General features: G+C 44.5%; 45 protein-coding genes (1 of these 45 running past the window's edge). 37 read left to right on the forward strand and 8 right to left on the reverse strand.

The window, feature by feature from the left end; all coding sequences use genetic code 11:
* Nucleotides 1-365: 365 nt before the first annotated feature.
* The 4 genes from GC096_RS15475 (at nt 366) to GC096_RS15490 (ending at nt 2,705) form a co-directional block, all read left to right on the forward strand.
* Nucleotides 366-1,262 (forward strand): AraC family transcriptional regulator, encoded by an 897-nt coding sequence (locus tag GC096_RS15475; RefSeq protein ID WP_171631432.1) that lies wholly within the window; start codon nt 366-368, stop codon nt 1,260-1,262.
* A 73-nt stretch (nt 1,263-1,335) separates the two neighbouring features.
* Nucleotides 1,336-1,746, forward strand: a complete 411-nt coding sequence (locus tag GC096_RS15480) for a GNAT family N-acetyltransferase (RefSeq protein ID WP_171631434.1) — start codon at nt 1,336-1,338, stop codon at nt 1,744-1,746.
* 80 nt (nt 1,747-1,826) lie between these two features.
* On the forward strand, nt 1,827-2,318 hold the full coding sequence (locus GC096_RS15485) for a shikimate kinase (RefSeq protein WP_171631436.1): 492 nt from the start codon (nt 1,827-1,829) through the stop codon (nt 2,316-2,318).
* A gap of 84 nt (nt 2,319-2,402) precedes the next feature.
* Complete coding sequence (locus GC096_RS15490) at nt 2,403-2,705, forward strand: hypothetical protein (RefSeq protein ID WP_171631437.1); 303 nt, start codon at nt 2,403-2,405, stop codon at nt 2,703-2,705.
* Between the two features lie 62 nt (nt 2,706-2,767).
* Here the strand turns inward: GC096_RS15490 and GC096_RS15495 are convergent, their stop codons facing one another.
* Nucleotides 2,768-3,385 (reverse strand): TVP38/TMEM64 family protein, encoded by a 618-nt coding sequence (locus GC096_RS15495; RefSeq protein ID WP_171631439.1) that lies wholly within the window; start codon nt 3,383-3,385, stop codon nt 2,768-2,770.
* Between the two features lie 270 nt (nt 3,386-3,655).
* A complete protein-coding gene (locus GC096_RS15500) occupies nt 3,656-5,005 on the reverse strand; it encodes an MATE family efflux transporter (protein WP_171631441.1) in 1,350 nt (449 codons plus the stop codon).
* 199 nt (nt 5,006-5,204) lie between these two features.
* On the opposite strand from GC096_RS15500, the gene GC096_RS15505 reads away from it, so the two are divergent.
* The 4 genes from GC096_RS15505 (at nt 5,205) to GC096_RS15520 (ending at nt 7,053) form a co-directional block, all read left to right on the forward strand.
* Nucleotides 5,205-5,693, forward strand: coding sequence for an NUDIX hydrolase (locus GC096_RS15505; RefSeq protein WP_171631442.1), 489 nt, complete (start codon nt 5,205-5,207; stop codon nt 5,691-5,693).
* 67 nt (nt 5,694-5,760) lie between these two features.
* Complete coding sequence (locus GC096_RS15510; protein WP_376769505.1) at nt 5,761-6,249, forward strand: AAA family ATPase; 489 nt, start codon at nt 5,761-5,763, stop codon at nt 6,247-6,249.
* Between the two features lie 30 nt (nt 6,250-6,279).
* Complete coding sequence (locus tag GC096_RS15515; protein WP_171631444.1) at nt 6,280-6,615, forward strand: hypothetical protein; 336 nt, start codon at nt 6,280-6,282, stop codon at nt 6,613-6,615.
* Nucleotides 6,616-6,633: 18 nt separating this feature from the next.
* Complete coding sequence (locus tag GC096_RS15520; protein ID WP_171631446.1) at nt 6,634-7,053, forward strand: NUDIX hydrolase; 420 nt, start codon at nt 6,634-6,636, stop codon at nt 7,051-7,053.
* A 68-nt stretch (nt 7,054-7,121) separates the two neighbouring features.
* On the opposite strand, the gene GC096_RS15525 is transcribed toward GC096_RS15520, so the two are convergent.
* Nucleotides 7,122-9,833, reverse strand: coding sequence for an MGH1-like glycoside hydrolase domain-containing protein (locus GC096_RS15525; protein ID WP_171631448.1), 2,712 nt, complete (start codon nt 9,831-9,833; stop codon nt 7,122-7,124).
* A 148-nt stretch (nt 9,834-9,981) separates the two neighbouring features.
* Here GC096_RS15525 and GC096_RS15530 point away from each other — a divergent pair, with 148 nt between their 5' ends.
* The 9 genes from GC096_RS15530 (at nt 9,982) to GC096_RS15570 (ending at nt 21,190) form a co-directional block, all read left to right on the forward strand.
* Nucleotides 9,982-10,875, forward strand: coding sequence for a helix-turn-helix domain-containing protein (locus GC096_RS15530; protein WP_171631449.1), 894 nt, complete (start codon nt 9,982-9,984; stop codon nt 10,873-10,875).
* Between the two features lie 242 nt (nt 10,876-11,117).
* On the forward strand, nt 11,118-12,035 hold the full coding sequence (locus GC096_RS15535; protein ID WP_171631515.1) for an ABC transporter permease: 918 nt from the start codon (nt 11,118-11,120) through the stop codon (nt 12,033-12,035).
* Nucleotides 12,029-12,922, forward strand: a complete 894-nt coding sequence (locus GC096_RS15540; protein WP_171631451.1) for a carbohydrate ABC transporter permease — start codon at nt 12,029-12,031, stop codon at nt 12,920-12,922. Before GC096_RS15535 ends, GC096_RS15540 begins: the two co-directional genes overlap by 7 nt.
* A 131-nt stretch (nt 12,923-13,053) precedes the next feature.
* Nucleotides 13,054-14,646 (forward strand): extracellular solute-binding protein, encoded by a 1,593-nt coding sequence (locus GC096_RS15545; protein ID WP_171631453.1) that lies wholly within the window; start codon nt 13,054-13,056, stop codon nt 14,644-14,646.
* Between the two features lie 153 nt (nt 14,647-14,799).
* Complete coding sequence (locus GC096_RS15550; RefSeq protein WP_171631454.1) at nt 14,800-16,236, forward strand: response regulator transcription factor; 1,437 nt, start codon at nt 14,800-14,802, stop codon at nt 16,234-16,236.
* A gap of 17 nt (nt 16,237-16,253) precedes the next feature.
* Nucleotides 16,254-18,050, forward strand: a complete 1,797-nt coding sequence (locus GC096_RS15555) for a cache domain-containing sensor histidine kinase (protein WP_171631456.1) — start codon at nt 16,254-16,256, stop codon at nt 18,048-18,050.
* A gap of 89 nt (nt 18,051-18,139) precedes the next feature.
* Complete coding sequence (locus GC096_RS15560; RefSeq protein WP_171631457.1) at nt 18,140-18,814, forward strand: zinc dependent phospholipase C family protein; 675 nt, start codon at nt 18,140-18,142, stop codon at nt 18,812-18,814.
* Nucleotides 18,815-18,906: 92 nt separating this feature from the next.
* A complete protein-coding gene (locus GC096_RS15565; RefSeq protein ID WP_171631458.1) occupies nt 18,907-20,058 on the forward strand; it encodes an acyltransferase domain-containing protein in 1,152 nt (383 codons plus the stop codon).
* Nucleotides 20,059-20,659: 601 nt separating this feature from the next.
* On the forward strand, nt 20,660-21,190 hold the full coding sequence (locus tag GC096_RS15570) for a GrpB family protein (RefSeq protein WP_171631459.1): 531 nt from the start codon (nt 20,660-20,662) through the stop codon (nt 21,188-21,190).
* Nucleotides 21,191-21,286: 96 nt separating this feature from the next.
* Here GC096_RS15570 and GC096_RS15575 read toward each other — a convergent pair whose 3' ends face one another.
* Nucleotides 21,287-22,285 (reverse strand): helix-turn-helix transcriptional regulator, encoded by a 999-nt coding sequence (locus GC096_RS15575; protein WP_171631460.1) that lies wholly within the window; start codon nt 22,283-22,285, stop codon nt 21,287-21,289.
* 131 nt (nt 22,286-22,416) lie between these two features.
* On the opposite strand from GC096_RS15575, the gene GC096_RS15580 reads away from it, so the two are divergent.
* From GC096_RS15580 to GC096_RS15595, 4 genes are all read left to right on the forward strand, one after another.
* The gene (locus GC096_RS15580; RefSeq protein ID WP_171631461.1) at nt 22,417-23,298 is read left to right on the forward strand and encodes an SDR family oxidoreductase; all 882 of its coding nucleotides are present in this window, start codon (nt 22,417-22,419) and stop codon (nt 23,296-23,298) included.
* 125 nt (nt 23,299-23,423) lie between these two features.
* Nucleotides 23,424-24,251, forward strand: a complete 828-nt coding sequence (locus tag GC096_RS15585) for an AraC family transcriptional regulator (protein ID WP_171631462.1) — start codon at nt 23,424-23,426, stop codon at nt 24,249-24,251.
* A gap of 164 nt (nt 24,252-24,415) precedes the next feature.
* Nucleotides 24,416-25,024 carry a pentapeptide repeat-containing protein gene (locus GC096_RS15590; RefSeq protein ID WP_171631463.1) on the forward strand — a complete coding sequence of 203 codons (609 nt, stop codon included), beginning with the start codon at nt 24,416-24,418 and terminating at the stop codon, nt 25,022-25,024.
* Nucleotides 25,025-25,072: 48 nt separating this feature from the next.
* Nucleotides 25,073-25,900: an AraC family transcriptional regulator gene (locus GC096_RS15595; RefSeq protein ID WP_171631464.1), complete on the forward strand. Its 828-nt coding sequence runs from the start codon at nt 25,073-25,075 to the stop codon at nt 25,898-25,900.
* A gap of 35 nt (nt 25,901-25,935) precedes the next feature.
* Here the strand turns inward: GC096_RS15595 and GC096_RS15600 are convergent, their stop codons facing one another.
* On the reverse strand, nt 25,936-26,928 hold the full coding sequence (locus tag GC096_RS15600; protein ID WP_171631465.1) for an aldo/keto reductase: 993 nt from the start codon (nt 26,926-26,928) through the stop codon (nt 25,936-25,938).
* A 212-nt stretch (nt 26,929-27,140) separates the two neighbouring features.
* On the opposite strand from GC096_RS15600, the gene GC096_RS15605 reads away from it, so the two are divergent.
* From GC096_RS15605 to GC096_RS15680, 16 genes are all read left to right on the forward strand, one after another.
* The gene (locus GC096_RS15605) at nt 27,141-29,495 is read left to right on the forward strand and encodes an AraC family transcriptional regulator (protein WP_171631516.1); all 2,355 of its coding nucleotides are present in this window, start codon (nt 27,141-27,143) and stop codon (nt 29,493-29,495) included.
* Nucleotides 29,496-29,732: 237 nt separating this feature from the next.
* Nucleotides 29,733-31,373 carry a type 2 periplasmic-binding domain-containing protein gene (locus tag GC096_RS15610; protein ID WP_171631466.1) on the forward strand — a complete coding sequence of 547 codons (1,641 nt, stop codon included), beginning with the start codon at nt 29,733-29,735 and terminating at the stop codon, nt 31,371-31,373.
* Nucleotides 31,374-31,581: 208 nt separating this feature from the next.
* A complete protein-coding gene (locus GC096_RS15615; RefSeq protein WP_246302770.1) occupies nt 31,582-32,436 on the forward strand; it encodes an ABC transporter permease in 855 nt (284 codons plus the stop codon).
* 12 nt (nt 32,437-32,448) lie between these two features.
* Nucleotides 32,449-33,321 (forward strand): carbohydrate ABC transporter permease, encoded by an 873-nt coding sequence (locus GC096_RS15620; protein WP_171631468.1) that lies wholly within the window; start codon nt 32,449-32,451, stop codon nt 33,319-33,321.
* 46 nt (nt 33,322-33,367) lie between these two features.
* Nucleotides 33,368-36,475, forward strand: coding sequence for a glycosyl hydrolase family 95 catalytic domain-containing protein (locus GC096_RS15625; RefSeq protein ID WP_171631469.1), 3,108 nt, complete (start codon nt 33,368-33,370; stop codon nt 36,473-36,475).
* Nucleotides 36,476-36,562: 87 nt separating this feature from the next.
* The gene (locus tag GC096_RS15630) at nt 36,563-39,781 is read left to right on the forward strand and encodes a discoidin domain-containing protein (protein WP_171631470.1); all 3,219 of its coding nucleotides are present in this window, start codon (nt 36,563-36,565) and stop codon (nt 39,779-39,781) included.
* Between the two features lie 476 nt (nt 39,782-40,257).
* Nucleotides 40,258-41,451: an N-acetylglucosamine-6-phosphate deacetylase gene (locus tag GC096_RS15635; RefSeq protein WP_171631471.1), complete on the forward strand. Its 1,194-nt coding sequence runs from the start codon at nt 40,258-40,260 to the stop codon at nt 41,449-41,451.
* Nucleotides 41,452-41,572: 121 nt separating this feature from the next.
* Nucleotides 41,573-42,682: an alanine racemase gene (locus GC096_RS15640; protein WP_171631472.1), complete on the forward strand. Its 1,110-nt coding sequence runs from the start codon at nt 41,573-41,575 to the stop codon at nt 42,680-42,682.
* Between the two features lie 175 nt (nt 42,683-42,857).
* Nucleotides 42,858-43,616 carry an SDR family NAD(P)-dependent oxidoreductase gene (locus tag GC096_RS15645; RefSeq protein ID WP_171631473.1) on the forward strand — a complete coding sequence of 253 codons (759 nt, stop codon included), beginning with the start codon at nt 42,858-42,860 and terminating at the stop codon, nt 43,614-43,616.
* Between the two features lie 22 nt (nt 43,617-43,638).
* Entirely contained in the window at nt 43,639-44,430 is a 792-nt protein-coding gene (locus tag GC096_RS15650; RefSeq protein WP_171631474.1) for an IclR family transcriptional regulator, read from the forward strand.
* A 165-nt stretch (nt 44,431-44,595) separates the two neighbouring features.
* Nucleotides 44,596-46,221 carry a glycoside hydrolase family 10-like protein gene (locus GC096_RS15655; protein ID WP_171631475.1) on the forward strand — a complete coding sequence of 542 codons (1,626 nt, stop codon included), beginning with the start codon at nt 44,596-44,598 and terminating at the stop codon, nt 46,219-46,221.
* Nucleotides 46,222-46,241: 20 nt separating this feature from the next.
* Nucleotides 46,242-47,840 carry a response regulator gene (locus GC096_RS15660; protein ID WP_171631476.1) on the forward strand — a complete coding sequence of 533 codons (1,599 nt, stop codon included), beginning with the start codon at nt 46,242-46,244 and terminating at the stop codon, nt 47,838-47,840.
* 232 nt (nt 47,841-48,072) lie between these two features.
* Nucleotides 48,073-48,978, forward strand: a complete 906-nt coding sequence (locus GC096_RS15665; RefSeq protein ID WP_171631517.1) for an ABC transporter permease — start codon at nt 48,073-48,075, stop codon at nt 48,976-48,978.
* Nucleotides 48,979-49,008: 30 nt separating this feature from the next.
* Nucleotides 49,009-49,929 (forward strand): carbohydrate ABC transporter permease, encoded by a 921-nt coding sequence (locus tag GC096_RS15670; protein ID WP_171631477.1) that lies wholly within the window; start codon nt 49,009-49,011, stop codon nt 49,927-49,929.
* A gap of 110 nt (nt 49,930-50,039) precedes the next feature.
* Nucleotides 50,040-51,572 carry a type 2 periplasmic-binding domain-containing protein gene (locus GC096_RS15675; RefSeq protein WP_171631478.1) on the forward strand — a complete coding sequence of 511 codons (1,533 nt, stop codon included), beginning with the start codon at nt 50,040-50,042 and terminating at the stop codon, nt 51,570-51,572.
* A gap of 114 nt (nt 51,573-51,686) precedes the next feature.
* A complete protein-coding gene (locus tag GC096_RS15680; protein ID WP_171631479.1) occupies nt 51,687-52,523 on the forward strand; it encodes a Gfo/Idh/MocA family protein in 837 nt (278 codons plus the stop codon).
* A 526-nt stretch (nt 52,524-53,049) separates the two neighbouring features.
* Here the strand turns inward: GC096_RS15680 and GC096_RS15685 are convergent.
* The 3 genes in view from GC096_RS15685 to GC096_RS15695 are tightly spaced (at most 32 nt apart) and all read right to left on the reverse strand, a layout consistent with a single transcriptional unit that may run on beyond the window.
* Nucleotides 53,050-56,211, reverse strand: a complete 3,162-nt coding sequence (locus tag GC096_RS15685; RefSeq protein ID WP_171631480.1) for an Ig-like domain-containing protein — start codon at nt 56,209-56,211, stop codon at nt 53,050-53,052.
* Between the two features lie 19 nt (nt 56,212-56,230).
* Complete coding sequence (locus tag GC096_RS15690; protein WP_171631481.1) at nt 56,231-57,289, reverse strand: Gfo/Idh/MocA family protein; 1,059 nt, start codon at nt 57,287-57,289, stop codon at nt 56,231-56,233.
* A 32-nt stretch (nt 57,290-57,321) separates the two neighbouring features.
* Nucleotides 57,322-57,671, reverse strand: partial view of an FAD-dependent oxidoreductase gene (locus tag GC096_RS15695; RefSeq protein WP_171631482.1) — the 3' end only. 1,249 nt of this gene lie beyond the right edge of the window; only the last 350 of its 1,599 coding nucleotides appear in the window; its start codon lies beyond the right edge, outside the window; the stop codon is at nt 57,322-57,324.

Raw genomic sequence — 57,671 nt, forward strand, 5'->3', positions numbered from 1 at the left:
CGGTCGCTCGTCGCACGCTAGCGCACAAATATTGTGCGCAAGAGAAGTATGGCGGTCGCTCGTCGCACGCTAGCGCACAAATATTGTGCGCAAGAGAAGTATCGCGGTCGCTCGTCGCACGCTAGCGCACAAATATCAAAATGGCGGCGCACGCCGCCTTTTCTTAACGGGCAGATCAGCTCCAATATGGTAATATAAATTTAAAGGTTAGGGAGGCAATAACAAAGTTGTAATGGTAATTAAACATGTCAGGAATCCTAGGGGTATTGGTACCTTATGAAATGATGGACTAACTTACTTGTGCATAAAAAGTTGCGTAACGAATTCGATGTTACTTTATACTTCGATTGAGAGGAGGGAAAGGAATGGATTGGCTTACGAGGATGAATCGGGCAATAGATTATATCGAAATGAATATATCTGGAGATATCGACCTGTCGGAGATTGCAAGTCAAGCTTGCTGTTCCTCGCATCAGTTTCAAAGACTATTTTCCTTCATTACGGATGTAACATTGGCGGAATATATACGGCGCAGAAGGCTTACTCTGGCAGCGATTGATTTATTAAATAGCGATGCAAAAGTGATTGATATTGCCCTTAAATACGGTTATGATTCACCGGTTTCTTTCGCAAGAGCTTTTCAATCGATGCATCGTATTAATCCGGCTATGGCCCGTCAAGAAGGCGTCGCTTTGAAAGCCTATCCTCGGCTTTCCTTCCTTATCTCAATCAAAGGTGCTGAAGCGATGAATTATCGGATCGAGACCAAAGAAGCATTCCAAGTATTTGGCATTGAAAGAGTTTTTCAAACTAGTGGGAGTGGGGAAGGATTGACTACCCCGGGGGGATTTTGGCAACAATGCCACGCCAACGGTGAGGTAGAGAGACTAGCTGACAATGCAGGGGAATTGCCTGTAGATCTGAGCAAGGATTTATTTAAAGTACATGCAGTTTGCAGTTATCGAAAAACCGAAAAAGATACGTTTCCATATATGCTATGTGCATTCAAGAGCTATTCCAGTAAAACAGATGGATATTTAGAAATCGCGATCCCTTCACACACGTGGGCTATATTCCCATCCGAATTGTTTACATGGAATCAATTTAACGATTCCATCGAGTCGTTATACCGCCGCTTCTATTCGGAATGGCTGCCAACGGCGGGATACGAGCAGGTGGAAGGGTTGGAATTCGAAGTCTATGGTGGCAGAGATGGAAGTAACTACGTTGAATTGTGGTTCGCGGTAAGAAAGATTTCCTAATAACGAAAGGACCATCCCAAAATGGATGGTTTTTAAACTTGCCTTGCAGATAGTAAATAAGGAGTGAAAAGAAATGGAAATTGCTATCGCAACTAATTCTGATTATGGATATTTAAAAGAACATGACCATCACATTCTACAGAGCTTAATACTGCACAAAATTAAGAGAAATGAAATATATATTCTTCGAGATGAAAATGAAAATAATATCGGATGGATGAGGTACGGGTATTTCTGGGACAACACACCATTCATGAATATGATATGGGTTGATGAACAAAATCGAGGTCAGGGTTTAGGTAAGCAAGTAGTTCTATATTGGGAAGAAGAAATGAAACATAGGGGTTTTAAATTGGTAATGACCTCTACTTTGGCTAATGAAGGGGCACAACACTTCTATAGAAAATTAGGTTATCGGGATTCAGGCTGTTTGTTACTTGAAAACGAGCCGTTAGAAATCATTCTAACTAAAAAAATTATGTAATCAACTTATTGAAGGAATATTTATGAAGATTGCCGAATGGATTAACGTAGCCAATCTCAATAATAATAGTGAGGAAGTAAATGAATATAGTTCTTATAGGTATGTCTGGAGCTGGTAAAAGCACCTTAGGTGTTTTACTTGCAAAAGCTTTAGAAATGGATTTCGTGGATACAGATATTGTTATACAACAACATGAAGGAAGGTTGTTACAAGATATAATCAATAATGATGGCATCCAGAAATTTTTGGAAATTGAAGAAAGCACTGTGTCTGAATTGCAACTAAAAAATTGCATTATATCTACAGGTGGAAGTGTTATATATTCAGAAAAGGCTATGAAGATTCTTAAACAGGAAGGTCAGATTATTTATTTACATGTCCCATTTGAAGAAATTCAGCGGAGACTAATAAATGTAACAACTAGAGGCATTGTTATAAAGAAAGGAAATAGCCTTGAGGATGTTTACGAGGAAAGAGTTCCTTTATATATTCAATACAGTGATTTTATTCTGAATTGCTCAAATAAGAATATAGAACAATGTGTTAGCGAAATTATAGAACGATATACATAAAAAAATGAGGCTGCCGGTAGAATAGTTGGCAGCTTCTTGGCACATGCTTAACAGCTAAGCTGCACCGATTAGGAGATTGATGACATGGCTTTCGGAATATCCAGACATGAACTGAATGAATGGAAAAGCAAATGCTCACAGGGAAAAATTGCCTTTTTGACGCATTATTGGGTAGAGCCTCGTTTTCCAGGAGTGAAGACGATCACGAAGGTGGGCTGCTGTGATCTAGAACGATTGAAGGAATGGTGCTTGACGAATGGTTTAAATCCAGCGTACATACATTTTCGTGAAGAATATCCACATTACGATCTAATAGGGAACAAGCAGATTGAAATCTTAAAGAAAGAACATTTGACCGATCATTTGCTCAGATTCAAGCTTGGGTAACGAGTCAAGTCCTTAACGTCAAGCGGCCATGATTTTCAGTAAATGGCCCTAAGCATAACTGCTTAAAGCCATCGCTTCTTGAGCCAGACGCGGTAAACAATGTAGACGGACGCCAAAAAAAGGACATACACGCCGACGGAAAAAACGAGCTTGCTAGTGCCTGCAAACAGATTGCTGCCGATGAATGCAAATAGAAGCATAGCAGGAATTTTGCCCAATGTAGACGCAACGGCGAATGTAACGACCGGAATGGAGGTAATGGCAGGAACGACATTAACGACAGCCTGTGGGATAACCGGGATCAGTCGAGCCAATAAAATAGTCAGGAACGGATTTTTTTCAATCGCGGTTTGGATCTTTTCCACTTTCTCGTACTTGGACAGGTAAGCACGGCCTTGTTTTTGAAATAAGTAGCGTGCCAGCCAAAAAACAATGACAGACGCGACAGAAGCAGCAGTCCAACTAATCAAAGCGCCCGTCAATGGTCCGTACATAAACCCGAGCATGCCGATAACTATTTTATAGGGGATGACCGGTATGATAATAAACCCAAGCGCAGCCATAAAAATAAGAAGTACGGGTGCATCCCCATACTGCATCCAATGCAAAATTTCATCCTTGAATATATAGACAATGAGTATGAGCACGAGATACATGCAGATGGTGTACCATTTCTTCATTTGGTAGGGCGTCTCCCTTGGTCTGAGTCATTTTTCTAGCCGTGTTGATCATACTTAGTGTAACATACAAACATTCTTCGTTGGTGTAAATTGTCCGCTTGACGAGTTTGAGCGATGAGTTTGAAATAGAAGGGTCAACAGAACAGCGCGGCCACCGTTCATACCGGCAGCCGCGACTTAATAAGCTATTTGCATGAGCTAGATAAGGAGAATGGCAACAATACATATGCTATAACTGGAATCTCATGAATTTGCTCAAATTCAGCCCCATTAAGCCATTTCCTCTCTACTCACCAACACTTTCTTCTCCCATGCTCTGCTCCGCCAGCGCAATAATAACAGAAGTCCTCTCAACCCTTCGTCCATGATGAACACGCACCACATCCCTGCCAACCCGTACCCCAGATGGACACCTATCCAATAAGTTAGCGGGACACACAGTCCCAATATGACACTTGAGCCGACAAAGAGTAGAAATCTCGCGTCACCAGCAGCTCGAAGAGCTTCTCCAATGACAATATTCAAACATCGTACAGGTTCTAGAAGAAAGCCGTAGGTCAATAAAAATGCACCTAAAGTGATAATTTCGACGTTGTCCGTGAACATACCGATCAGCTGTTTTCTGAACAACACGGTCAACGTAACCGCGGCAAGTGATAGAAATAAACTAAGTATCAAACTTCGGAACAACTGCTTGTAGGCCTCTTCTTTTTCACCTGCACCCACCAATCGACCAATGATGATTTGCGTCCCACGTCCCAAGGAAATGGCCAGCACCATGATGAATGTCATGATATTTTGCGTGTAAATCCGAGTGGAAAGCATCTCAGCACCGAGTTGAGTGATAAAATAGGTCGTCATCAATTGGCTGATTGCATATATGAGCTGGCTCCCTGCTGTGGGAATACCGATGGATAAGATCTTTTTTATTTCAGCAAATCTTGCTTTATAAAAGTCAAGGAAGGATAAGTTTAATCGAACGATTTTCGTTAAAATGATGCTATAGATAACCAGTCCGAGCAATTGGCTGAATACAGCTGATATGGCGACACCTGGTATGCCGAGCTTAGGAAAGCCGAAAGGACCGAAAATAAATAAAATGCTGCCGGTCAAATTGACCAGATTGATTCCCAAGCTGACCGTCATTGTATATCTCGTATAACCATGCACCTGTGTGATGGCCGAAATGGTCAGATTGATGGCTTGAATAAATAAGGAACATCCCACTATCGATAAAAATATGCGCGCCTGCTCCAATGTTGCAGGTTCCAAGCCGAAGGGCAGCAGCAGCTGCTTGCTGAAGCAAACGATACATACGCTAATGAAGAAGCCGAAAATACAATTAATCGAAATAGCTCCAGCGGCAAACTTCTTTACATCTCTAACTTTATTCGCGCCCAAATATTGAGAAATGACGATGGCTGAACCGGTTGAAACGACTTGAAGCAGTAAGAATAAAAAGATAATAAGCTGGTTGCTGACGCCAACTGCGGCGACGGCTTCATCCGACACATGACTGACGATGAACGTATCAGAGGTTCGCATAAACACGAGAAGTGACGATTCAATAAATAAAGGCCATGTAATAGCAAACAAACTTAACTTTTTAGGATTCGTCATGGGGATGGAACTCCTTCGATAGTCCTCGATATGGATCTCTTCTTTATTTTGAGGTATAACGAAATCGTTTTCATTGCGAAATTTGCACAAATGAATGCTTAAATTGATGGGAATTCGTAATCGATTGCTGGTTAGGGAGGGATTGCTGGGATAATCTAGAAATTTAAATAGTAGAAAAAGAAAGGTGCTGTGATGACGGATGTATTTAGTTAATTCTCGTGCAATTATTGAAAGAACCTTTAATGGATCCATCGAAATTGTGGTTCAGACACGAAATAAACCTGGTGAATTGCATCGGATTGAACTTCCTGGAGGGAGAATTGATCAATACGAATCATTAGTCACAGCACTTATTAGGGAAGTAAAGGAAGAGACTGGACTTGATGTAGTAGAAATTGAAGGTGAGGATACAAGGATTGACACCGTGGGTATGGATCCAAGCTTTGAAGTGGAATGTATTCAACCATTTGGAGCGTATCAAACCATTAAAGGTCCTTTTGATTCGGTAGGTGTTTACTTCCGTTGTAAAGTACAAGGGGAGTTACTACAATCTGGCGATGAAACGAAGAATCCTAGATGGATTCCTGTAGATGAATTAAGACAATTAATGCATGATGATCCCCTACAATTCTCGAGTATTGATAGAGCAGGAGTATTATTTTATTTGAAATATATGGAGCAGAATTAAGAAAGAACACCTTTTACAAAAGTGGGGGATCCATCTGAACGGGAATATTCCGAGGAAAATACATATAATAGGCTCAGTCGGAAGCGGTAAAACCACCCTTGCTAGAAATTTATCTCGTACATACAGCATGCCATATTATGAATTAGATAACGTAGTTTGGAAGAGGCATAAGGATGAAGATATAAGAAGATCTGACGAAGAAAGAGATGATCTTTTAGATAAAATAATATCTTCCGACCGATGGATCATAGAAGGTGCTCATCATCATGATTGGGTTTCGAGATGTTTCGAGAATGCTGAATTAATCATTTTCTTGGACACACCGTATGTGGTACGAATAAGTAGGATCATAAGAAGATTTATTTTGCAGAAACTTGGAGTCGAAAAAGCGAATTATACACCAACTTTTAAAATTTTCATTAAAATGTTTGAATGGAATGCGGGATTTGAAATGAAGAGTAAACCTAAGATTTTGGATATGTTCCGTCAGGATAAAATGAAGTGTTTGATTATAAAGGATAATCGTAGGATAGACCAATACTTAAATGAAGTTTAACAATGAGGTGTTACCGTGGAGGGAATGGGAATGAAAATAACGAAGCTCATTGGTTTACTCGCTTCTATTGCTTCTATGTTCCTTTGGATAATATTCGCTTTGTTCAATCCATATACCCATGAGCGTGTCGAGAATGACGTTATGGTCATTACTTTATTTACGCTTTTTATTCCAGCAATTGTAGCATTGTTAGGGTCCGTTATTAAAAGGCCAGCACTTATGTTTATAGCATTTGTTTGGTCACTTCCTATAAGCCTATATACCGCAATGACACCAAGTTTGTTTAAAATGTTTGGCATTACTTCAGTTATGTATCTGATTTCGGGTATTTTGATGATGAGGGATGGTAGGTCTCGACATAGATAAAAGGAGGAGGACACAAAAATGGCCCCAAAACACTTTCTTTCTGCAGCAACAATTATATGTAATGATCGTAACGAAATTCTATTAATCAAAGGTCCTGAACGAGGTTGGGAAATGCCAGGTGGCGTGGTCGAAGAAGGAGAATCGTTAAAAGATGCAGCGATTAGGGAAACTAAGGAAGAGAGTGGAATTGATATCGAGGTAACCAAATTTTGTGGTATTTTTCAAAATGTCACTCAAAATATTTGTAACACGATGTTCTTAGGTAGACCGATCGGAGGAGAGTTGACAACGAGTTCTGAGTCTCTTGAAGTAGGCTTTTTCCCAATTGAAAAAGCCTTAGAGATGGTGACTTTTCTGAATTTCAGGCAGCGCATTGAATATTGTTTAAATGAAGAGAATCATCCGTTTTGTGTGGACTTTTCAGAAATTCCGCTGTAAGTCGGGGGATAATCCCGAGGACTGATGCGGGAAAGACAATCCTCGGGGCCCTTCTTATGACTATTATTTCATTGCCTTTCAACAGGTTGAATCGATATCTCCGCACGTGGCAAGCAGTCACTTATGATCAACGCCAATCCCCCGCTGGTTTGAAGCGAGCTTTGTACGTTACAACCCGTGCCAACAACCGAATATGATACTCCCTCGGCTAAATTGACCAGCATACTAAATGCCTGTTCAGCTTCCCCAGCATAGTGAAATTCCGCACGGTATTCCGTGAATTCTTCATTGAAGTGTTGTTGCAGCATCCACACGTTGAAGCCAATCGTAACTTTGCCTAGTTGATAATAGGAAGCGAACCAATTGATGACAGGAGCCGATAAACCGCTGAAATGATGCCATCCTGCGCCACGTCCTGTCTGTACGATAAAATGTTCATAACAGTTGTAAGTAGCCTCGGTCTCACGTTTCCAACATTCTAGAGCGGTATTAGCTATGCGGAAAGCATAGTCCGGGCGACCCAAGTCGAGCATTGTTTTCCAGAAAAACCATTGATGCGGCATCCAGACGGCACCGTTCCAATAACCATCCGCTCGATAATAAGGTGCGCTTTGGTCAACAGTTGATAAGCCAATTGGTGTCCAGAAGCGGCTTTCATCAAACAGTGCAGTAATTAAACGGGTTGCACGATCTCGATCACAGACACCAGCAACCAACGGGTAGAGACCATCCATCCCCATGTTGTAATTAGCCCCAGAATCATGACGCAGATGGCCCAAAGATTCGCCTTGCTGATTATGCACAACATAACCGTAATAACTGGCTTGTTCGTCCCATGCATGGGCTTCCAACGCACCGCTCCATAGCCGAATATCCTCCTCGTATCCCCGAATATCCTTTTGCCAATCATCAGACATTGCTGCTGCCATCTTAAGAATTTTGGCGATTCGTATCGCCTGACTCGTTGTAATGATAGGAGCAACTGTAGCATCCAATTTATGCTCATGCACGTATTTTTGTGGTGGGTAGTCGTCCCAGCCTCCCGAGTTATAGAAATAATCCCATGTTTTCAGTAGGCCGGTGCGTAGTGTGTTGGTCGTTGAACTGCTGGTTTTTCCAGCTAAAAATAAGTAATATTGCCGCAATCGCGGGTAAAAATGTTGCAGAAAGTCAGGAGATTGTCCGCGATTCCACAACTCCTGGAACACATAATGCTGCACAGGTACGGGGCTGCCGTGATGAATGAAGGCGGCTTGAGAGTCACCTGGCTCCGTCATATAAGCATTCAAGCAATCCAGTGCTCGCCGAGTATCGATATCGGAGAAGCCAAGTCCAATAAACCCTGAATCCCACGTATACAGAGAATCCCACCATCGGCCAGGTGTGCTGTGCCTTATATAGTTTCGTTTCGTATAGACAGGGAAGACCGTATTCGTTAGCAAGGTAGCACGCATGAGCTGTTGGCTGAACGCGTAGCGATCACCGGATGGATAGGAAGGAGGCGGATTCAACTTGCTACGTTCAGCTTGGTAGATAGACTCGCATTTATCATAGTCAAGTGTAAAGTTGGACATGTAGCCATGCACTTCTTCGTAAGTCCCATTGCAAACCATACCGTGAAGAATCATAGAGGAATCTGGGACCAAATGAATGGGGCGCATAAACACATTGGTGTAATGTCCCTTTCCATTTCCCTGTATAATGTCATCGACATGATTATGCACGGTATGGCGGGCAAAGCGATCCAGCTCATCATTTCGGAACTGTCGAATCTGGGCATCGGAATAGTCCCACACCAGGCCATAATAACAAGGACTGTCCGGATAACGAAGAATAAGACTGCTCGGAACAGGACCTGCAAGTAATTCAGGCTCAATCTGCCAAGGACGATCAACAAAAGCGACGTCTTTGCAAGCGCTGCGCTCAATAAGTGTGAATCCATCAATGATCATTGGACTAGAGCCCGAAGTGTGCATGCTAAGAGTGACTTTGCCAGCAGCAAGTATTCCCACAGGAAGTTCTGCAATGATTAAAGTATTGGACGGCTCCAAGGAAAAGCGATATCGCTGATGCCCAAGCCCAATCTCAAGTTCTCCACCTTGCGCCGCTTGATAGCGTAACAGTAACATACCATCCTGTAAGGGTGTTGAGAGAGTCGGCTCATAACGCAGCATGTCTCCAGCATCCCCTCCGAATTGGCATCCGATTGCCGATCCGCCTGTAAAATGCTGTCCACGAATTTCTCCACGTACAAATCCGTCATAGACCAATCCATCGGATGGTCGCTGTTGTGCGAATGTCAATTCGCTGTAATCTACCCCATCCACCCACTTGGCGCCTTCAGGAAGCTGTGCATCAGTGAATACATGTACTTCACCGTGTCCCGGGAGTCGAGGCGGCTGAAGGGAAGCCATCCAGTGCAGAACTAGATTCTGCGGATGCTCCGTTTGATTGGCCAAAGCAGCACGGATGAGACGGCTCTGATCGTCGATCCGACTGAACGAAATATCGGCGAAGACGCGATCTTTCCATTCCAGTTCATGACGATGGGCAAAGAAGCTGTAATCAGGCGTAGCTTCCCACGGATGATAGCCGGACTCCCATAGGACACTGGGAATATCTATTTTTCTTCGATAGAAGCCTGGCATTAAACTTAGATCAAAGCGCACACCTCTTGATTGATCATTAATATGGGAGATCCCCATATATTGTTTGGTGTAAGGTCCCCAAGCAGGCAGTCTTAGGTCATGGTCAGTGGGGAGATTCTCACATTCATGCATGGATTATCGCTCCTTTTACAGATGTCATATTCTCTTTATTTTAAAATAATTGAAGGCTAAAAGCCTCTTGATAGCGGATCATTTTGTCTTGAAAACGGACATTCGTGATATGATAGCAGGAGTATATGAAAGAAAGGACAATAACAAAATGGCAGTGAATTTGACCGCTTACGATAACGAACAAGTCGATTATGCAGACCCGAATTTCAGGATGAAAATATGGACCATTCGTCATCCAATCCAAGCGTCCATTCAATACGGTCCCTGGCACTACCATGAGGAAGTAGAGTGGATCACAGTTCTGAAAGGCACGATGACCATTGAGACAACACAGCAAACATACACATTGCAAGCCGGCGATGTGGTGATGTTAGGCTCGAACGAGCTTCACCGATCTCACAAATACGTACAATCTCAATTGATCTACATCGTTTGCCATGTGGATATGTCCGCTTTCTTAGACCCTTCGTTGCTGACCTATCAGGCAGCTTTTACAGGTAGATCAGCCAATTTAACACGACTGAATGACGCGTTGCGGAAATATCCGTTAAGCATTCAACTCATCCATGAGCTCCTTAATCAGATGCTTCGAGAAATAACGGTTAAAGGGAGAGGCTATGAGTTTGCCGTAAATGCTAGTTTGAAAAAACTCCTGTACACGCTGATTCAAATTGACGATGAACAGATCATTGAACCAATGGATCATCAACTAGCCGTGAAATTGCGTCCAGCGTTAGCCTATATTGAACAGTTGTTAGAATCGCCTTGCCAGATTACTGATATCAGCAGCAAGCTGAACTATAACAGTAGTTATTTTGCGAAGCTGTTTAAGAAAGGAATGGGCATGACATTTACGTCCTATGTGCAAATGCGTAGAATGAAACGAGCAGAACAGCTCCTGTTGACAGAGACATGTTCGGTAACAGAAATAAGCGGTAAAGTCGGCTTTACAAGCCCTGCCCAGTTCTATCAGTTGTTCAGAAGGCATTTCGGCTGCAGCCCGAGACAGTTTGTTGAGAGAAGGAATCTGCAAAAAATGTGAATAATGCCTTTACATATATAATAGCCCCCAGCAAGGTGGGGGCTATTTGACGTTTCTTTTTAATTCAAAAGTTAATTTATTACAAAATTAATTTAAATTAATACATTTTATTAAAAATTCAGGCGAGTATAATTTTTTACATGAGATATCCTGATTTGTAGCGCAAATTTGCTTACCAAAACAACAAAGTAGTGGGAGGGATGATATAGTTGAAAGCGGTTTTAGGAAAGTATCAGGACAACATGAATTTAAGAAGAAAGAACAGTATCGTATATTATTTCAAAAGAGATTTTCTACTATATTTGCTCTTGCTATTGCCAATGGCCTATCTAATCATATTTAAATATGCGCCAATATACGGTGTAGTGATGGCATTTCAGGATTATAACATGTTCGAAGGAATTAGCGGGAGCGAATGGGTTGGGCTTGATGTATTCAAATTCATTTTTGAACAAAGTAGTTTTTACCGTGCGCTTAAGAACACACTTGTTTTAAACTTTCTAGATTTGATAGCAGGTTTTCCGGCACCCATTGTACTTGCCATTTTGTTGAATGAAATTCGGCATGTCAGATTTAAAAAAGTGACGCAAACCATTCTTTATTTACCACACTTTTTATCCTGGGTCATTATTGGCGGTATGGTCTACCTGATGTTTTCTTCAGGAGGAATGGCAAATAGCGTCTTATCTAGCCTTGGTATTGGTCATATGGAGTTTCTTTCACAAAAAAACAACTGGTTAATGATGTATTTAGCAGTTGGGGTGTGGCAAAGTGCAGGATGGGGTACAATCATCTACTTAGCATCCATCATTGGCATCAATAAGGAGTTATATGAGGCTGCCGATATGGATGGGTGCAGCAGACTTCGTAAAATATGGCATATTACTTTGCCTGGAATAAAGCCGACCATTATTATTTTGCTTATTTTGCAAATTGGAAGAATGCTCTCGATTGGGTTTGATCGGCCTTTTGTCATGGGGAATTCTTTGGTAAGTGAATACTCCGATGTCATCAGTACATTTGTATATCGGATCGGGATTGGGTCTGGGGATTTCTCGCAAGCAACAGCTGTTGGATTGTTTCAATCGGTTGTAGGGTTAGTGTTTTTAGTGACAGCGAATTTTATTGCCAAAAAAATTGGTGAGCAGGGAATATGGTAGGGAGTGTGAGTTTGTTGAAGAGGAAGCAGAAAACTAGCTTCGTTGATTTAGTTATTATTGTATTCATCATAGGCGTATCCATTACCTGCCTTGTTCCATTTCTATATATGATTGCGCTTTCTCTGAGTTCCAATAGTGCCATTGTTTCACAGAAGGTAACACTTTGGCCGGTAGAATTCACACTTGAGACCTATAAAACGATCTTAAGTGATGTAGAAATGATCTATACGCTGGGGTATTCTATTGTACTTACCATTGTATATACACTTATTTGCATGTTTTTAACGATATGTGCTGCGTATCCGCTTACAAAGAAGAGATTGAAGGGAAGAAGCTTATTTCTATCGATTTTGGTCATTACCATGTATTTTAGCGGTGGATTAATACCAAGTTATATGTTGGTGAAAAATTTAGGCATGATGAATTCCGTATGGAGCTTACTTTTGCCTGGTGCGATGAGTGTGTTCAATTTGATCATATTAAAAACCTTCTTTTCATCACTGCCAGAAAGCTTGGAAGAATCGGCATCTATGGATGGTTGTAATGAGCTAGGGATACTTTTTCGAATTGTTCTTCCGCTTTCTTTGCCGTCGATCGCAACTATAAGCCTCTTCTATGCGGTAGATAGATGGAATGGATTCCAAGATGCACTCTTTTATATAACCGATAAGAATTTGTATCCCATGCAATTAAAGCTGTACCAAATCATTACGGCGAATCAACAGTTAGACACCCAGCAAGGTGAAGGTAGTGTTGGTGCGTATATTGTTCCAGAATCATTGAAAGCTGCAAGTGTCATGTTTGCCACAGTTCCTATCTTAGTGGTTTACCCTAAACTTCAAAAATATTTTGTTGAAGGTGTCATGACGGGGGCCATTAAAGGCTGAGAAATAGGTTGCTCAAGCAAGTTGTTTGTTGAAAAGCATGAAAGGTGGTGATTCTGATACCGATCAGCTAGGATTAGATCATTATGTGAACGCTATTCGAAATGACTATGAGATAAAGGTGAGGTTGAACAATGAAAATGAAAAAAATGTTCGTTATATTACCAGTCTTGACGCTGCTAACAAGTGGATTAGTCGGATGTGGCAGCGATAATAACAATGAGAGTAAAGCAACGTCAGCGGCGACTGCAACAGAAGCGGCATCTGCAAAGCCAACAGGACCACCAACAACACTAACCGTTGAAGTATTTGACAGAGGCATTCAAGGACAGCCTGATCTGAACAATAATACGTGGACAAGGTATATCAATGATAATTTTGGCAAGGCGAATAATGCTATTGTTAAATTTATTCCAGTTCCTAGGTCACAGGAAATTGATAAGCTTAACGTATTGATGGCAGCGGGTGAGGCGCCTGATATTTCGTTTACCTATGACAGTCCGACAATCTCAAGATATGCTAAGGTGAATGGTATCCTTCAATTGGATGATTTGTTAGCCAAGCATGGTAAGGAATTAACGAATTATCTGGGTAAGACTGTTCTTTCTTATGGCGTTTTTAATGGGAAACAAATGGCGATCCCTGCTAAACGAACTTCACTGGCATGGGGTGGTATGTTCATTAGAAAGGATTGGCTGGATAAATTAGGGATGCCGATTCCTACTACGAGGGATGAATTATATAATACGCTAATTGCGTTCCGAGATAAAAATCCTGGCGGCGTAAATGGTGTTATTCCTTGGGGGTTGGCAGCAACAGGTTTTAATTATAACACTGGAAATCTAAGTGAATCTTACTGGGGCAAACAGACAGAGGAAGAATTCGTTACATCTCCGGCCTGGTTAAGACCTGGAAATAAGGATGCACTAAAGTTTCTCAACAAGCTTTACAATGAAAAATTAATCAGCCCTGATTTTGCGTTAGATAAAACAGCTAAGCAAGCGGATGCAGATGTTACCAACGGTAAAGTCGGATTCTTCAGTGCAAACTGGGATTATCCATTACGTCAAAATATTAGTGTGCCATTAAAAACAAATGTGCCTAATGCAAACTTTGTACCCATTGATGCTTTCAAGAATTACGAAGGGAAGTACAAGAAAATTGCGTACAACGAAAATGGCGTGAATGTGTTTATTCCGAAGAGCAGTAAAAATGCCGAATTGGCTATTAAATATCTCAACTGGATGTCCGACCCCAAAGTATTATTCTTCCTGCAATACGGTCTAGAAGGGGTTAATCATAAGATGGTCGATGGCATTCCACAGGTTATCAATCAAACAGGTGACAATATGCAAACCAGCTATCTAAATCTTGATCTTACATTGGTTGTAAATGGTGTTGAGCTTGGTGATCAACAGAAGAATATCAAAGCCTTAGCGGCATCGGCTCCAGGACTCGAGGCTGTTGCAGAGCAATCTTACAAAATAAATACGACGGACACGTACACGGGCTTCTTCTATGATACCCCAAGTGAATCTAACATTAAGTTTGGCAAAACGCTTGGGGATATGAACAAACAAATGACGGATAAGCTAATCGTGTGTAAACCTGCAGAATTCGATAGTTTGTACGATAAGCTCGTTGCAGAATATATGGCAGCAGGCGGGCAGGCCGTTATGGATGAGAATGTGAAGATCTACAAGGATATGCAAACAACTAAGAAATAATAAATTTGCTTAATAGCGTACAAAGCCTATGGACATAACGGCGTTATTTCCATAGGCTCTTATTATGAAACGTCTACAGTAGTCAACTTGTTATCTCGCTACCAAAGAGTTAAAATTTTATAACGATCAATGAAGCTGACACAGGGGGCACTTATGAATCGTGTTATTATTGTAGATGACGAACCATGGGCGATAAAAGGAATACGAAACGCATTTAACTGGACGAAATACGGGTTTGAAATTATAGGCCAATTTACCAGTGTCCATAAAGCATTTGAATTTATCTGTGAGGATCGTCCTGATTTGGTTTTTACAGACATCAGAATGCCTGAGATTTCTGGCCTTGATCTTATGAGAAAGACCAAAGACATGGGATTGGATGTAGACTTTGTTGTTGTAAGCGGTTTCGCAGAGTTTGCATATGCGCAGGAAGCCCTAAGGTATGGTGCGCTGGATTATTGCCTAAAACCTTTAGATATTGAGATGGCAGATCCATTAATAGAGAAACTAGCGTTGCACTTTTCTACGAAGAGAAGTATGCAAAATAACCAGATTTTAGAGGCACTAACCTCATCGGATAAAAGTGAATTGAATCGTTTAACTCAGTTATTTGATCAATCAACGGACGACTACTTCCGTGTTTTTATCATGTATTCAAATGGTGAGAAAAAGCATGATCGTAACATAAGTGTTTTCAATTTTAAACCTACATTGGAAGTTAATTTAGGATCAAGAAAGACTTTATATATTCTTAAAAGTGACAACAGAACGGATTTGGATGTTAGTTTTGATTCGGCCGTTTTCATTGACTTAGATATAAAAACGGTAGGAATCAGTAGCATTTCTAATCAGTATGACCATATGGCTAAGCTTATTAAAGAAGCAGATATCGCAGCGTCTACCGTATTTTTAAATGAAGCCAATGGTATTTTTGAATATGAACAAAAGCTTAATTTGGTTAAGCCGTATATAGATGGAATTTGTTCTATTATTCAAGAGAAAAAGTTTGAAGACATGGACGACATCATGGATGGACTCATCTATTTCTTTGATCACAACAAGTTAGGGATGGGAGAGGTCGTTTATTTATGGAATCAAGTGGTGAGTAGCTTGGTTGGCAGTTACTACGAAGAGCTAAAAGACATGGAACTTGATTTCCTGAACTACTCTGAACTGAAGGAACGTTTTGAAACCTTTGAATCAATGTGCAGTTTTTTATATGACATTATGATGTATATAAAGCAACTGAACTATCAATCTGCGAATGAAGGGGATAAAAATTCCTACTTTGCCCAAATGGTGAAATACATCGACACTAATTTTCAGAACGAGCTTTACCTTAAAGATTTATCAGTGAAGTTTTTAATCAATCAAGTCTATTGTTGTCAACTATTTAAGAAAAATTTGGGTAAAACTTTTTCGGAATATGTCACTGATTTGAGGATCAAGAAAGCTTGTGAGCTTTTGAAACATACCGAATTGTCCATTGATGAAATTGCAGCAAAAGTAGGCTATATGGATTACTATTATTTCAACAAAGTATTTAAGAAACAAAGTGGGATTACGCCTACGAAGTTCAGAAAGAGTTGAGGGTCGGGGTGAGGAGTTTGCAGATTAGTAGACTGAAACTAAAGCATCAGATATTACTTATATTTTTATTTTCGGTTATCATTTTCTCAATAATGGAGTTTTATTCCTATTATAGTTTCTATAATTTGACGCAGAACAGAGCTGCGAATTACGGGAATAAGATCATTGAACAAACAAGCCAAAAGATAAATTCCGTTTTTAACGATATAAAAGTTAGTACCAAAATAGCTGTTGATAATAAAAAGATACAAGAATTTACGATTGCTGATGATGATTATAAGCGGAGTTTTGATATAGGTACATATGTAATTGAACTTATGGAATATATGAGATCCTTTAATTCCTATGTGAATGGCATTGTTATTAATGATAATCAAGGACGACGCGTCCATAGTACTGGAAACGGTGATATTTTTTATTCGAAACAATACGAAGAATTTGTTAGCACCTATAAAAATGATAGTAATTCTGTTGGAACAGGACAGTTTACAACCCTTCTAAAAGACGAAAAAACAGGAAGCGAATATTTCTTTTATATAGCACCCATTATTGAATCGATTGGCGGGGTTCAATTCTCTCAGAGGACAGGTTATTGTTCCATTATGGTGAACACGGAAAAGTTGAAGGAACTTGTTCAGAATACGGAATTAACGCCAAACTCTACGTTGTACATTTTAAACAGTCAAAATGAGGTTATTGTATCCAATAATACAAATTTCCGCGGTATTTTGTACGAGGATATCCTTTCCGTAGATCGGAACCGTTTAACTAATGGGGTAAAAACAACAATTAATGATGAAGAAGTAATCGTCCAGGAAAAAGATTTGGAGCAGGCTGACGGCTGGCGTATTGTAAGTATTATTCCAGTGCAAGAGTTGACAACAGACATGTATGCCATTAAGAACATTAGTATCATAGCAGGAATTGGTATCATTCTGAGTATGCTTATTCTAGGATATTTTTTCTTGAATAATTTGACGCGGCCAGTCATGGGGCTTATCGCAGATATGAAAAAAATTGGTAAAAGAGATGTAGGCTTTAGAGTTAAAGTACGTTCAACGAATGAAGTCGGCGTGTTGGCCTATGATATTAATAGCATGATTGACAAAATGGAAGAGATGACTAGCAATATTTTCCATACACAGGCAAGTTTATATGAGTCTGAGCTCAGCAAAAAACAGGCTGAATTCTCTGCCTTACAAAGTCAAATAAATCCGCATTTCCTTTATAATACATTAAATTGCATAAGCAGTATCGGGCTTGAATACGGCAGCAAGGAAATAGCGCTGATTACTTCATCCATGTCAAAGATTTTTCGATATAGTATTAAAAAAGACGATCTTGTGATGATCAGTGAAGAAATTCAATGTATCCAAGCGTATCTGAAAATTATCTCAATTCGCTATGAAAACAAGTTTGATATGGAAATCAATGTGGATGAAAAGATGCTAGAAATGAAAACACCTAAAATGATCTTGCAGCCCATTGTTGAAAACTCCGTTTATCATGGACTTGAAAGTATGGACGCAGGCGGAACACTTCGGGTGAGTGGGCATCTAGATGCGAATGGTGATGTCTGTTTTCAAATATGGGATTCTGGAAAAGGGATCGGTAAAGATGAGCTCGAAAGCCTGAAAGCGAAACTAAATATGGCCTTTTCGGAGAGAGTGGAAAATAGCTTTGTTGGGAACAGTATTGGGATTTCCAATATAAATAACAGGATTCAACTGCTGTTTGGAGAAGGTTATGGGGTAGGGATTGAAAGTGAGATTGGTTACGGTACGACGGTGATTGTTAAGATTCCATGTATGTGAGGAACATACTTGAACTTGAACCTTTTTCCACTTTCTGGCGTCTTTATGATGCTTGATTGTTGTGAATCTGATACGTGGAGTGATCTATCATGCCTTGGCCTATGGTGCATTTTAGCATTGCAGAAAAAATATTTGATCATGATCCATCGCCAGAATTTTTGTTGGGAAGTATCGCCCCAGATGCCATTCATATGAGAGCGAATACGACTAGGCAAGATAAAGGTAGAACGCATTTATGTGAGGAAGACGGCACGATGCCCAATCTTCAGACCTTCTCTGAGTTTTGTAAACGACACTTAACGCACAATGACCTCGATACTAATCAATTTATACTAGGATATGTCTCACATCTGTATGCTGATTTAAGATGGACGGAGACCGTTTGGAATGACTATGTCGGGAAAATTAACCTTGAGATGGACGGACAGAACCAATCTATTAAAAGTCGATACAATGTAGAGGTTTGTCAGATCGATTACAATCTATACAGGAATGAAGTTTGGTCGAATAAGATTTTCGACTCCTTACTACAGGCTAGAGAATATGCAATTCCTAATTTACTAACTGACGAAGAAATAACTCAGTATCGTGTACATATCATACAGAATCTTAGAAATGAAGGAAAAGAGCCTGGTATTGTACCGATCTATATTACAGATGCCATTGTTAAATCGTTTATTATCGACACTGTAGGTGAGCTGAAAAGTCTAATAAAAGTTTGGATGAACGATTACGAAATAAAAGCCCGCGGTGTTAGGCGATAGTTGATATTACTTTCTTTCAAGACAATAGGTTATAATTGGAGACAATGTGGCAATGTGTTTGGGGCCTTGTTTAATTTGAAAGGAGTATAGGAATGGAATTTTTGTTATTATCCAAAGAAATCACACAGCAGTACTGCCGGAAAATTTTGATGCCCGAAGGCGCAACCGAAATCTTGATGAACATCGTCGATCATATAAATAATGATCAAAAACTTTTTGATATTTATATGGCATTTTATAAGAATAATATTGAAAGTGGCTATTGGACGACCGTTTGGGAACCGCTGGCGATAGATCCTTATGTGGAAGAAGTACTCGGAAATTCGGCTTCCCTGTTATATCTGCATGCAGCACTGCAAAGACTGCCGATCGCCGAGCAGAAGTATGCCGAAAGAGGACTGAGTGAAGAGTTATTTGTAGAAACCTTAAGGGATATCGGTGTTTGGGTTCAAAATGCCTATAATTTAGTCGGCTATTATGCCATTAGAAATTTCAGTTGGATCTGGAGGCATCTGGAGGCCAGAATGTTCCGGATTGGGGGTATGCAGTTTATCGCAACCAATTTTTCTGGGGTCGTCAAAGGCTTTTACAATGCGAAAGAAGATCGTATATTGCTTTTATGCAGCGCCGGGATGGAATTAAGAGCGAATGGTGATAAGCAAGGCGTCTGCAATAAAGAGAAGACTACCGATGGTTTTGTGACGGAATATGAGGAAACAGAACAATATTTCATTGGAAATCCTATTACGCCTGACGGCAAAGGCTTAAACGAACCCGTTAAGCTCATGAGGGATGAATGGGAAAAAGTATTGGACAAGGATGATACGATGCTTGAGATTCATATCCCGAGAGATACGGCTTTTGATATGGATCAAATCAAAGACACGTACATTCAGGCCAAGGAATTTTATGCAACCTATTTTCCAGAAGTCCAGTATAAGGGTATGGCATGCCATACATGGCTGTTTACGCCACAACTTCGGGAGATGTTACCGCCTACCAGCAATATCGTCAGGTTCCAAGAGCAGTTTTATCTCTATCCGACAGCGGGTTCGGTTCGTTTTTTATGGAATTTCGTATTCAATGAATTGACCGAGGTAAAGGATGCTAAACCGGACACATCGTTAAGGAGAAAGGTCCTTGCGTATTTGGAAGAAGATAAAGAGATCTTTGATATGAATGGCGTATTTCTTGATATAAGTGGTGATTTCGGAACGGTAACTTATCCAAAGGAAGACAAATAGGGACACTATCGAGAAACGATAGTTGGAGGAGCTTGCCGCGGCAATGCTCCTTTTTGGTTTTCGCTTGATTTGGTGATTGCGGTCTCGGCTTCCGGCCCCGGGCCCGGACTTCCAGCCCCCGGCCCCGGCCCCCCGGACCCCAGCTTCCGGCCCCGGCCCCGGGCTCCTGGACCCCAGCTTCCGGCCCCGGCCCCGGGCTCCTGGACCTCAGCCCCAGCTTCCGGCCCCAGGCTCCGTGCTCCCAGCCGTGCTCCCAGCCCGTGCTCCCGGCCCCGGGCTACCCCCTCCCGGCAAATAGATGGATTTTATGTAGTTAAATTTTAAAATTTTCCAATTAAACGCAGAATAAATGGATAACCTACAGTTAATTTTAACCATTTCACCGGATCTGAGCAAAAGAGCCGATTTTAACTACATGTTTTCCAGTTAAATCAAATTTTCGAGCGAATGACTCGTAAATAGCTGTATATTTTCCAGTTAGTACAAGTATGCAGCGTACTGCAACGAATGTGGCGAGGAGGTTTTAACCAATTTATATCGAAATAGTGGGAAATACGACTAGTACGATAGAAGCAGCCTGCGTATAGGAGGAGGAAACGAATTGGAGAGACAATGGACGATTTCACCTTGGACTAATGAATGGAACCAACAATTTGAGGTGGAGTCCAACGTTTTACAGGATATTTTTCAATCAGAACTTGTTGATATCCATCACGTTGGAAGCACCTCGGTGCCCTCAATCGGGTATGCGAAACCCATTATCGATATCTTGATCATCGTAAAAAATATCGAGCAAGTGGATGTAGGTAACGAGCAAATGATCGATACGGGATACCGAGTAAGAGGGGAGAACGGCATTCCGAATAGACGATACTTCTCCAAAGGGGATCTACAACGTACGCATCACGTTCATATTTATCAGCAGGGGGATTCAAGGATACTGACCTATTTGGATTTTAAGGCCTATTTGCTGCAACATCCTGCTGAAGCTGCAAAATACGGCCAACTCAAGCTGGACATATTAGCGTCCTATCCGAATGAGCAATACCAACAAGTGAAAGAAGATCGCATCAATCACTTGGTTGAGAAAGCTCTGCGATGGGGAGAAGAGGAAAGGAAACGGTTGGAATGAGTTGTTCGCGATATATCCAGCAATTTCCATGGTCGAGCAAATCATTAGGCGAAAAGCATAGGGACACAAGGCGGCAAGCATATTTATTGTGAGTCATCACTTGCCGCTATACATAGAAGTAATGTTGTTCGCCGCTTCTAGCAGAGCTTCACAGAGCTCTAATGGTTCCAAGACACGAACCATGGTTCCAAAGCCAAGCAGAATTTCGCATGCGGAGCTCAGCGTGTTGAACGCTAGATCAGCTTTGCGCCAGACCACGGGAACATTGGCTTTTGCCGAGCAGGTTGCTTCTTCGTGTTCCTCGTGCCATGCGGCTACACGAACGAAGCGGGTCATCTCGAGCCGAGTGGAGACGCTCGGATGCACGAGTGCTTGCGCTGCGTAGTGTGGAAGTCCGCTGCGGAACAGGTCGACCGAACGCTGCCAATAAGCAGCGAGGTTGAAGTGATCCGGGCGCACAACCGGCTCATCCAGTATGGAAGCATCCTTAATGCGTGATACACGATAGGTGCGGGGTTCCTGCTCGACACCACTGGCGACGAGATACCAGAGTGAACCCTTGAGGACAAGTCCGAGAGGGCTCACGACGCGTTCGCTTGCAGCCGAGTCGCGACCTGAGGCGTATAGCAGTTGCAGTTTTCGGTCTTCCCATACAGCCTCCTGCAGGAGGGATAACCACGGTAATTCTTCGACATTTTGATGCCAGCCTGCCGCATCCACATAAACCCGTTGGCGCATATAATCGGCATCGCGTCGCAACGAAGGAGAGAGCGAAGCCAGCACTTTCAACACCGCCGCTTCATAAGCATCTCCGAAACCGAGATCGGTTAAATGTCGATGAGGTTCAGCGGCTAGTAATGCTAGCAGCTCATCTTTGTGCAGCCCAGCCCAATCCGCTCGATATCCTTCCATTAGCCGCCATCCACCTGCAGATCCGCGTTCCGCATAGACGGGAACTCCCGCTGTGCTTAGTGCTTCCATATCCCGATGGATTGTCCGTTCCGAGACTTCCAGTCTCGCGGCTAACTCTCGCGTTGTCATGCCGCCGCGTGTTTGTAACAGCATCATAATTTGCAATAACCGATCCGCTCTCATCTGCATCCCCCTTCATGTAATTTGATTCTAGCACACATATATGACAACAGGTGACATGATTCATTGGCTACAATAAGACTAAGTCTAAGATATTACAGTCTACTATTTAAACATTGAAAGGAGTTGGTTCCATGACTACGAAAAATCAACCATTACACAATCAAATTGCCTTAGTGGCAGGAGCGACTCGGGGAGCTGGGCGTGCGATTGCAATTGAGCTCGGCCGTGCTGGCGCAACAGTCTATGTGACAGGACGTTCGACGAGGGCGAAACGATCGCCGATGAACCGACCAGAGACGATTGAGGAAACGGCTGAACTTGTAACGAAAGCAGGGGGCGAAGGCATCGCAGTCTGCATGGATCATACGAAGGAAGAGGATGTTGTAGCGCTGTTCAATCAAATTAAGAGTGAGCAGCAGGGGCGACTGGATATTCTTGTGAATGATCTCTGGGGAGGGGACCCGCTTACCGAATGGGGCAAAGGATTCTGGGAGTCCTCTCTCACAAACGGGCTGTTGATTCAGAAACAAGCTGTCCACTCACATATCATGACTGCCTATTACGCTGCTCCTTTGATGGTCGAACGTAAGGCTGGGCTTATTGTAGAAATTACAGACGGTGTCGGCTATCACTATCGGGGTAACTTGTATTATAGTTTGGCCAAAATCGGAGTCTCTCATCTGGCGCAGGCGATGGCTGCTGATCTAAAACCGCACGGTGTGACCGCACTTGCAGTAACGCCAGGCTTTCTTCGATCTGAGGCGATGCTGGATTATTTCGGGGTGCAGGAGGAGAATTGGCGCGATGCTAGCGAGCAGGATATACATTTCTTACAGTCCGAGACCCCCTATTTCCTTGCTCGGGGGATAGCCGCACTCGCTGCTGATCCGCAAGTGGCGGAGAAATCCGGGCAACTGCTAAGTTCCTGGTCTTTGTCCGACGATTATGGCTTTATCGATATCGATGGGCGCAGTCCACATTGGGGAAGGTACGCTCAGGAGAATGGATTCTGAGTTTGCTTCCCTTTGCAGATGGCTTTTTTTCTTATATGATGGATGGGTACAGGTGACAGACAATCACCGAATGTGGATAGGGAGCGCTAATTGCCGAATTAGACTCGCGAAAAGGCGGATCAGCTATGAGTGATGAATTTTTGACGAGTTTCACACCGAGAATTATCGATGTTGTGGAGCGGAATCCGGCCTTTTGGGAGGATTTTAATTATTTATTACTGCGCGATAAAACCAAATTGCATACCCTGTCCTACGTGTATCAAGGTGCAGGAATACTTGAGATTGACGGGGAGAAGTATCCACTTCAAGCAGGACATTTGTTTCAAGTCCGGCCTGGCGTCAACATGCGAATCACAATGAATCCCGAGACTCCTGTTTGTTTTATTTCGTTTCATTTTCTGTATCGATTGGTGCGATGGGAAAATGGCGAAATGTTGTCCGTGGACAATACGGCGAAGTTGCCGATTTGTGGGGATGTTTTTCCAATAGGCCAAATAAATATCGAAGAATCGTTTCGCAAAGCGTTCCATCTATGGCAGTCCAAAGGCAGGAACTATGAATGGCTGGTTAAGCTAGAGTTTCTGAATAACGTACAGGCCGTGAATGAGCTTGCTAGTAGGGAACTAGAGCAGAGCTCAACAGCAAGTGTCATTGAGAAGGCTTCAGCGTATATACGAACCAACTATCAAGAAAATATCACCCGGGAAATAATCGCGGAGTATGTTTCGTTATCTCCAGGCTATTTATCCATTACATTTAAAAAGCATACCGGAGTAAGTTTGACTGAATATGTGACCAAAATCAGATTGGATCGGGCGAAATTTTTACTGAAAAGTACGAAGCTGCCAATTAAACAAATCGCGGAGGACTGCGGGTTTACGGACTCCTTCTATTTCTCGCGTATTTTCTCCAGAGATACAGGAATGAATCCACGGGACTACAGAAATGCATAGATCAGCTGTTACACTATGAATAAAGCGACATCGGAAGCTTCAAGTGGAAGCTAGGATAGCGCTTTTTCTTATGAAAAAATAAAATTATTGACTTTCATTGGATGGTATGCAGGTACTTGACTGCCGTGTGCTATATTAAAATAATTACACTTAGGAGGCAGCGCATGTTTCAGCAAATGAATCAGACTTATTCAGGAGTTAACTTTGGTACACAAGATTTAAGATACGGCGAGCTGATTAGTTGTATATTTGATGGGTGTTCGTTTGCGAACGGTTCTTTAGATGAAATTAATACCAGTAACTGTCGCTTCATTGCATGTGACTTTCGCGGAACTTCGTTAAACGGCTCCCTACATAAAGAATCCGCTTTTGAAAATTGCATCTTTAATGGTGCCAATCTGTTCGTTACCAAATTCGATAACTGTAAAATGATGGGATCAGATTTCTCGAACGCGAATTTAGATGGGATTACGATTAATCGCGGGGATTGGTCTTACACGAATTTGAGGCATAGTCGATTAGTAAGACAGGATTTGCGCGGGGTTAATTTTCATGAAGCTGATTTCTCCGGATCTAGCTTGGAAAAAGCTGATTTAAGAGATTGTGATCTAACCATGGCGATCTTCGCGAAAGCCAAGCTACAAGACACTGATGTGAGAGGTGCCCAAATGGCTGGCGTCGATTTCAAAACATTTTCCATTACGGGCATGCGAATGGATCGAGAGCAAGCTGTCTTATTTACAATTTCTCATGGTGCTAAGATAAATGGATGATCCCTTTATGGTATAATGTCTGTGCACAAGAGGAGGCGATGGTAACGAATGGCGATCTTTCATTACAATCAGGAACGTTTATATCGGAAGGATCCGGATCTACATTTGTTGCATTGGGGCAAAGAGGATTGTAAACCCGGTCATACCGTAGGGCCAGGGGTTCGTGATATGTACAAGATTCATTTTATTCATAAAGGCACGGGACTTGTCCGTATCGGAAATGAGACACATCAGCTGCATCCAGGACAGGGATTTCTCATATACCCACATGTGATTAGCTATTATGAAGCCGATAAGGCAGAGCCTTGGACGTATTCGTGGATTGGCTTTCAAGGGATACAAGTGGAATCGATCTTATCTCGAACACGATTGTCGCCGGAGCAGCCTGTTTTTCCAATGGATCGGAAAGTCATGCCTAGCATGTATGAGCAATTAACGGAAGCGAATGCGCATGCGAATAGCGCTGACTTACAGCTGAAAGTCATCTTGTATGAATTTATGACGGCACTGCTTGATGCGGCTCCCGCCTCTTCGGTTGGTGAGGTACTGCCTACTAAATGGGATAGTTATATAATCCAAAGTATGGAGTTTATTCATGCTCATTATAATGAGCCAATTTCGATCGAGGGGCTTGCTGCACTTCTGAAGCTGGATCGTAAATATTTTTCAGCTATTTTCAAAGAGGCGACAGGGCTGCCTCCCCAGCAATATCTCCTGCAATATCGGATGAATAAAGCAAGTGAATTACTGGAGAGGAGCAACTATGCCATAGGGGAAATTGCGAACTCGGTCGGGTATCAGGATCAATTGATCTTCTCCAAAATGTTTAAGCGCGTAAAAGGCGTATCCCCGAAACAATTTCGGAATCAGACATAAAAGAATGCATCAAATTCGCCGAATTTTGTGTTAACTTATGCATTCAAAATCCCATCGATAAGGTCTAATTCTTCTTGGGTAAATGTAGCAATCTTCAATGCATCGACCGCATCTTCAATTTGGCTTACTTTACTCGCACCGATAAGAGCTGATGTGACACGACCACCGCGCAATACCCATGCTAGTGCCATTTGAGACATTTTCTGGCCACGTTCAGCTGCAAGTGTGTTTAATTGTCTAACTTTCGAAATTCTTTCTTCATTGATATCGGATTCTTTAAGAAATACGCTTGAGCTTGCTGCTCGTGAATCCGGAGCGATACCGTTCAAATAACGGTCTGTAAGAATTCCTTTGAACAAGGGTGAAAAGGCGATCGAACCGATTCCTTCCTCTTCCAACACATCCTGAAGACCATCCTCAATCCAACGGTTCATCATGGAGTAACTCGGTTGATGAATCACACAAGGCGTCCCAAGTCGCTTCAAGATACGGGAGGCTTCTTTGGCTTCTTCAGGCTTATAGTTAGAAATACCAACGTAAAGCGCTTTGCCTTGTTGAACGATTTGATGCAAGGCAGCCATCGTTTCTTCAAGCGGTGTATTCGGATCTGGACGGTGATGATAAAAGATGTCGACGTAGTCGACTTGCATCCGCTTCAAGCTTTGGTCCAAGCTGGCAATCAAGTTCTTCTTGGAACCCCATTCCCCGTAAGGCCCCGGCCACATGTAATATCCTGCTTTCGTCGAAATGATAAGTTCGTCTCGATAGGCAGCAAGATCACCTTTGAGCATCTTCCCGAACATTTCTTCTGCCGAACCAGGTGGCGGCCCGTAATTATTCGCTAAATCGAAATGCGTAATCCCCAAATCAAACGCTCTCTTGAGCATCGTTCTGCCATTCTCAAACGTGTCAATCCCGCCAAAATTATGCCAAAGTCCTAACGAAATGGCTGGCAGCTTCAGGCCGCTGCGACCACTTCGGTTATAAGTCATGGAATCATATCTGGATGTACTAGCTGAATAACTCATCTTTGAACCTCCTAATGGTGTGAATACGTTTCATTCTAGAGATAATTGATTCATAAGACAATGTTCACAAGGATGTTGTTTATGTCCTAATGTCCGTTATTAGGAGCCCGTCACTCGCTAGCACGTAAAATGTGATATTGCAACTTTGATGAAGAGAGGCTACAATTTTTAGTAAATTCGTTCTCGGACTGGATGGTGAACTTGGTTTGAAAATGCCTTTCCTTATACGTCTTTTCAATAGTCGCAAAAGTGCACTTTCAACGATTATCGCCTCCAATTTATTTATCTTATTGATACCGCTTGCAATGGGGCTTTTTCTGTACGCGAAGGTAGAACAAAGCCTAGAGAAGAGCTCGACAAGATCCAATGTCGCCATGCTGGAGCAGCTGAAACTGTCACTCGATAACAAATTATCGGAAGTGGATACGTTAATGCGCCAAGTCGTGTTTGATCCGAAGCTGGATTATATGCTTAGAATTCCCGCAAACTCGACAGATACGGATAAGTACGAGTTTATCCAATTCATGCGGGACAAGATGAGCAAGTATCACAGTATGACTAGCAGCTTCATTTTAGATTACTATGTGTACTTCGCAAGCAGTGATTCGATTGTCAAATCGGATTTGGTGACGAATTCGCGTATCTTTTATTCACTCTACTACTCCTACAAGAACATGTCGTACGATGGCTGGCTTCAGCTGTTGGATCAGGAACATCGTATGTCGTACTTGCCGCTCAGTTCGGTATCCAATGGATCCGATCAAACACCGAAGGATGTAATTACCTATATACAGTCACTCCCGGTTCATTCGCAATCTCAAAATCTGGGAAGCTTTATCGTTTTGATCGACGTCGATCAGGTGAAGCAATTGTTTGCACAGATGGAATCGGCAAGCCATAGTTTAGTCTACATTATTGATGATGCAGGAAAAACGATTATGAGCAACAGTGAGACCCCGTTTCCGTCTGATTTACTAGCTCGTATACATGGCGGTACAGAACCATTTGATTACCGACTCGCAAGTGTAGATCAAGTGGTATCCGTTACCTCTTCGCAGAAAGCAGGATGGAAATACGTATCCATTATGCCAAACGATGTTTTCATGCAGCAGGTGAATCAAATCAAGAGTTGGTCAGTCGGTCTATTCATAATCTGTTTGTTTGCCGGACTCATTGCCGTCAGCGTCGGGGTCTATCGTACGTATAAACCGCTGCAAAAAACCGTGAATGCGATTATGTCTGGAAAAGAATTGATCAAGCGTCCTCTCTCGAATGAATATGAGTTTATCAGGCTAACCGTTGAAGGCTCTATCCATGAAGAGAAACATCTGCGAAGTACCTTGGCACAGCAAGCACCTTTCATTCGAGCCAATTACTTGTCCCGGCTTCTGAATGGTCACATGGATGTGGATATCTCCGCTGCAAATGGAGAGTCGCTGCAGTTTATGGATCTCAAATTTATTAGTGACCGTTTTGCAGTTCTTATCGTGAAAATCGAGGATATTCATTTACTAGGTGAAGATGAGCAGCAATGGGCCCATGCCAGATTTATTGCCTCGAATATTGGTGGGGATCTCATCGCGGCTCATCATCGCGGATTCTCCCTTGAACTCGACCGTGATCGGATTGCACTCCTCATGAATCTATCGGCAAATCGGGAGAAATTCGCTGAAGCGGATATTCGGGAAATTGCTCATTCGCTCTTCACGATCACATCTCAACGCTTCCAAATCGGTATCACCATTGCTATTGGTGGCATTCATGAAGGACCCAAAGCCATTCGCGATTCATATCCAGAAGCACTGGCGGCGCTTGAATATCGACTTATCCAGGGGAAACATGCCATTATTTATTTCGAGGAAATTGTTGATGGGAAGCAGCACTATTATTATCCGTTGGAAATCGAAATTCAGTTAATTAATTTTGTGCGCAGCGGCGATGCCGACAATGTAGGGAAATTGCTCGATAAAATGTATGCGATGAATTTCGATGCCAATCAGGTCACACCAGAGCTAGGTAAAGCCTTGTTTTTCAATGTGACGAGTACACTGTTGAAAATTATGAACTCGACGAATACGAATCAAGAAGAAGTGCTTGGTGCAGACTTTGATCCGATCAGAGAGGTATTCAGCTATCCAACGGCACAGGGCATGTATACGAAAACGAAGGAGCTGTACGAGACGCTTACCCGTTCGTTTAATCTTGATCGTTCGGATCACAGCTCGAGTAGACTTCAGGAAATTGTCGGTATCGTGCACGATCATCTAGGTGACTCCAACCTAGGGGTTGCACAGATTGCGGAACGTATCCAGATGACACCGCAGTATTTGTCCACTTTTTTCAAAAAACATCAAGGGCAGAATCTGCTGGATTACATCACGACGAAACGGATTCTTCAAGCGAAGCAGCTCATGCAGAACAAAGAACTGACGATTGTCCAGATCGCACAGAAGGTTGGATACAACAATGATGTCGTCTTCATCCGAGCTTTCAAGAAGCTTGAGGGCGTAACGCCAGGAAAATATCGTGAAACGAGCTTAACGGAGAATACCGGCTCAGACACATAAAGAGCAGCCTTATGGGGCTGCTTATTTTTATAAAAATAGCTACTGCCGATTTCTAATACGGGCTGATGATTTCTCAGAACATCCGTATTTCTTAGGAAAATACAATGGAAATGACAACTAGGCGGTATTCATATTCGGACGGGAGAAGCATACTTGGGAACAGGTACTGATGACGATGACGAGATCATCGGTACCCATCAAGCGAAGCGTAACGCATATTAAAGGGAGGCTAGAAAAATGAAGAAAAGTTTCAAACAAGTCGGATCTATTGTATTGCTTTCTGCCCTAGTTATTTCAGTAACCGCATGCGGCGATGATACGGGCAGCACGAACTCATCTTCAACGCCGCAATCAAGTGCGAATGCCCAGCCACCCAAATTGACGAAGTTATCGTATTGGGTATCGAATCATGCTGCAGCCTCCGGACAGATGAAAACCTATGCGGAAATGGGGATGTATAAGGAACTTGAAAAAGCTACTGGCGTAAAAGTTGAGTTTCAGCATCCTCCGCTCGAGGTTCCACAAGCCCAAGAGCAATTCAACTTAATGATCGCGACAAACGAACTTCCAGATGTGATTGAGGCAAGCTGGGGAGCGACAAGTGGTGCGGTCATTCGATACCCTGGCGGACCAGAAAAAGCAATTTTAGATAAGAAAATCATTAAGCTTAATGATCTCATCGATAAGTACGCGCCGAACCTGAAAAAACTGCTTGCTGATCATCCCGACTGGAAAAAGCAAATTTCAACGGACGAAGGAAGCATCTACGCATTCCCATTCTTACGTGGTGATGACAAGGTCAGAGTGTTCTTCGGTCCATCGATTCGCCAGGATTGGTTGGATAAATTGGGGCTCAAAATGCCGACGACCATTGACGAATGGTACACCGTATTGAAAGCATTTAAAGAAAAAGATCCGAATGGCAACGGAAAAGCGGATGAGATTCCAATCTATCTGGATAAAAATCTCTTCTCGACAGATGCACCATTCCTCGGAGCATGGGGGATCAATTACAGCTTCTATCAAGACAGCGGCACAGTGAAATACGGTCCGATTCAGCCTGAATATAAGGACTTCCTAGCTACGATGAACAAATGGTACAAAGAAGGCCTACTTGATAAGGATTTTGCAGCACCTAACGATAAATTATTCGATAACAAAATGACGACGAACCTTTTGGGTGCAACCGCATCTTTCAATGGGGGAGGCATCGGTAAATTCGCAGGACTCATGAAGGATAAAGACCCCAAATTCGATTTGGAAGCGGCTCCTTATCCCGTATTGAAAGCAGGCGATAAAGCGATTTGGGGACAAAAGGATTTTGCTTATAACGGCGTAGGCGCAGCCATTTCGGCCGTTAACAAGAATCCAATCGAAACCGTTAAATGGCTTGATTACGCTTACAGCGAGAAAGGCGATTTGTTGTTTAACTACGGTGTAGAAGGCACAAGCTACAAGATGGAAAACGGTAAAGCGACGTTCCTTCCTGAAATTTTGAATCCGCCAGCAGGTACCAGCATACAGCAATCCATTGCCAAATATAACCGTGCAACGTGGAGTGCTCCATTTGTCCTTAGCGATAATTTCCAAATGCAATATCTCGCGTTGCCACAGCAGAAGAAAGCCTTGGAAATCTGGTCGAAACCAACAGCTGAGCGTAAGATCCCGCTCGTTTCTCCGACACAGGATGAAAGTAGCAAATTCGCATCGATTGTGACAGACATTCAGACATATCAAGACGAAATGCTGTTGAAATTCATCATGGGCGTTGAACCGATTGATAACTTTGATCAATATGTGAAAAAGATTAAGAGTATGGGTATTGATGATGCCATCAAAATCCAGCAAGGAGCTTTGGAGCGTTTCAATAAACGCTAAGGCACGGTTGAACTGGGGGTGAACGAAAGTTTAGTTTATCTCCTTTTTCTAAATAGAGACATTGACTGAAAGGGTAGGGGAAACGATGAGGCAAAGCCATGCACCTATTGAGGCCGCACAGGCCGTAAATACAACGAAAACCTATCGCAATCCGACTGTTCTGGCAACCATACGTGGGGATTTGAAACGGCATTGGTCCATTTATGTGATGGCCATTCCCGTTATTGCGTATTATTTGATTTTTCATTATGGACCGATGTACGGATTGCAAATTGCGTTTAAAGACTTCTCCCCAGCGAAAGGGATTTTGGGTAGTCCATGGGTGGGCTTTAAACACTTTGAAAGCTTTTTTAACGGGATTTACTTCTGGCGATTAATCAAAAATACGATCTTAATTAACCTTTACGATTTGCTGTTCGGCTTCCCTGCAGCGATTATTCTAGCACTATTGCTTAACGAAATCCGCCAAAGCGTGTTTAAAAGAGTCGTGCAGTCGATCTCCTATTTGCCGCACTTCATTTCGATTGTTGTCGTGGCGGGGATGATGATTGACTTTCTAAGCCGCAATGGACTTATCAATCAAATCATAGGCAGCTTTGGCATTGAACCGATTGACTTCTTGCAAAAAGAAGGCTGGTTCCGTTTTCTGTTCGTTTCCTCTGGCATCTGGCAAGGAATTGGCTGGGGCTCCATCGTTTATTTGGCGGCGATGTCTACCATCGATCCAACGCTGTATGAAGCGGCTAGGATGGATGGCGCAAACCGCTGGAAGCAGACGCTGCATATTACGATTCCAGGCATCATGCCGACAATCGTTATCTTATTTATTTTGCAAATGGGAAATATGCTGACGGTTGGCAGTGAAAAGGTGCTTCTGCTTTACAATCCACTGACCTACGGAACAGCAGACGTGATCTCGACCTATGTGTATCGCAAAGGGGTACTTGAAGCAAGTTATAGCTTTACAGCAGCTGTGGGTCTATTCAACTCGGTAATCAGCTTTGTTCTGATTGTAGCGGCCAATAGCTTTGTTAAGCGGATTAGTGAGAACAAACTGTGGTAAGGAGATTTGCATATGAAACTAACCCGTGGAGAGCGCACATTTGGCTACATCAATATGTTATTCATGCTCGTACTTTGCGCGGTCACCTTATATCCCTTCTTGTACGTGGCACTTGCCTCGCTGAGTGATGCGACATCCCTGTTGCAGCAACGCGGTATTATGCTCAAACCGGCAGGCTTTGATCTGGGCGCGTACAAAGCTGTTTTCCAGAACCCGATGATCGTGAAAGGGTATCAGAATACACTCATCTATGTGATTCTCGGTACGGCGATAAACCTACTGATGACGGCAATCGGCGCTTACGTATTGTCCAGACCGAATCTCTATTTTAAAAATATCATCATGTTCTTTATTGTCGTGACCATGGTGTTCCATGGGGGACTTATTCCTAGTTACCTGCTCGTGAACGATCTCGGCATGATGAATACCATGTGGGCCATTCTCATCCCAGGTGCGATTAACACGTTCAATATGATTATTATGCGTACTTCGTTCCAGGGCATCCCAATCAGTTTGGAGGAGTCCGCTAGAATGGATGGCGCAGGAGATTGGAAGATTCTGTTCCGAATTGTCATTCCGCTTTCGATGCCCGTCATTGCCGTCATGATTTTGTGGTATGCGGTAGGGCATTGGAATTCCTACTTTAACGCGCTGGTCTATCTGCGGAATAGGGAAGCCTATCCCCTCCAGTTAGTGCTCCGTGAAATTCTGATCTCCAACAATACGGATTCGATGATGTCAGGTGGAGGAGACGATAAATATGCCATCGGAGAAACCATTAAGTATGCTGCGATCATGGTCTCGACACTGCCAATCATCTGTTTGTATCCGTTTCTTCAGAAGTATTTTGTTCAAGGCGTGATGATTGGAGCCATTAAGGAGTAGATACGCTTAGTATCACCACAACAGATAGACTGAAGGAGAGATAGGTGTGAGAGGCGTTACATTCGAGAATGCTCCGAGCAGTTGGAACGAGGCATTACCGATCGGCAACGGACATTTTGGCGGCATGGCGTATTTCGAGGATAACAAGCTGACGCTAGCGCTGAATCATTATGAAGTTTATTATCAGAAGCTCCATCGTTACAGTCAGAAGTACCGCAATGGGGAAGGGCCTGATTTCACGCTGCAATATGGACGGACATTTGACGAGCTGAGCACGCTGGCTGCCGAAAGGTATCGCGATCCTGAGCAGGACCCCGTCTATCTTTATGGTGATGCGTTATCTGGCAACAGTATGTACAGAAAATATGGCAAACCCTCTGGTGGCACATCGCATTATCCGACGGGTGAAATGGGGCTCTTTCCTTCTGACCGTCTGGCAGAACCTGATCATTATTCCCTAGAGCTTGATGTGGAAAAGGCTGTTATTCACTTGCGAGTGAAGAAGGGACTCGATCAGCTGGATGTGAAGACGAGAATCGCTCAGGACGGCGACTTGGTCATTACCGAGATTAAGCAATCAGCCTCATCTTTGTTACAATCGGTTGCCATGGCAGTTCCCCAAGGGCGATATGTCGATATGAAGGTGACCTATCATGGGCTGGATGATACGACCTTCTACTACGAAGGCAGCTTTTATCCCGATGGTGAGGACAAGGAGCAATATGAACCTTTTACGTTCATCGTGATGATGAAGATCATTGGGGCGAAGGGACGTGTCGATCGTTCCGCCGGTTCTCTCCGAATTGTACTTGAGGATGCAGAGGAAAACATAACGTTGCTGGCAACTGTGGTGACGGAGGGGGAAACGAAGGAACTGCTTCCTACTGCTCAAAGGAGACTGGATGAGGCATCATCCCAAGTTCAGGAGCGGATAGCCTATCATGAAGAACATTGGCGCAGCTTCTGGTCGCGTTCCTCTATCCTTTTGCCGGATAAAATGGTGGAAGAACTCTGGTATATCAATGTATATGCGATTGCTTGCTGCAGCGGAAAAGGCGGCAGAATGCGCGAGCAAGCATGCGGCTTGAACGGGCTATGGGATATTAAACAGCCGACCAAGTGGGGTAGCATGTGGTATTGGGATGTGAATATTCAAGCGGCGTTCTGGCCGCTTTATACGGCTAATCACCTCGAAGTTGCGGAAGCTTTCAATGAAGGGCTGCTATCCTATGTTGATCTAGCGACACAGATGTCGAAGCAGTTTCATGGTCAGGAAGGCATTGCCGGAGATTACCCGCATGCGTTGTATGTCAGTATTTGGCCTTGGTGTGCGCAATTCCTGTGGGACTACTATCGATACAGTATGGACCATGAGTTCCTTAAAGTTAAAGCGTACCCGCTGTTTAAGCTGATTGCACGTTTTTTCGAAGACTACTTGCAGGTGAATCCGAGGTCAGGACTTTATGAGATCTTCCCGGATATTTCACCGGAACAGGGGCCTTTGACTCGAAACTCAACCTGTAGTCTGTCTGCGGTCAAGTATGTGTTGAAAATAGCTGTTGAAGCGAATGCGTTGCTAGGTGAAGATGAGGAAGATCAGCTGAAGTGGAAACAATTGATAGCCAATTTGGCGCCATATCCAACAGCTGATTCCAAGCGCTATGGGGATGTCCTGCGGGATTCCGAATGGGCACCTATTGATTTGCATTTGCGGCACCCTTCGCTGCTTATGCCGATTTATCCGATTGGAGAAATCAACAAAGTTAGTGAGATTTCGTTGAGGAAAAGAGCAGAGAATACGCTTCGCTATGCCGAACATCAGACGGAATATGGCATGTTTCAGTTCGGATGGCTTTCCTGTGCGGCCTCAAGATTGGGTAAGGGCAATACGGCGCTAAGACTACTGTATGAGCAAGGCATCGACTTGTCCCTCAGGTGCAACGGTCTGTTTGCAGAAGAAACCGAACGTTGGATGAACTACTGCAACATCACGAACGAACCTTTGTACCATCCACACATGATGGAGGCATCGGGAGAAATGGTAGCTGCGGTGAACGAAATGTTGCTGCAAAGCTATCAAGGTGTGATAGAGGTGTTCCCTGCACTGCCTTCAGGCGAACCTGAACCAGATCGGTCGATTGGTTTGTATGACCATGCGGTCGAGACGAAGGTCAAACAATATGAGAAATGGCGCGATTGTTCCTTTCAGAGATTGCTGGCCGTAGGCGCATTTGAAGTGAGTGCCGAGATGAAAGACGGTCGCACGACTTGGGTTATGATCCGAAGTAAGGCAGGGAACAAGGTTGTTCTACGTAACCCATTTGATACGGATAAACACTTCGTAGTTTCATGTAAAGTCGGTTCAACGTGGCGTACCATCGATGTCGTGCAGGATAGAGAGCGCATTTCATTTGAGACCGAGCAGGGAGGGGAGTACGCCATATATCCGCTGATGGCATCTTTCCAGCCTGAGCTGTATCCAGCGGAGTCCACTAGTTTAACGGTCAAGAGGAACGATCCTTTGGTTCATGTAGCTGATACCCACCGGCGAGTTTTCCTCGGCAAAAACCGAGACACACAGCACTACCGAATGCTTGACCATTTTACGTTCGATTATTATTCAGGTAATCATCGAGAATCCAGACTAGCTGCCTATCGGCTTGATTTTGGTGTAGCGACACATGTATTGGAGAAAGTTTACACGAATGTGCTGCCAAGACAGGTCCATGTGGAAGGCGTTCTCGGTCAAACGTTTCGTAAAATAACGCCAGAAACCGTGTTCCAATCTTTTACCGGGATCGGATGGGAAAGCTGTGATCTTGAAGCGATGGATCGTGGAGAGCCTGACGAACTGCGCAGGGACTTCATGGGCGGTATGAGTGAAGCAACGTTTATCGTGGAGCTTCCGAAGGGACGTTATGATTTGTTATTCGTAACTGGCGACAATGATGCACCGTCCTATACGGAGGTTGAAGTCGTAGGGCAAATTACGTGGAAGCCTGAATTGGCGCTGAAAGCTGGCGAATTTGCCACGGAGATACTGCCCATCACACAGAGAAAGGACGGGTATGCGAGAATCAAATTCAACAGCTGCAACGGGATGGCGTGGCGAGTAAACGTGTTGATTATCAATAAAAATTACACGTATTTATAGAAGGGATTTCTGAGAGGGGGTGAGTTATTTCTGATGTAGGTCAAGTGATTGTTGCAGGACAAATAGGACTAAAATGGAGGTTACGGTATGCGTGTTTATAAGAAAGTGACATTAACCAGATCACTTGCTATTCTGACATTCCTAACGGTTCAAGTATTTGGGGGATTACAGTCAGCGTCTGCTGCGACAGAGAAATTCCCAACGTATGTACAGAATACAGCCGTTCCAAATCTCACGTCGGGTAGAGCTGATATTGCTGGCTCTGCGTTCGTCGACAAGGACGGGGAGTTTCATTGGATGTATTCACTAGCCGACTACTCCGCATCGGACAGCGGAGGGTCATGGATTAAATACAATACGAATACGGACATGGGAGCCTTAAACACGAATTGGGGCACGACAACGATTTATAATTCGTATTGGAATCGACCGGGAACCTTCAATTATAAGATAGATGAAACCTATGGCATTCCAACGCCTTATCAGGATGACCATAATGATGGCATCGGCGTCTGGATAGATCCAGATACAGGATACTGGTATGCACTGATTAATGATGAGTATCAATTCTCGCCATTTGCGACGAATAACCCGACGAACAATGAGCGGATTGCCACTGGTGTCCATAACAATCGGGTTCTGTCCACCTACTCGACAGATAAAGGAGCTACCTGGCAGTTAATTGGGCAGGTTGCCACTTCACCATGGAACGATACCAATGAAGCTGCAACCAACACAAACTTTCCGGGCTCTACTTGGTCGTATGGCGTAGCGGGTACACGCTTTTTTGTTGATAATGTAAACGGGTACTTCTATGCACTCTACAACAATCACATTAATTGGAAACCAGGATATAGCAACATCCTCACCTACTTTAGTCTTGCTCGTTCGCCAATTAGTGCCAAAATGGCTGAAGGTTCTTGGGATGTTTGGTACAACGGGACATGGACTCGTTCCGCACTGAAAGGTTATGCAGGCTGGATTGGAAGTCCAATGGGTGCTGGCAGTGATCATAATCTGACCGTCAACTATACACCTGCTACGGACAGTCTAACTTTAACCGGTACGGGCATGGACGGTTCCGCCTTGAACATAACCTATACGAAGCTAACAAGCAGTGGGGATTTTACTTTCCAAGATCTCGCAGGCAACACCTACACAGCCAATAAAACCAATGGCACGATTAAAAACGCAAGCGGAACCAGCATTCCCTCTGTTTCCTACTCGGATCCGGCACTGGATGCTACAATGACGATTTACATTAAAAACAGCCAAGTTTGGATTGACCAGGAAAACAACTCGACGGGCTACCTGACTTCCATTCAAGCGGGGTCAAGCGGCAACGCCGTATTTAAAAATACAGCGACACAACGTTTATTCCTCCCCGTCAATACACAGTACCAAAATGCCTTTTCCTACAATGCCTATAGTGGCAAATACCGCTCTGTCGGGTATGACGGGTACGTTTACGAGACGGATAATTTAGGCGCTCCGGACACGTTTAAAGTAGTAGGGAAACTTCCTTCTACGGTAGGCAGTTATTTGTCACAACTGGATACAGGAAGCCTAACAAATCAACAAGTGAGTGGGTACTCCTTCCGAACGATTTCCGATTTATCGGGTTCTCAGAAAAATTATTCCATAGCGGTACCTACCGCTGGCCAGACGTACTATTCAGGATATAATCCACCAAAAGATCAAAATGGCACGGCGATTTCGACGTCTGCAGCTTACACCATCGCCATTGGCGGAAATACCCTCCAGGATGGGACGGCTGGGCAGTGGCAATTCATTCCTGTTCCAGATGAATTTGATGCTTCCAAGAACAGCGGGTTCTATCGCTTACAGAACATCTCCACCGGTAAGTATTTGAAGGTAGCCGGTTCGATGGCGCCAGCAACGCGGGCGATAGGTGCGGCGGTGATGACTGGTGCAGCCGATGCCAATGCCAATCCGAGCGGAAATGGCGGCAATGGCGCTGCAAGCGGCAGTGATCAGTGGTATCTTTTGCCTATCGGAAACGCAAATCCAGCCTATCTCACGCCATCTTCCTCTGCCTCCACGATCACAGCGGCAACGAATACAAGTGTAAATGGTATTACATCCTATCGACTAGTTAACCGAGCAAGTGCGCTTGGTGTCGAGTTTACCTCAGGTCAAGCAAGCATCAAGAGTATCAAGTTTGGCCAGAGTAACCCGCAAGCAATGAGCATTACACCGGTTGCATCAAATCCAAATTTGCCAGCGATGCCAACGGGTTTACTTGCGACCTCGGCCTCGATGTCTCAGATTAACGTCAGCTGGAATAATGTCACAGGAGCTACCGGGTATGACCTGATCGTTGATGGCGCTTTGGTAAGTAACGTAAGCAGCCCCTATACACATACAGGACTTTCGGCTGGTACCACACACACGTACACGGTAAGAGCGAAGAATAGCCAAGGTTCAAGTATGTGGAGTTCATCTGTCAGCACGACTACAGGTACAGGTATTGTCTCACAAGGCAAAACCACGACGGCAAGCTCCTTCCAAACTGGCAATGAAGTAAGCAATGCCAATGACGGGAACACGACATCTACCCGATGGGCAGCCGTTACGAATACGAATCCGCAATGGTGGAAGGTTGATCTAGGCAGCTCTATGCCGATTTCCAAGCTCGAAAGTTACTGGTACAACAGCTCGTCCTATCCTAGATCCTACCAGTATAAAATAGAAGGCAGTCATGATGATGTGACGTATACAACCATCCTTGACCGGACGAGTAATACGACACAAGGCTTAACGACAGATACATTCAATGCCACTTACAGGTATGTCAGGGTCACCATAACAGGCTCCAGTTACAGTGGTGGAAGTGCTTCGGCCTATGAATTCAGAGTATTTGAAGGTAGCAACCCAACAGGGCAAGTTGTTTCACAAAGCAAGACAACGACAACTAGCTCTGTCCAAACTGGCAATGACGCAAGTAATGCGAATGACGGGAATACGACAGCTACCCGGTGGGCAGCCGTCACCAACACGTATCCGCAGTGGTGGAAAGTCGATCTTGGCAGCAGCATGGCACTTACCAAGCTAGAAAGTTATTGGTACAACAGCACAACTTATCCAAGGTCGTACGGGTACAAAATTGAAGGCAGCAATGACGATGTGACCTATACGACCATTGTTGATCGAACTGGTAATACAACGCAAGGAGTAACCACAGATACCTTTAATGCCACTTACAGGTATGTCAAAGTTACCGTAACGGGTTCTAGTTACAGTGGCGGAAGTGCTTCGGCCTATGAGTTTAAGGTATTTAATTAATACAACAGCGTTTCCGACGCGAACGAAATGAAAAGAAGAGGCTGTCTCAAAAGTCGAGTTTGACTTTTTGAAATAGCCTCTATTTTCGTTAATGACCGATCAATAATAAACCTGCTTCCCGCATCTAACTGAATTTTCTCCATCTATTTGAGATGAAATTCTCGAATTTGAAGGATTAACTGTATTTCCTGTAGCTAAATTCCTTCGATTTATTCAATTCTTGAAATTTTGTACAAATGAAATGTACTTTTTCCATCTAATCATTATAATACGTCAGATTCGAGAAAATTAGCTGTAGTTTATACATCTAGACACGAATTGGCAAGTGTAATCTGTGCGATCTGCTGCTCATGCACCGCTTGATGTCGGAAGGGGAGTAGGATTCATGTGTGGGAAGAGTCCTCGGTATCCCTGTTCGAAATCAGAAGTGGGTGAAAAAAATACTTCAAGCGTGGTTATTGAGGTGATATACTTAAGTGAAACCATGGTTTTATTTTGAAAGAGAAGGTGAATGGATGCAAGTGAATTGTAGTTTAGTAGTTTACAACGGTACGCTAATTACAGCTAACAGGCTAATCCCAAATGGGGTCGTTCTAATTGAAGGGGGCATCATTACCGATTTCGGGGAAGCGGGAGAAGTAGTGGTGCCAGCTGGTCTGCCTGTCGTGGATGCGAAAGGCGCCTACATTGCTCCGGGTTTCGTCGATATTCACTGCCATGGCGGCGGTGGAGTATGGTCGTGGGAACATCCAGATGCGTTTGCGCTTGCGCATTTGAAACATGGAACAACAGCTATCCTACCTACATTTACTTACAATGAAAGTCGGGAACAGGTACAGGATGGGCTCCAGACAATTCTACAGGCCATGGATTCAAGGGAGCCGTTCGCCAATGCAATAGTCGGTATCCACATGGAGGGGCCCTATATTAATAAAAAATACGGTGCCATCACCTCGCCAATCCGTCCCGTTGATCCCAATGAATATAAGGAGATTTTGCGCGTAGCTGGCGATCGCATCAAGGTATGGACACTCGCTCCGGAGTTGGAAGGCCAGGAAGACTTTGTGAACGAGGCAGAGAAATATCAGATCTCGTTGTCTGTCGGGCATTCCGAGGCGACGGCGGAACAGATCTTCCGCTTCGTTCCCCAAGGGCTGCGAATTGGCTGCCACTGCACGAATGCATGCGGTACGACGCCTTCACCGTCCAGGTATGGAGGTACCCGCGAGGTGGGAGTCGACGAGGCTGTTCTCGTTCATGACGATATATATGCCGAAGTTATTCCAGATGCTGAAGGTGTACATGTTCGTCCCTTGATGTTAAAACTGATTCACAAAACCAAAGGGACAGACCGTGTGATCATTATTACGGACGCCATGCCTGAGGCTGGTGTGAACAATGGAAATGATTCGGACTTGAATTGGAACCATCTCGGACATTTGGCGGGTAGTCGCCTAACGATGGATAGGGCTGTTCGCAATATGATGAGACATGCCGAGGTAGGGCTTGTGGATGCTTTCCGCATGGCCTCACTCAACCCAGCAAATGTCATTCATATGGATAATCGGATGGGGAGCATTGAGCGAGGCAAACTGGCGAACCTGATCCTTATTGATGGAGAAATTAACATCCAACAGGTGATTTTACGAGGTCAACTCGTGAGCTTATAGAAAGTAGCTATTTTTTAGAATTCGTTGAGAAAAAATGCTAGTCATATCCTTGGAAGATTTGATATAATGCAAATAAATGGAACTTAGGTTTTATTTGGTGAAACCAAAAGGCGGTGCACAAGTGAGATTGGATTCATGGCAGGAAACGCTGGATACCCCATCGATTGTCATTGATCTTGATCGATTGGATGCTAATTTGAAGCGAACGGCTGAACTAGCTGCTACAGCGGGTGTCCGATTAAGACCACATACGAAAACGCATAAGAGCATTTGGATCGCACAAGAGCAGCTGCGACATGGGGCTTCTGGCATTACGGTTGCGAAGCTCGGCGAAGCTGAGGTCATGGCGGAAGGCGGCATCGATGATATTCTGATCGCTTACCCGATCGTCGGGCGATTGAAGCTTGAACGATTGGGAAGGCTGCTGCAGCGAATCCAAGTGTCTGTCAGCGTGGATAGCTACGAGGTGGCCAAGGGATTGTCGGAACTCGGTGAGCATCTGAAGCTGCGTGTGCCACTTTACATAGATGTGAATAGCGGATTGAACCGCTGTGGCAAGGAGCCAGGTGCAGAAACAGCGGAGCTTGCGCTGGCGATTGCGAAACTGCCGGGCATTCGGCTGGCCGCACTAATGACCCATGCGGGTCAAGCTTATAGCAAGAGTCATGCCGACGATTGCTTCGAAGTAGCGCTTGCCGAGGCGGAAGCGCTCTTGGAATCGCAGCGCGTGCTGCGCCGCTTGGGCGTAGATGTGCCGGACATTAGCGTCGGCTCTACACCGACATCCAAGTTTATCGGCGCCCTCGCTGGCGTAGGCGTAACCGAGATGCGGCCAGGGGCTTACGTTTTCGGCGATGGCTCTCAGTTATATACGGGCCTGATCGGGGAAGAGGAATGTGCGATGCGCATCTATGCCACAGTCGTTAGTACACCGAGACCAGGAACAGCGATCATAGATTCCGGCTCGAAGACGCTATCGAACGATAGCAGTGCTCATCGCAGAGGCTTCGGCATGATCCCGGAGCTGCCTGACATTTATGTCGAGCGGCTAAGTGAAGAGCATGGCATTTTGTCCGTCCCAGAGGAAATCAAGCTGCACATTGGCGATACGGTCGCCATTATCCCCAATCATTGCTGCGCCGTAACGAATCTGCATGATCGGCTGGTCGGCATGCGGAATGGGCAGATTGAGCGAATCATTACCGTCGATGCAAGAGGGAAAGTGACCTAGCGGGCGTACCTACATCTTACCTATAAAGGAGGATCATACGAATGTCACAACAAATTCATATGAACCTCGCACGTCGTTGGAGAAACGATTGAAGAACACAGATTGAAGAACACAGATTGAAGAAACGCTGGCAGCGGTCGATCGAGTGCTAGCTTATCTATAAGGGGGACATCACATGAGGCTGAAAGACTCGATTGCTCTCATAACTGGCGGCTCGACAGGCATCGGCAAAGCGATAGCTGTCAGGTTCGCCGCAGAAGGCGCCAAGGTGGCGATTACAGGCCGAGACAAAGCAGCGCTGCAAGCGACAGCTGAGGAAATTGCGGCCCAGAACGGAGAGGTCATATGGATCGACGGAGACGTGCAGCTGAAATCGGACGTCAATCACATGCTCGATACCATACTGAGTCAATGGGGCACCATAGATGTACTGGTTAACAATGCGGGTATTTGCAGCCCGGCTGCTTTCCTTGACATCGAGGAATCGGAGTGGGATCGACACATGGCGATTAATTTGAAGGGAACTTTTCTTGTTGGGCAAGCGGTTGCTAAAGTGCTGGTTGCACAGGAAAAAGGCGGTTCCATTATTAATATGTCCAGTGTGAACGGCTTGGCAGCGGAAGGTGATCAAGCCCATTATAACGCCACGAAAGGCGGCATTAACTTGCTCACCATGTCTATGGCGCTGGAGCTTGCACCGCTTGGTATTCGCGTCAACGCACTGTGCCCAGGATTTATCGAGACACGGCTCACGAAGCCTTTGATCGACAATCCGACTGCTTTTGCGCCTTATTTACGAACAATACCCATGGGTCGTGCTGGCGTCCCAGAGGAAATCGCAGATGTTGCTCTTTTTATGGCGACCAATGATTCGCGCTACATGACAGGCCACTGCCTCGTCGTAGATGGCGGTCAACTCATCAAGCTATCTTAATAAAAGGAGATCAAGCGAAATTATGAGCAAGGATACAGGAGAGAAACAGGAACGCTATACGATTCAATCGATTGACAAAGCACTGGATTTAATTGAGTTGTTGGCCGAACACGGTTCCCTAAATTTATTGGAATTAACGGATTTGCTGGATCAGCCCAAATCTTCGACGTACCGGATCGTGTTAACGCTTGAGAATCGGGGATTCATCAGCAGAGATGACGAGAACGGTAAATACTGTCTTGGTTATAAACAATTGATGCTGACGCGAGGCATGTTAGAAAGAAATACACTGCGATCAGCAGCACTTCACGAAATGAAGAAGCTTTCTGAGATGTATGGCGACACGATTAATTTGGGTGTGCTCTTGGAGGGCGAAGTGCTGTACGTCGAAATTCTGGAAAGCACACAGCCACTTCGGATGACCGATACGGTGGGATCCAAATCACCTTTCCACGCGACAGCGATGGGAAAAGCGATGGCTGCTTTTTTACCAGAAGAGAAGGTGAAAGAGCTGATTACACTTCAGGGACTGCCTGCACTAACCAAAAATACGATTGTTTCAGAAGCACAATTTCAACTGAAGCTGCAGCAGGTTCGTGAGCAAGGTTTTGCTTTGGATGATCAAGAAATCGTGGAAGGTGCGCGTTGCTTGGCTGCTCCGATATTCAACATGTACGGAAACGTAGAGGGCGCAGTTAGCATGTCAGGTGCAATGCATCGGTTTGCAGATGAGGTCATTCCTGAAATGGCCGAAAGTATTAAAGCTGCTGCGAATCGGATTTCTCGAAAGCTAGGGTATGAAACTTTGCATTGAAAGGCTCGCAGGAAAAAGCAAGCTCTTCCATCCTGATGGTGGAGACTTGCTTTTTCCCTGTTCACCCACATCAAATTACCAAAGGAAGTCATCAAAGCCCCCTAGGAAGATCAGAATGGGTATGTTATTTTCTATACCAAACACTTACAAAGGGGAGCTTATGTCATGACTGATCAGGATACTGCCCGATGTTTAGAGCAGGTAGAAACGCGTATTGCTAGCGCGAAAAGGTTGTTAGAGAACAATTGGGAGCGCTATATCAACGTTCCTTATGACTTGGCTAGACATCATCTAGCGACAGCCGATCAGCTGCTTGAAGAGGCGCGAACGTTAGCATCTACCGATGCAGAGAGATGTCTATCCCAAGCGTCACTTGCGTCAACGGAGGCATGGGAGGGGTACTTACATTCTCTGCCCAGTCGTGTAGCGGAAGCGCGAGGTGTTTGGTATCGTCCCGTAGAGAAAAGTCGGGAAGAAGTGGGCCGCACCTTGGATCGTGTACAGGCGGCTGGTTTCAATGAGCTATATCTGGAGACATGGCTATGGGGATATACAATTTACCCGAGTCATACGGCCATGATAAACGGTATAGAGGCGCAGCATCCAGCGTTTCAAGGGTATGACCCGTTGGAAGCCTTCGTTCAGGAGGGGGAGTCGCGGGGGATCGCTGTCCATGCATGGTTGGACGGGTTTATGGTTGGTGTTGACCCGAAGGGGGGTCCCGTGCTGCGAGCTTATCCAGAATGGTCTGCGCTTTCGCACAGACAGGCTCATTCACAGAAACCGCTACCTCAACAGGGGACAGGTTACTTTTGGCTTGATCTGATCAATCCTGCTGTACGTATGTACTTCTTGGACTTTGTTAAAGAGATCGTTTCTACGTATAATGTTGCTGGTATTAATCTGGATTTTATGAGGTTTCCGCATACGGAGGAAGATTGGCAGGATACCTATTGTTACAGCTTGTATGCCCGTGAGGCTTTTCAACGTGAACATGGATGGGATCCGCTTGAAATTTCAAGTGAACAGAGGGAGCTTTGGACAATATGGACGAAATGGTTGGAGCAACAAGAGGATGAATTTGTATCCCAATTGTACAAGGAGTTGAAGCAGATCAGCCCGAATCTAATTGTATCGGCTGCACCCGAACCAGGTGCGGAGTCTACGAAAATTGGCAACTGGTCGCAGCACGTCGATGTTGTTATTCCGCAGGCTTATTATGCAACAGCCTCTGAGGTTCGACCCTCTGTCCATTTGCATAAAAAAGAGCTCATGCCTGGTAATCTTGTATACAGCGGCATATACCCGATGTACGCACAATTAGGCGCACAGGAAACGATTGAACAGGTGCTTGCAGCGCAGGATATTGACAAGGGGACGGTCATCTTTGCCTTTGGCCAAGCGACGGACGAAACGATTCGTGCCCTGCGATTAGGGCCGTGGCGTAACGCTGCGAATTCTACAGGGATGTATCCACTACGCGCAATTCAAGCCTTGTTGGAAGCAGTAAAAACAGATATGGAACACATTTACCTTCCACGACTTGCGGTTCATGAACAAACGGCACTTGCTATCACAGCGATGTTGGACGTGTTTCTTGATGCTTTGCAAAGTGAAGCGGGAGAAGAGCTAGCTGTTGTTTTCGATCAGAAGATAGCGGAGTTCAAGCCATTTCTGCTTCAACATCAAGTGGATGAGAAGATTCATCCTATTGTCGTGGAACATGTGAGGAACACATTAACAGACATACAAGAGCTTCTACAATACGCACAGAGTAAGCAAGTGAAGTAAATCCGAGCGGGGGTCTCATAATGAATTTATTAATTGTGGAAGATGAAATCCGTCTCAGAAATGCGCTGGCTAATAATATTCCATGGGATAAGCACGGTATCGAGGTCGTTGGCCAAGCTGGTAACGGAGCAGAAGCCCTTAGAATTATTGATCGTAAAAAGCCTGACATCATTTTGCTGGATGTGCAGATGCCAGAAATGGACGGATTAACATTAGCAAGACATCTTCGCCAAGTGGATCCTTTGTTGAAAATCATCGTACTTAGCGGACATGATGATTTCACTTATGCACAGGAGGCGCTGGGGCTTGGTATTATGAAGTATTTGTTAAAGCCAGCTGGTGATGAAGAAATCTTGGGGACCGTGCTCGAAGCTGCAGAGAAGTTGAAAAGCGAGCTTGAGCAGCGTCATAACGAAGATGAGTTGAAAATGAAATGGAAGCTCCATCTTCCTTACTTGGTCAATGAATTTTTTCAAGGCTTATTGAATGGGAAGTACGAAAACTGGGAGATTGGTCAGAAAAGTAAGGATCTACAATTGGATTTGCAAAATGATGCCGCTTATGCGGTTACCATCGTGGATATGGACCCGATCTCAGAGACGGACACCCGGTTTAGCAGGAAAGACATGTCACTGCTCCAATTCTCGCTTAGTAGTATCGTGAAAGAAGCTCTAGCGTCTAATCTCTGCTGGGTATCTACCAACAATGCGGGATGTACGGTCATCATTTTTCAAATGGATCGTGAAGAAGAACCCAAATTGGCCTTACAAAAAATCAATGCTTTGACCGAAAAACTGTTATTTACGGTAAAAAGCTGTCTCAAACTTAGTGCAAGTGCAGGGATTAGCGGGATGACCGGCGGCTTAGCGGAGATGAATAAGCTTTATGTTCAAGCTGTGCGCGCACTCCAAGATCGAATTGTACTAGGCCATGATCTGGCAATTCCCTACCGGGCGGAGCAAGGGAGAGAGCCGGAACTGACGTTTCAGCCGAACCATGAGAAAACGCTGGAAATTGCCCTCGAGACCGGAGACGGGGAGAAGGCATTAGACATGTTAACCGCGCTTTGGAACAGTGGTATGGCGAAGGCGGAGACCGTAGATGAAATTAATGAGCATATTCTGTATTTTACTTATTTATTCGTCGGGATGATCCAAAAGCAGGGGTGGCCAGTACGGGAAGTAGCCGGCGATGATTATATCTATTTTCATAACCATTCGGAACTAGCAACCAAGGAACAGATCTTGTTCTGGCTGGAGCGAATGATTAAAGCGTATCTAACCTATGCAGGCCATAGGCGCAAATCAACCAGTCATGGCATGATCAAGACGATTCTTAGTCTGGTAGAAAATGAAATTGATCAGGAGATGACCCTGCATGCTGTTGCAGACAGAATGTATGTGAATTCCTCCTATTTAAGCCGTTTATTCAAGCAGGAAACCGGTAAAGCTTTCTCCACCTATGTGATGGAACGGAAAATGGAGCGGGCCAAAGCGATCCTTCAAGAGGGCTCACGCGTGTATGATGCCGCATCTGCCGTTGGGTACAGAGATGTTAGTTATTTTACAAGAGTATTCCGTAAATACTGGGGTGTCACGCCTGGGGAAATACGGAATTGATAGCAATTCAGTCATTCGGCAGCCTTCTCGGATTTCTCGGGAAGGTTTTTCATTTCCCTATTCGAGAAGTTATGAAAGTACCAAAACAAGTAATATTCCTCTAATTCGCAAAAAAACGGGGGATGATACACTATGTTTAGAAAAAGAATATGAAGGGGGAGGCACCTTGAGCGAAACAAACACGACGAAAGAAACAGTCCTAACCATCAATAAAAATGTTGAAAAAAGATATATGCGTCAATTGTGGATCGATGTCAGGAAAGATTGGGATTTGTATCTCGCACTCCTGCCTGGCATCGCATTTCTCCTGCTGTTCAAGTACACCCCGATGTACGGAATTATCATTGCGTTTAAGGATTTCAATATTTTCGATGGGATGGCAGCTAGTCCTTGGGTAGGAATGAAGCATTTCGATAAATTGATTTCATCAGCCAGTTTTTTGCAGGTATTCCAGAACACGTTGCTCATTTCCGTATATAAAATTGTGTTCCTCTTCCCCTTGCCGATCGTCATTGCCATTCTTCTCAATGAATTGAAAAACATGGCGTTCAAGCGAAGTGTACAAACCGTCGTCTACTTACCTCACTTTTTGTCTTGGGTTATTGTCAGTGGATTATTCATTGATTTACTCTCCACAAATGGTGGTATCGTGAACAAAATCATTGTCGCCATGGGCGGTGAACCCATTCGCTTTTTCTTAGACAGTCAGATATTTCGTTCTGTACTCATTGGGACGGCAGGTTGGAAAGAAACCGGTTGGAATACGATCATTTATCTGGCTGCGTTAGCTAGTATCGATCCTGGTTTGTATGAAGCAGCTAAGATCGATGGTGCCAATAAATGGAAGCAAATTGTACATATCACACTGCCTGGCTTGATCCCAATTATTTTACTTATGTTCATTCTTCGTCTTGGTTATGTGTTGGAAGCTGGAACGGAACAAATTCTCGTTATGTATAATCCAAGTGTTTACAATGTCGCAGACGTGATTGGTACATATGTGTACCGGATCGGGCTCGGCGAACAGGATTATAGCTTTTCAACAGCTGTAGGGGTTTTCGAATCCATTGTTGCCTTTATTTTGATTCTTACGGGTAACGGGCTGGCCCGAAAGTTTTTTGGACGAGGTATCTGGTAACCGGTGTATCAAGCATAAGGAGGATCTGAGATGAATATGAAAAGCAGTTTACAACCTAGGTCCAGCAGGAAGTCCTCAGCCATCCCGTTATCGCTCGGCGAGAAAATTTTCACTGTGGCCAATCACATTTTCTTTATTCTTTTGGGCTTATCTACCATTTTTCCGTTTATTAACCTGATTGCCAAGTCACTAAGTAGTGAGGCGGCTGTTGTTGCGGGGATGGTAAGCCTATATCCGATTGATTTTCAAATAGGGACTTATACGTATGTGGCAAGCAATTCCATGTTTCTGAGTGCATTTTCGATCTCCATCACGGTAACGATTGTTGGATCACTCATCTCGTTGTTTATGACGACACTTGCCGCTTATCCACTCTCCAAACCTAGACTAAGGGGACGTAAGTTGTTCATCCTCATATATTTATTTACGATGTTGTTCAGCGGTGGTCTGATTCCAACATATCTACTCATGCACAAGCTGCATCTCATTGATAAGTTGCCGGTTCTCTTCCTGCCTTACATGATTAACGTCTACAATATGCTCATTGTCAAAAGTTACTTCGAAGGCCTGCCTGACAGCCTTGAGGAATCGGCCAAAATGGATGGGGCCAGCAATATGAGGATATTTGCACAAATTATTCTCCCCCTTTCCATGCCTGTACTTGCGACGATTGCCTTGTTCTATGCAGTCACATTCTGGAATGATTATTTTACTTCACTTATCTATATCAACTCCGCAGATTTGAAGCCTTTGCAGCTGTATTTGAAGGAATTGTTCGTCTCCTCGACAGATACATTCATGCGGACGAATGTCGATGCATCGTTGAACGTATCACCGCAGTCGATTCAGGCTGCCTCGATTATTCTAGCTACACTTCCGATCGTATGCGTGTATCCATTTTTACAAAAATATTTTGTTAAAGGCGTGCTAGTAGGTTCCGTAAAAGGATAAAGTCACAAGCAAATTACGAAGGGTGGTGGTGGGCCAGCTCTACAAGGGTTCCATGATCGTTGGTATATGGCAGTATCCATACTCAAAGGGAAAAATAGGGAGGCTCTTACATGGTAAAAAAAATGTTAGTTCTCATGTCCATTACAGCGGTGACAGCGGCGATTACGGCTTGCGGTGGAACCAGTCAGACCACTAGCAGTTCTACAACACCCGCTGCATCAACCGCTCCTGTTGCAACTGTAGAAGCGAATAAACCAAAGCCAGAATTCAAAGCACTGCTGCAATACGCGCGTTTTGATCCGAATACCGAAGTCGTAGCCAAGTTCCTGAATGAAAAAACGGGCTACAAAGTGACCTACGACATGCTGCCAGTTGAAAATCCGGATGACAAGCTCAATTTACTGATGGCGAACAAAGAGAAATATGCCTACATGCTGCTCAGTGGACCTCAATATTCGAAGCTTGCTGCCTCAGGTGCACTGGAGCCGATCGATGAGCTGGTCAACAAATATGGTACGAATATGAAAAATGTGATTTCACAAACCTCATGGAACGGAGCGAAGCTGAACGGTAAAATTTTCGGCATACCGCAAACGGGATCAGGGACCATCGTGAATACACAGCTCATCGTCCGTCAGGATTGGATGGATGAACTTGGTCTGAAAGCACCTACAACACGTGATGAATTGTATACGGTCCTGAAAACGCTGAAAGAAAAGAAAAATGTCATCGGTATGTCCGGTGGGAAAAGCCCACTTCTACCTGAGGTGCTGCCAACTTTCGGTATCCCGATGGTTCAGGGGACTGCTACGAGCGGTTGGCAGGATGTTAATGGTAAATTGGTGAATGCCATTGAGAATCCGAACATGAAGAAATACTTGGAATTCATGAAAAAGCTATACACGGAAAAACTGATTGATCAAGAATGGTCGCTGAACCAAGCGAATAAAGTCATCGAGAATTTCACAAGCGGTAAAGCTGCGATTATTTCAAATGCTTATTTTAACGCGCCAACTGTACAAAATGCGCTATTGAAAAACTCGCCAAATGCCAAAATTGGCAGCTTCCCTTACTTGAAAGGGGATGATGGCAAAGTCCAAGTTATGGGCAGCGCAGGGATTAGCTTCTATGTGGGGATACCGAAATGGGCAGATAACAAAGAAGATATTATTAAATATTTGGATCTTAAGCTTGATAAAGATATTTTCAAAGAAGCGGCAATTGGTAAAGAAGGCGTTCACTATAAGTTGGAAAACGGCAATTACTTCCCTATACTGCCGAAATTTAATGATGAATATAACAATGCTTCGACGTTCTTAACAGGTGTGGATGAGAAAAATTACCCGATCTACTGGCAAGCGCGTGTTCGCAAAGATCCGATTTTAACAGATTCCTTTACTAAAATTCAAGAGGCAGCCAAAGGCAACATTGTTCTGGATCCACTTGCTTTTGCACCACCACTAGAAGCGATTGGTAAATACAACTTGAAACTGCAAAAGCTGATGGAAGATACGTTCTTGAAATACATCACAGGTGCAGAACCGCTTGAAAACTATGATAAGTTCGTAGCCCAATGGAAAGCGGATGGCGGAGAAGAAATGACCAAAGCGGCCAATGAATGGTACGCAGCAAATAAGAAGTAGCAACGAAATCCCCTGCGGTGATGCCGTGGGGGTTTTAATTCTAAATAAGCGCACCTACCTGTCCAATATGGACGGTAAAATCGGTTGTTTTGCCCAAAAGGAGTGGAATTTGAGATGAAGAAGATCGGGTTTATTGATTATTTTCTAGATGAATGGCACGCAGAGAAATACCCAGCCTGGATCGATAAGGCGTCGAGTGGACGTATGCAGGTTGCGTATGCGTATGGGAAAACGAATTTGGATGGGAAACTTAGCAATGCGGAATGGAGCCAGAAGAAGGGGATTCAGCTGCTTGATTCCATCGAGGAAGTTGTGGAGCAAAGCGATTATTTGGTCGTTCTTTCGCCGGATCATCCCGAATATCACGAAGAGCTTGCAAGGGTGGCCCTGCAGTCGGGCAAGCCAACTTACATTGATAAAACGTTCGCTCCTGATCGAGCAGCTGCCTTACGGATGTTTGAGCTCGCGGAGAAGCACCGAACTCCCATGTATTCGACCTCGGCGCTGCGATTTGCAGCGGAGTATGCAGGCATTGAGAAGCAAGGGATCGAGTCCATCATCAGCTTAGGGCCAGGGATGTTTGCTAACTATGCTATTCATCAGGTGGAGCCAATTGTCGCCTTGATGGGGACGGATGTGAGACGTGTGATGTGGGTTGGCACGGACAAGACTCCGGCGTTGTTAATTGGATATGGGGATGGCCGGCAAGCGGTGTTTCATCAATACGGCTGGGAATGTCCATTTAGTATGGCTCTTTATTATGATGGAGGGCAGTCAAAATTTCTAAAGATTGAGTCGGACTTCTTCGGCGCATTTATCGAGAATTTGGTTGGGTTTTTCGAGTCGGGCAAGCCGCCGGTTTCTCATGAGGAAACGATAGCGATTGCAACGATTCTGGAAGTCGGCATGAAGGCTGCGAGGACGCCATATCAGTGGCTGAAGCTGCCGTAGATGAAAGATCCGGCTTCTTCCGTGGTAATCTTCAAAACTTAGCTACTCCAACACACCATGCCATCCAAACTGCACTCCTCAACAAACGATATATGAATGAGCTACATAAACAATTTTTACTCATCCACCAGTAGCTGGATTTGTTGGGGTTGAGGAGTAGGGGAACGTGGTTCCCCTATTTGTGTAAATTCCTTGGATTTCTCGGAGTAGGGGAACGTAGTTCCGCTAAAATCGTGAATTTGAGGGAAATGGGCTGAAAACGGTGAAATAACGGAACCACGTTCCGTTTCTCACCGGAAATAGCCGTTTTCGCGGAAATAAGGGAACCACGTTCCGTTTGCCCCTACAATCATACAAAAGAGCCCTTTACCCCCACCGAATGGTGGAAGTGACGAGGCTCTTTTGTTCTTGCTCGATGCTATCTGGCAGAGAAGCTCGCAGTTGTTGTTGTTGTTGTTGTTGTTGCCCTCGTTGCCAGCAACTTCGTTCCGGCCAACTAGTTAGTCTTCACCTGTAACTAATTGGCTCACTCCAACATGTCAACTTCATCAGTCTCTACAAATTCACTTTTGTCCTTATGGCTATTGAACACTTTAATCTTGATGTCAGCCTGCTTGCCACGATAGGAAGCTTTAATTGTAGCAGACCCGGGCTTCACTGCTGTGATGATGCCGTCGGATGTAATGGATGCCACTTTATCGTGGGAAGAGCTGTAGGTCACGCCTTGATTGATGTAGCCAACTACGCCGTCGGTGTAAGTTACTTTAAGCGGTGCTTGGTAGGTTTCACCTTTGACAAGACTGTGTTTGTTTTCGTCGAAGCTGAGACTCGCCACGTCCGCGACAGTTACGACAGACTTAGCGGTTTTGCCCTCGAAAGTAGCCGAAATTTCCGCAGTTCCTGCTTTCAATGCGGTAACCTTTCCATCTGCAGAAACGGTGGCTACCGACGGATTACTAGAGCTGAACACAGCTCCAGCAACAACGGCGCTCGACTGATCCGAATAAACGGCGGTCGTTACGGACGCGTGCTTGTCACCAACAACAAGGCGATAGGCTGCAGCATCAAGCTGAATACCTGTGATGACAGGGGCTGTACGCGTGATGCTTACGGTTTTCTCGTTTGTTTTGCGACCGTCGACATAGACCGAAACTTGTAAATTATTAACGCCGATGGCGAGCTCCACATTTCCGATAAAGTCTCCGTTACTGGACACCTCAGCGGGTACACCATTAAGAAGAACACGTGCCGTCCCTGTACCAATTACATCAACATTGCCCTTGATCTCTAGATTGCGCAGTGCAGTACTCGTATTCGCATAATCCAAATACCCTCTCAGCACAGCCGAACGCACATCATCGCCAACTTTGTAAGTTCTTGCGACCAACTGTCTTCTCGTTCGTACGCCAGAAGCATCGAGCGCAGAGATTACGAAGCCGCCTTGTGGAATCACACTGTTATTCGGCGACATCGTGGTCCAGTTCCAGGTAAGTGCCTGCTGCTGGTTAACGACTTTCGTGACTTTGCCGGAGTTGTCTACGATAGCCTCCACGCCGAACGTGCTGGTGGCCGTGGTTTGACCAAAGTCATCTGAATAAATGTTGAGATTATTCTCGTTCCGGCTCACATTGAAGAGATCCGCTTCAAGGAACGACTCAGGACTACCTGGTATGCTCGAGCCGATTTGATAATCCTTCACATATTCCACATTATGGAGCGATGCCTTCACCACGGACCAGTTGACTTGTGAAAGATCGAAGAGCATGAGGCCATTCGATTGCGACAAGCCAGCTTGGAACACGGAACGTTGCAAAGGAGGGTCTTGGATGTTCGCCAAAGCAATACTAGCGTACATCGGGACTTCACCGTTCGTTACGATATTACCCAAGGTAATATGGTGTTCGATTTCCTTTTGTGTTGTTTGATACGTACCAATCATGAGGAAATCGATGTTGCCCGCATAACCAGTCTGCGCATAGGAGTCCGTATAAAGGCTGTCATCCGGCAGTTGCAAACGACTGTCGTACTTGAAATTCGGACTGCCCCAATGGACGCCGTTCAAATAGTAAGACTCAAACCAAGAACCCACATAAGCGGAGGAATAGACCTTATGACCTTTCAAAGCGGAGTAACGGTCGGTTAGTGAACGAACATCATCGGTGAACGTCTTGATCGTTTGCGAGCGGAACTCCCACCAGTCATTGATGAGCGGCCCCGCTTGGCGAACATTGTTTACATAGCTGAAAACATCCGCAGGCCAATTCGTCAGCTGCTTACCCCGAGTAGCGAGAAAAGCCTCAAACTTCGCACGCGTCAAGGGGCTGAAATCGGCCGTTTCGTTATCATAACGGGTACGATCCAGAACAACGCCATCTACATCGTAGTTCTTAATCACTTCTTCCATGTTTTTCAGCTCAAAAGCTCTTACATCATCGTTGGCTGGGTTCACAAAAGTAACAAGGGACTTGCCCGATGTGTAGTATTTGCTCTCACGCAGACGCAAAATTTGTCCATTATCCTCGGGACGATACACATGCTCTTCCCAATCCAGATGCTGGTTCAACAATCCATATTCGTTATGAGCAGGTGATCCTTCAGCAAAAACGTTGAAGGCGGCATGGATTTTAATACCAAGCTGATGTCCGTACTTGATAAATTCTTCCAACATATCCAGATTCGGATTGGCACCTGCACGCGTAGGTGCTGTCATTTGTGAGATGTGCGGACGATTCGTCAAATCGTTCTTCTTATAGTTGGCGAAGCCTTCGACGCCTTTGACATCAAGCGCAATGGCTGTCACACCAGCATCTTTGGCTTTGGTCAGCATATCACGGATATTCTCAGGCGTTTGCAGTTTGAAAATATTGGTGCCTTGGTCGACCCAGAGGACGACTTCCTTGGCAGCACTCGTTTGTTTTTTATAAAACACAACAAGCGTCTTTCGATCATTCTCTACGCCATTCTTAGACGCGACGACATCTAGGTAATTCACGCCTTCAGCGAGGCTAAACTCACTCTGGAAAGAGCCATTCGCTTGCAAAGCAACCGAAGTTTGGTTAATGCGAATCGCATAATTGACGCCAGACTCCAAGTTTTCCAGCTTGCCGGAAACCGTCGTTTTCGGCGTAGTTACCGTAAACCAATCGTCATTGTCCAGTTTAAGGCGCGCTTGAGGTCCTTGACCCGTCATGAGAGCGGAAACGGGGATCACTTCACCATTTTTACGCAGCTTAATGAGGTCGCCAACCTTGAAATTTTTCGCCAGATATTGCTTGAAAGTTTTATTCGCCCAGCTGTCATCATTGGCGACAAGGATGAAGCCGCCTTGCGGGATCGTCAAGGTTGTTGGTCCTGTCCAGACGGGCACACCGCCGTTAACGGATGGGTTGACAACCCGAGTCACATGATTTGTCGCATCGACGACAACGCCGATGGAGGTGGTGCCAACGGTAACGGAAGTTGCAAATTCTGTTGTGAATAAAGCGACATAATCGGTGATTCTACTCATATCCGTATCAACGGCATTGATTTGCTTGCGTGGACCTTCAATATCGATAGTGATATCGACGGGTGCTGCTTCTACTTCAATGAAATCAGTGGGGCTGGTTGCCGCAGATGCGGATATGGACCAAGAAGATGCGAGTAATGTAACCAATAAAGTCATGATTAGCCATTTCGATTTATTCAATTGGTTTCACATTCCTTCCCTAGAAACGGATTTCTTCACCTTTTTCGCTAGATTCATAGACACCGCATAGTATTTTCATCATCTCAACCCCGTCCTGTACAGGTGAAAGGGTCTCTTTTTTACCTTGGCAGACTTCAATGAAGTAATTAATTTCATCCTGAAAGCCGGCAACAAAGTCGAATGAAAGGTTATTAATCTGCGGTGTGAGGTTCAGAATGGTGTCATACTTCTCTGTGATGATGGATAGCTGCGGCTCCAACTCGGCTCCGCCTTTTTCACCAAACAGCTTCACCGTTAATTCGTCTTCCTTAGCATGAAGCGTAAAGCTAACATCAACTAGTATGGAGGCACCGTTCTCGAATCGAATCAACGCATTGGCCAAATCTTCGACGGTATTGTGTGTAGGGTCATAATCAGCAGCTTTATAAAAAGCAAGGTTCTTCACATTGGCACGATTGCCAAGTTTTTTGTAGGTATTACCAGAAATTGACTTAACTTTAGGACGTCCCATTAAATACCAGCAAAGGTCAATGACGTGGACACCTACGTCGATCAGCGGGCCGCCGCCCGAACGATCCACATCGGAGAACCAGCCGCCAGGGTTGCCCAAACGGCGAATGCACGATGCCTTCGCGTAGTAAATGTCGCCGAGCTCGTTGTTATCGAGGAACGATTTGATGATGCGGGTATTCGAAGCGTAGCGGCGAACGAAACCGACTTGCAGCGTTTTGCCAGTACGATGAACGGCGTCTTCGACTTCTAACGCCTCTTTCACCGATGTACATAGGGGCTTTTCGGTGAGTACGTTTTTACCAGCCTCCAAGGCGGCAATGGAAATTTGGGCATGGCTGTTGTTCCATGTACAAATGCTAATGGCATCAATAGCGTCATTCGCTAGCAAATCCTCATAGCTCGTATAGATATGTTGGATGCCGTATTTTTCAGCTTTTGCTTTCGCGCGTTCCTCGTTCAAGTCACAGATGGCATAGAGTTCAGCATCCGGATTCGAGTGATAGGATTTCAAATGCATTTCGGAAATGGAACCTGCACCAATGACACCAATACGTATTTTACTCATGTTCTTGCTCCTCTTCTTATGAATGATTATTGTTAGACAGGTCGAGTTGCAGGCCAAGCCAGCTCAATGCCGTAGCTTTCAAGCATATTCTGGAAATTGCGAAGTTCAGAAGCCTCATTGCGTACTTCCCGAGGCAAGATGCCACGGTCGATGCAGCGGCTTGCGAGAAAACCGACCGCTTCGCCAATGTTCCACTCGACGGGATGCAGTCGGTAACATCCGTTGGTGATGTGGGTGACACCTAGATTTTTGCAAGCTGGCAGCAAATTGTTCATTCGGATCGGAATCAAGCTTCCCAGCGGAATCTGGAAGGGTAGGGAAGAGATATCTATATAATGACGGTTCCCCGTACTTGGATGGAGGTCAATGCGGTAACAGCCGA

It is taken from the genome of Paenibacillus plantarum, assembly GCF_013141695.1.
In the GTDB taxonomy this organism is placed as follows: domain Bacteria; phylum Bacillota; class Bacilli; order Paenibacillales; family NBRC-103111; genus Paenibacillus_E; species Paenibacillus_E plantarum.

Coding starts and splice junctions, on each gene's coding strand:
- GC096_RS15670 (WP_171631477.1), top strand. CDS start 49,009: ATGAATATGAAAAGCAGTTTACAACCTAGGTCCAGCAGGAAGTCCTCA.
- GC096_RS15675 (WP_171631478.1), top strand. CDS start 50,040: ATGGTAAAAAAAATGTTAGTTCTCATGTCCATTACAGCGGTGACAGCG.
- GC096_RS15580 (WP_171631461.1), top strand. CDS start 22,417: ATGACTACGAAAAATCAACCATTACACAATCAAATTGCCTTAGTGGCA.
- GC096_RS15585 (WP_171631462.1), top strand. CDS start 23,424: ATGAGTGATGAATTTTTGACGAGTTTCACACCGAGAATTATCGATGTT.
- GC096_RS15665 (WP_171631517.1), top strand. CDS start 48,073: ATGCGTCAATTGTGGATCGATGTCAGGAAAGATTGGGATTTGTATCTC.
- GC096_RS15525 (WP_171631448.1), bottom strand. CDS start 9,833: ATGCATGAATGTGAGAATCTCCCCACTGACCATGACCTAAGACTGCCT.
- GC096_RS15495 (WP_171631439.1), bottom strand. CDS start 3,385: ATGAAGAAATGGTACACCATCTGCATGTATCTCGTGCTCATACTCATT.
- GC096_RS15535 (WP_171631515.1), top strand. CDS start 11,118: ATGAATTTAAGAAGAAAGAACAGTATCGTATATTATTTCAAAAGAGAT.
- GC096_RS15550 (WP_171631454.1), top strand. CDS start 14,800: ATGAATCGTGTTATTATTGTAGATGACGAACCATGGGCGATAAAAGGA.
- GC096_RS15560 (WP_171631457.1), top strand. CDS start 18,140: ATGCCTTGGCCTATGGTGCATTTTAGCATTGCAGAAAAAATATTTGAT.
- GC096_RS15680 (WP_171631479.1), top strand. CDS start 51,687: ATGAAGAAGATCGGGTTTATTGATTATTTTCTAGATGAATGGCACGCA.
- GC096_RS15565 (WP_171631458.1), top strand. CDS start 18,907: ATGGAATTTTTGTTATTATCCAAAGAAATCACACAGCAGTACTGCCGG.
- GC096_RS15615 (WP_246302770.1), top strand. CDS start 31,582: ATGGCCATTCCCGTTATTGCGTATTATTTGATTTTTCATTATGGACCG.
- GC096_RS15500 (WP_171631441.1), bottom strand. CDS start 5,005: ATGACGAATCCTAAAAAGTTAAGTTTGTTTGCTATTACATGGCCTTTA.
- GC096_RS15520 (WP_171631446.1), top strand. CDS start 6,634: ATGGCCCCAAAACACTTTCTTTCTGCAGCAACAATTATATGTAATGAT.
- GC096_RS15645 (WP_171631473.1), top strand. CDS start 42,858: ATGAGGCTGAAAGACTCGATTGCTCTCATAACTGGCGGCTCGACAGGC.
- GC096_RS15610 (WP_171631466.1), top strand. CDS start 29,733: ATGAAGAAAAGTTTCAAACAAGTCGGATCTATTGTATTGCTTTCTGCC.
- GC096_RS15545 (WP_171631453.1), top strand. CDS start 13,054: ATGAAAATGAAAAAAATGTTCGTTATATTACCAGTCTTGACGCTGCTA.
- GC096_RS15515 (WP_171631444.1), top strand. CDS start 6,280: ATGAAAATAACGAAGCTCATTGGTTTACTCGCTTCTATTGCTTCTATG.
- GC096_RS15490 (WP_171631437.1), top strand. CDS start 2,403: ATGGCTTTCGGAATATCCAGACATGAACTGAATGAATGGAAAAGCAAA.
- GC096_RS15590 (WP_171631463.1), top strand. CDS start 24,416: ATGTTTCAGCAAATGAATCAGACTTATTCAGGAGTTAACTTTGGTACA.
- GC096_RS15620 (WP_171631468.1), top strand. CDS start 32,449: ATGAAACTAACCCGTGGAGAGCGCACATTTGGCTACATCAATATGTTA.
- GC096_RS15650 (WP_171631474.1), top strand. CDS start 43,639: ATGAGCAAGGATACAGGAGAGAAACAGGAACGCTATACGATTCAATCG.
- GC096_RS15660 (WP_171631476.1), top strand. CDS start 46,242: ATGAATTTATTAATTGTGGAAGATGAAATCCGTCTCAGAAATGCGCTG.
- GC096_RS15475 (WP_171631432.1), top strand. CDS start 366: ATGGATTGGCTTACGAGGATGAATCGGGCAATAGATTATATCGAAATG.
- GC096_RS15605 (WP_171631516.1), top strand. CDS start 27,141: ATGCCTTTCCTTATACGTCTTTTCAATAGTCGCAAAAGTGCACTTTCA.
- GC096_RS15655 (WP_171631475.1), top strand. CDS start 44,596: ATGACTGATCAGGATACTGCCCGATGTTTAGAGCAGGTAGAAACGCGT.
- GC096_RS15505 (WP_171631442.1), top strand. CDS start 5,205: ATGTATTTAGTTAATTCTCGTGCAATTATTGAAAGAACCTTTAATGGA.
- GC096_RS15595 (WP_171631464.1), top strand. CDS start 25,073: ATGGCGATCTTTCATTACAATCAGGAACGTTTATATCGGAAGGATCCG.
- GC096_RS15540 (WP_171631451.1), top strand. CDS start 12,029: ATGGTAGGGAGTGTGAGTTTGTTGAAGAGGAAGCAGAAAACTAGCTTC.
- GC096_RS15600 (WP_171631465.1), bottom strand. CDS start 26,928: ATGAGTTATTCAGCTAGTACATCCAGATATGATTCCATGACTTATAAC.
- GC096_RS15480 (WP_171631434.1), top strand. CDS start 1,336: ATGGAAATTGCTATCGCAACTAATTCTGATTATGGATATTTAAAAGAA.
- GC096_RS15530 (WP_171631449.1), top strand. CDS start 9,982: ATGGCAGTGAATTTGACCGCTTACGATAACGAACAAGTCGATTATGCA.
- GC096_RS15575 (WP_171631460.1), bottom strand. CDS start 22,285: ATGAGAGCGGATCGGTTATTGCAAATTATGATGCTGTTACAAACACGC.
- GC096_RS15630 (WP_171631470.1), top strand. CDS start 36,563: ATGCGTGTTTATAAGAAAGTGACATTAACCAGATCACTTGCTATTCTG.
- GC096_RS15690 (WP_171631481.1), bottom strand. CDS start 57,289: ATGAGTAAAATACGTATTGGTGTCATTGGTGCAGGTTCCATTTCCGAA.
- GC096_RS15485 (WP_171631436.1), top strand. CDS start 1,827: ATGAATATAGTTCTTATAGGTATGTCTGGAGCTGGTAAAAGCACCTTA.